Genomic DNA, 56,655 nt, shown 5'->3' on the forward strand with positions numbered 1-56,655 from the left:
CCAGTCTGCGAATGCGGTTGTCCCTCAGGGGTTGATGCTCCACCCACGCGCGAGTTGCGCCGCTATCGTCCGCGAGTTTCTGTGAACCCGCGCAGTTGCGTCCCACTTCCATTCCCACACCCAGGCCGGTCCGGACGGGAGCGGCCCAGCAGTGGCGAGCATCGGAGACAACGGATTCGGGGGCATCGACGACGAATGCCCGCGCAGGGCACCGGCGAACCATCGAAACCGACCGCAAGCGGTCGCACGTCCCCTCCGGGGCCGCCCCATATGGGTCACCAATTTGGTCGTACGAGTCGTCCCAGCCTGACATGCCGGGGACCCCGTCCAATCAAACCGCGGTCGCAAGCTCCCAAGACGCGGTTTGACAGTCCACCCTCGTCATGTCGATCGGGGACGTCTCATCCGAACCTTTGGAAGGTGTCCCTGCCATGAACAACAACCTGCTCAACGATCACCAGATCATCACCGAGCTCATCGGCAATGCCGCTCAGCTCCCCGCCGAAGATCCGCGCGGGGCCCGGTGGGCCACCGAAGCGCTCGCGCTCGCCAGCGCAGCAGAGCTACCCATCCTCATCGAGGAAGCCGAGGGAGTGCTCGGACGGATCGAGCACGACACCACCTGCCGGTGGTGCGCCGGGCAGCCGGGAGCAGCCATCCCGGTCGGGTCCTTCTGGTGCACCAACTAAAGCCAGGCCCTCCGGGGTCCCGGTCCCACCACGGGGCCGGGACCCCCCTTTTTTTGCCTCCCGCATCGCCGGAGATGGACGGCTCGTACACCTCGTCCAGTCGTTCGCGTGAATGACTGTTGCCGGAACCACCGCGCCACCCCGTGCGTCCAACCAGACATGGACCACGACGAACGCGCAGCCATCCGAGCGGACGGCCACGACCCTGACCACCCCGCCGTCTCCGATGCCCTCGACCAGGTGAAACGCACTCTCCACCTGTACCGGCACCTCGCCTGGACCTTCACCAAGGATGACCTCGACGGCGTCTCCGTTCCCCGCCGAACGAGCTGACCAGCACATTCGACAGTCGAACACCCGTTCGATACGCTGACGGTAGTTCCTACCGGCACGGCGAAAGGTCGATCGTCATGGCCACCGTCGACGCGATCGCAGACCTCACCGGACTCGACAAAGCCACCCAACTCGACGTCCTCCGGCGTCGGATGGCCACCGTCCCCGGCGGCCGCCGCGACCACGCACCCGCCGACATGCCCACCATCACCGCACCCGAACCGGCGGCACAGGCCGCGCCCGCCGACGACGATGCGGAACCGCTCACCGCCGCTGTACGCGGCGAAACCCTCCGGACCATGCCGGTACCCCCACCGCTCGCCGCACTGCTCCCACGCCGAGCCTTGGCCCGCGGAACCGCCGTCACCGTCACCGGCGCCGGGTCCATACTCATCGCGCTCGTCGCCGAAGCATCCGCCGCCGGCCACCACGTCGCCCTCATCGGCCAACCACGCCTGAGCCTGCTCGCCGTCCACGAACACGGCGGCAATCTCGCAAAAGTGCATCTTGTAGATCCTGGAAAAACTGACCCTCTCGACGCCGCCTCGATCTGTCTCGACGGGGTCGATCTGGTCGTCACCACCGTCCACGGACGAGACGTACCACCCACGCGCGCAAGAGCTTTGCTCGCCAGGAATCGTCGACAGGCGAGTGTGCTGATCCTGACCGACGGACACATGCCCGGTATCGATCTCACGATCGCCTCCACCGTCTGCGGGTACGGCGGCATCGAGCAGGGGAGAGGTCGCATCAAGTCGATCACCCTCGAAACCGCCGTCCACGGCCGCGGAACGCCGCACCGCACCGGCCGGTACACCCTCACCGCGCCAACGTTCGGTGAGACAGGCCTGCGCTGGACACCCGCACCCGCCGACGACCTCGCCGGCCACCGGCCCGTCGCGGTCGCGCAATGAGCACCCACAACGAGGCCGGCATCTTCGATGCCTGGCCCACCACCTTCGAGCCACCCACCCGCCGCATCGTCGACCCACCAAAATCGGTGCACGTCAATATCGCGCTGGCGATCGGACGATCCGGAGGCGGGCGATTCCGCGACACCACGGCTCTCAAAGTGAGAGCCGAGGGCTTGGCCATGGACACCATCGTCGAAGGAAACCTGTTCGCATGGGCACGGACCAGTGTGGGCGATTGGCTTGCGCAAGTGTCGTTTTCGATCCCCACGGGCAACAAGAAGGGCCGACTCGACCTCGATCGACAATGGGTTCCCGCCGACGCCATCACACCCATCACATGACCGACACCACCCCGCAGTAGCCCTCAGGATCGGCCTCGATCACCGACAATCAGCACACACCACCGCAAACACAGGAGAGACCGTGAACATCGGCGACCGCTACCACCTCGCACCCGGCGCACCCGGCATCGTCGTCGTACGCGACATACAACCCGAGGGCCTCATCCTCGTCGAAAACGAAACACCAGGCCCCGGCGTCTACCCCTACCTCGTCAAACCCGACACCCTCGTACCCGCCACCACCTGACCGAACAGCCCCTCGAAAGACCTGAGAACCCACCGGGGGCAGTGACACACTGGACGCCCCAGCAGCCGGACACTTCTCGACACACGACGAAGAGGGGAGCGGCACCCATGGCGCACGCGCTGACCTACATCGACACCGGCAACCCCCACTGGATGACCGCACTACTGTTCGTACTCGCGGCCGCCACCGCAATAGCCCTCACCTGGTGGTTCTTCGGTAGCGACAAGTAGGCCGAGCGTTCTGGGTATTGCGGTACCCGTTGTGTACCGGCATACTGTCGATATGACCGACACCCCCACCGTCGACGCACTCACCGAACAACGACAACGCTCACGCTTCTTCGTTCAACACCTCACCTACCTTGCCGACAACTACGTCGACCAGGCCCTCGTCAAAACCGCACTCCTCAACGGCCTCAGCCAATCCGACACCGCTAAAGCGCTCGGCATGAGCAAGAAGACCGTCAATACACACGCCCGACGCCCCTGGGTGCCGACCGCAGCCGCAAAAGGAACCGACCTACCCGACAGCACGCCGCTGTTCCGCTACATCTTCGGATCCGACGACGCAGCCACCGCAGCCATCGCCACCTGCAAGCAATACGACCGCGAACGCCTCCACATCGAATCACTCTGACCAGGCGACTACCCGTCCGCCGAACCGGCCTCACGCCTGAGGGCCCGCTTCGCCGACGCCACACCACGCGCCCGCAGAAAAGCACTCAACGTCACACCTTCCGCCGCCGCAGCAGCCGACACCTCGCCATGCTCGTCCTCCGTAAACCGCACCGGCACAACTCGATCCCGGATCGGTTCCACCGACTTCGGCCTACCACGCTGACCCATGAAACACATATTAACCGACTACACAAAACAGTTGCGCAGCAATCTTTAACCGACTACGTTAAATCGGTGTACCGGCCAACGACGCCGGCGAAAGCCATCGAAAATGTCGGAACCATCTGACAACATCGGGCCACCACACGCCAGTGATCGGGGAAGAGAGCACCATGAACACACGCAGGCAATACGCAACCGTCGCAGTCACCGGAATCATCGGCCTCGGCGTCATGGCCCTCGTCCTCTGGCTCGCCTACTCAGGCAACGACGACCCCAACAGCGGCGGAATCCACACGACCATGCCCATCGGCCTCGGCACCCTCCTGATCAGCCTCGTCGTCATCGTCGTCATCGTCTTCGCCTCCATCGTGATCTGGGTAGAAATCATCAACCCCCGAAGAGCAGATCGCGCGCACCGCAACAACGTCGACGGCGGACACGAAACCCTCGACCAGGCCGACAACCAGCGATGAACCCACTCCACCGCGACGAATTCGCCGACGCCGAAATCAACCTGCAACGACGCCACACCGAGCTGCTCACCGAGTTCACGACCGAACATCAACTGCGCTACTACCAGGCACACCGACGGTACGTCAGCGCCCGGATCCGCCATCTCAAACGAGCACTGCTCATCACCACCGTCAACGTCGTCACCATCTTCTTCGCCACCATCGTCCTAGTGCACAACACCACTCCACCCGCCGCGATCCGATGGGCCCTCTACATCGCAGCCGCAACGGTCACCGCCATCGCCGCCACAATCGCCCACAAACTGAACCGAATCATCAACACCACCGACGCGCACTACGTCGCCACAGTGAACGACGCCGAACAACGCCACCACAGCCGCCAACGAAACACCTGACCCAACAACGACAACCACGAGCTACCGCGACACCGAGCGTCGTCACCCTCCGTCGCTCCCGCGCAATCACCTCACAGCCGTACCCCACTACCGCGCCGCCGTAGAGCACCAGCTCCGGCGGCGTTCCGCGTCCCACCCCCAGCGGCCGGCCACGTACACAAGCAGGCCCTAACGGGCCACACGCACCCCTACGGGCTGCACCGAACCGAACTCCGCTGCGCTCCGCACTCAAAAGAGCGAAAAGAATCAATTTCTTTCGACCTAGGTGGCTTCTGGCGAGCATCCATCACCCGTGCCCGCCGGCTCAACCCCTCGCTCCGCTGCGCTACGGCCAAGGCTCCGAACACTTTTCGTAGAGCAGTCGCTTCGCTCCCACGAAAACTGTCCGGCCGAAGGGTTGCCCCGTCGTTCCCGTGCGCTGGTTTCTCTCCCCAGCCACCACGGCGAAAGAAATTCGGCAGGGCAGAAGGTCCGGCCACCAGTTCTCGAGGGAGAGGTCACCATGCGCGCACAACACCCCACCACCGCCGACGAAATCGACATCATCGTCCACCGACGCGGCCACCGGACAGTCCGCCGCACCGTCAAACGCGCCAGCGCACGACGCGACCGACGCACCGCACGCCGCGAACTGCGCCACTGAAAACCGCTCCACCCCAACCACACCCGCACACACTGAAAGGCATCACCATGACTCAACGTCGTATGTCCCTCGCCACCGCCGCCGACACCCTCGCCGCCATCCCCGCCCTGCTCGGATACACCCCCGACAACTCCGTCATCGCCATCACCCTGGCCGACAACGGCAACGGCTCGCACGAGGTCGTCACCGCCGCCCGTATCGCCGCCGTCCAGGCCGAGGCCGGATCCGACAACGTCGCGACCCCACTGTCCCGGCACACCGTCCACGGACGACCGGTCACCGCCGTGATCCTCGCCGCGATCGCAGACACTGCCCATGCAGGCGCTGCGTTGCTCGGACTCGACGCCATCCGCGACGCGTTCACCGCACGCGGAATCCGCACCATCCGCGCCCTGCACACCTACAGTCTCACCGCCGGAACGACGTTCACCGACCTCGACCGCTTCACCGACGGCATCATTCCCGACCCCGCCACCACGGCGCTCGCGGCAGCCCTCACCGCACGCGGAGCCGTCATCGCCGCATCACGCGCCGACCTCGAGGCCCGATACGCCCCCACCGCCGAGATTCCCGAATCCCTGGCACTCGCCGCCGCCGCGACGATGGGTGCCGATTTTCTGCCCGTCACGTTCGACGAGCTCGCAGCCGTCATCCATGCCCGCGAAGTCCCCAGCGCCGACCTCACCGCTCGTGTCGGCCTCGCACTGGCCACCGGCCACGCCGAAGTCCGAGACGCCTTCATGGCCCTGCACGTCCACGGTGACCACGACGCAGCAGACGCATTCACCCGCATCGCCGCCCCACTACGCGGTACCGCCCGCGCTAACGCCCTCACCATCGCCGCCTACTTTCTGTACTGCACTGGCGACGGCGCAGCAGCTCACGCGGCACTCGAGGCCGCCGAACGCACCGCGCACCGCGCCGACCTCACCCTGCCGAGACTGGCGGTCCTACTCTCGGCTGCACTCGCTGCCGGAATGGAACCGACCGAGGTCCGAGGACTCGGCGAAGTCATCACCCCCGACTACGTCGCCGCCCACATCGGCAGAGTGCAGAGCTACACCTGACGCCGCTGCCGAGCGTGGCCACCGATTCGAGGTGGCCACGCCCAGCAATTAGGTCGCGGACGCGGGGCCGGTGCATCGGGCATCGAGCCCTCACACCGACAGACGCGCCCAGCAGCGTCCTGCCTGCGCGGAGCGGGCGGCCGTCGGATCAGGGGGAGGCCGAGAGCGGAACTGCGCTCAGAGGGACGTCGGATCGGCCGGCCACACCATGTCGACGTCGGCGGCGGTGGGTCGGGTGTCCTCGACCCGAACACCGGCCACGATCGCATCGAGCGCCAGCTCCGACGGCGGCGGAGACGCGTTCACCACGGCTTTGGACAAGGCATGTTCGATCCGCGAGCGCTCCATACCCCAGCACCCTACCGACCAGCAGGAGCACAACTGCGGCTACGAGCTCGGCCGCTGAAGACGACGCGGAGGGTTCTTTTCGGTCCGTCTGGCTGCGCAACGAGAATGCAACACCCGTCATCTCCGAAGATCAACCCCTGACTCCGCTCACGCTCCGGCCCACAGGGCCCAGCACGACTGTTCGCCCGACCCACCCTCGCTACGCTCCCCGGCAAACACTCGCACCGGCCAGGCATTGACCGTCGACGCCGTGCGCCGCCGTCTCTTTTTCGCGCCACCCGGAAGCGAAAAGAACGCAGTAAGAAAAGGGTAGGGAAGGTGTCCGATAACTGTATTTTCAATTCCCCTGACGAATAAGCGTTGCGGCCAGAAGCGAGCATGAAACGGCAAGGGCAACAACATGAATGGACAATATTGAAGCAGTATTAACTCTGGTGCAAATGCCGCTGTTGCCGTAGAATAGAAGTCAACGCCAACAATTCCGAAAAGGAGAAAGCTATGTCGATCACCGTGTACACGAAACCCAATTGCGGACAATGCGACGCAACGAAACGACGACTCGACAAACACGGCCTCGATTACCGGACTGTCGATATCACGCAAGACGACACCGCCCGCCACTTCGTCAGCTGCGAACTCGGCTACCTCCAGGCCCCCGTCGTGTACGTCGACGAGGACACCCACTGGAGCGGATTCCGGATCGACGCCCTCGACGAGCTCGCCGCCGCCTGAAACCCACAAACCCACAAACACAGAAGAGGCCCCACCATGCGACTCGTACCCGCTTACACCCCCGACCCGGACTACATCGACCGCCAGATCGACGCCGAACTCACCGCAGAACACCCCACAACACGCCAGGCCGACCATGCCGACAGCGAGCACCACGACATCGACAAAGCCGCATCCTGATCACCGACGCGATGCATCACAGCCGATAGCACCGATAGCACCGATAGCACCGATACCGCCGGTACGACGTCCGACCCGACACGAACACGAGGCCAACGATGAACGCATTGCGCGCAGTCCCCACGCCCGGCGACGACCCGGCAGCGCAGGCACGCGCGGACCTCGCACCCGTCGAGGACCTCGATACGTCGGTCGAACCCGGATACGACCCGGCCACCGACCCTGAAGCGATGCTCCTGTGCGCCTTGATGGACGTGCGTAACCAGAGCGCCGATGGAACCGACATCGAGCGGATCGCCAGCACGCTCACTGCGGCGGACTTCGAGGATCCCGCGCACGCACGCATGTACGGGCACATCGTCGACCTCATCGCCGCCGGCCAACCCCACGACTTCGCGTCCGTCACCGGTGCACTCATCCGATCCGGAGCCGACGGAGCCAAAGACGCCCCGCTACGCAAACGCCTCATGGGCATCGTCACCGCCGGCGCGCACTCCGTCGCAGCCGTGCACTACGCCGACAACGTCCTGTCCCAGTCCTACCGCCGCAGCTTCCACATCGCTGGCCAACGATTGGCCCAGGCCGCCGAGGAGGCACCCGAAGAATTCCTATCTGCATCTTGCGCTGTTGTGGGCAATGAACACCCTTTACCAGCTGTGACAGACATGTCTTCGACCATCAGATTCGCCTCCTGAGGTTGAGGAGTGCCGTGACGTGTTCGAGCACGGCGTTCAATCGCACTGTTCGCCGAACGGCCGTTCGAGCCAGGTTGACGCACTTCCCGGCGACAAGGAATACCCCTGTTGACCCGGACCGGGACACGCCGTTGTAACTGGATAAGGATATCCCTCTATCGGACGCCTGGTCTCGTCAGCGATGTCGGCGAATCGCGTAGGAACCGCGTGCCATCACTGCAAGCCCGACACCGATCATCGAGGCGATTGCGACTCCAGTGGGTCCGCCAGGAGGGAGCGACTGCCAAAACAGCATCGGCGTGAAGATTGTCAATACGATGGGTGGACCCGAACCGACCGCAACGATTCCGACGTACCAAAACCGCTTGATACGTGTCCAATAGCTCGATTCCTGGATGCGCTCCTCGAACACCACCAACAACACCGTGAGTGGGAAAATGACCACAGCGTAGATCAGCGGTGAACCAGGTAGCCCACGTCTCCCCAACACCTCACTGATAATGGTCGAGACAATATAACTGCCGAAGAAGAAGCACACTGACAGAATCGAGGCGAGGGCAATCTTGGTACCTGCGCCTTCCTTCGGGGCTGGTTCGATGTCCACAGTCACTCAACCTTAAAGGCACGCAACCAAACCGCCGACACCGGTGACCTTGCCGAGCAGCTCGATCAACTCATCGCTGGCTTCGGCAGGGAACGTGCCCCCGCGCACGAAATCGAATACGTACCGAGCGAACTTGGTGAAACCGCCGGCCTCACGCGCAATTCGGATAATCTTCGCCGCCGGGAAACCGACACCGATGGCGAAGTCGGCGATAGCTGCCGCGCACGAGAACGGGTTGAACTGTGGCGTCACCACGCCACCGGGCCGTGCCGGATCGGAGATGTTGTTCTGAATCCACGCCTGCACCTCCGGGTCGCTCGGTGCCCTCTGTTGCAAGTCTTGCGGCATCCGCTCCAGCGCCGAGAATGCCGCCGCGAGGTTCTCCACCTGGACTTCTTCCGAAGAAGCGGCAGCCGGTGCCGACGATGAGGGGGCGGCAGCGACCGGAGCAGCGCTCGCGACCTGAACGGACACACTGCTGATCACCGCTGCGATGACAGCTGAGGTAAGTGCGGTGCGAATTTTCATTTACGTCTCCTCACTAACTATTGGGTTTGACCACTGTGACACGGCCTTCGGGTGGGTGTCTACCCCCCGCGGTCAATCAATCGATGTCCTCGATAGCGATGTCTGGTCGGTCGATTCGCCGACCGGTTCGCTGCTGAGACATCTGCATACCGGTCACGTTGCGGGCTTGTACCGGGGCGTGGGCGAGGTTCGCCGTAACGCGAGATTTTGGCCGTGTGCCGCAGCGAGCGCGGCTTGCAGCCGGGCAATTTCGGCTTTCGCTTCGCGCAGTTGGCGGGTGAGGCTGAGCACGATCGTGCTCTGAGTGTCTTGGGAAGTCAGCGTCGTAGGTGCCGGTTGGTTCCGGGTTCGTAAACGAATGATCGTCTCGCGTAGTTCGACGTTGCGGTAGAGAAAATCGAGGCTGACATTCCCTTCACGTGCCACCTTGCGGAAGTTCACCGCTTCGCCGCGTTTATTCAGTGCGGCAATAGCTTTCGTTGCCTTCTCGACTGCGGCGGTAGTGCGGGCCTCGGCAGAGCGGCGGAGCAATTGACTGCGTTGTTCGGCATCGAGTGTCATGGGCGATGTCCTTTCCTGCTCGGGCCCAGTGGCAGGTCGACCGGGGTCCGTGGCTGCGATGCCCGGCGGACGGCGTCTCGGCCACCGACGCCGGCTCCCTGCACCGTGGTCGATTCGTCACCGTCAGGGGAGATGAGGTTGGCGATGATCAGGTTCAGTGCGGATACTTCGCTGCGGCGGGCGGTGAGCCACATGTTGTCGTCGGTCATGTGCTTGCCGGTGCGCTGAAAGTGTTGTGCGCGTCGGGTTTCGATCAGATTTAGTGTCGAGTCCCGCTGGTCTTCGAGTTCAGTCAGATAGGTGGCATTCGTTGCGAACTCGCCGCAGGTCAGGCACGCGTTCCCCCGTTCGCAGGTTTTCGGGCGCGGCAGCAGGCAATAGCCGTTGGGCAGGATCCGGTCGGTGCGCTGATCGAGTTGCAGGACATCGAGGAGCGCATGTTGATCAACGTCATGGTCCCGCCCGTCGGTGCCGATCAAGGTCAGACGCAGGAACTCTTCCTCATGAGTGCGGGCCAACGTTTTTGCGTAGCGCAGTGTCATCTCCGGTGAGACGTGCCCCAGATAGCGCTGCACGACGTGCAGTGGTGTGCCCGCGTTGAGCATCTGAGTGGCCTTGGTATGCCGCAACCGGTGGGTGCGCTGGAAATCGACAGGGCAGCCGTGTTTGTCGCGAAGCTCTATCAACGCAGCAAGGTCGGTGAGCCGTTGACGGATGCCGCCGAGTGGACGCTGGCCCCGTTGGTTGCCCTTGCGCGCGAGGAAGAGATACTTCGGTTCCGCGCCGACGGTCAACGTCGGCAGGATAGTGTCGCGAACCCAGTCCTGTTGCTCGCGAATGATGTTCACCACGGCCTGCTCGACGGGGATCGTGTTCGGGGCTCCATCGATCTTGGTCTGCTGGTAGCGCAGCCGCGCCACGAAGAACTCCGCCGTCCGGCTTTCGGGAGCGGAGTCCTGAGTATCGGATTGCTGACCGGGTGTCGTCAGTAGAGGGCACAGAGGGTCCGGATCGAGCATCAGGATTTCGTTGACTCGGCGGCCGGTGAGGATCAGCAGCAGATAGGCGCGCATGACCTGCGGGTCGCCGAGCCCGAACACCGTCTTGTCCTGCCCATCGACGACGATGGTGCGACTCTCCTTGACCGGCAGACCGATCAGATCCAGATGCGCGGCGACGCGACTGAGATCTTCGTCGTCGAGGTACTCGGGTGCGTCGTCGGAGCGCACGACCGAGATCGTTTCCCCTCGCGGCCACATCACGAGGTGGCGTTCGGTGAGCTCACGCCATCGCGGGTCGCCCAGGACGAACGCCGCTTCGTCGCGGTGTTCGACGAAGAACGCGTACATCGAGTTCACTGCGGTCTGGGTGAGGGAGATGGTCTTGTTGGACAACGGTTGGCCTTTGTTGGGCCCGTTGGCCGCGCGGCGGGTGCGTAGCCAGCCGAGGAAGTCATTCGCGAACGGACGCAGCATCGTCGCCGGGTCGGTGACCAGGACGGGACTGTCTATACCGCGTTCGATCAGGAAGGGCCCGAGATGAGCGCACAACGAGGTTCGGTATCGACCGACGCTGCCCCACCGAATCCGGTCGGCGTTGAGAAGGGTTCCGAGCCACCATTGGCCTGCGGCACGAAGCCAATCCGGTTCCACGGTCGACCAGTCGACCGTGGCATGACCGCGCGGTTCGTGTCGGCGTGCTGGTATTCGGGAGTCGTGGAGGGGATCCCACAGCTCGGCCTGCCACCACGCCTGTTCGTGATAGGCGATGGCGACCGCCCGCCGGAGGCGGCGCATGATCTGCAGATGGTTCTGGCTGAACCGTGCGCCCGGAAGACGTTGGTGGCGGGCGGTGAAGGCCGACCGGGCCTCGGTGATCCACGTGTCGAGGTCCAGGTCGAGGAATGATGTGATCGGTGGGTGGCCTCGCTGGACCCGCGAGGTGCTGATTTGGGCGATCGAATGCATCCACGTCGAGACCGCGGACGGCGAGACCCGTTCACCGGTGACATGCAGCGACCACAGCCACCAGATGAATTCGTGGCGGACCGGATCGGGAACATCGAGTGCTACATGTTGGTGAGTCCGGCTCGGGTAGTGATAGATCACCTCGTTCCACGGCCAGGCCAGCATGTCGAGAGTCGTTCCGGGCCGGACATGTTCGGGAACGAGTTCCCAAAGATCGTGGTCGGTGACCCCGCCCTGTTTGTGTTCGGGCAGCGGCAATGCAGCAGACTTCATCGATTCTCCAGGTTTGTCGTATATCCCTGCTCGGCTGGTAGGTGCCATCCCTGCGCATATGTCCGCCACTCGGCCACGCTGCGTAGCTCCGCCTCTTCGGTCACCCATCCGTACAGGTCGAGAGTGGTCTGGACCTGGGCGTGACCGAGTCGCCGCATGACGACGTGCTCGGGGACCCCGCTGAGAAGTAGCGCCGTGGCGTGGGTATGCCGGAACCAATGCGGAGTCCAACCGGTGGGGACGGCGCCGCCTACACGGCGCTGCAGCCGCTCGACGACCCGGTAGACTCCGCTCGGTGTCATCGCCGACAGCAACTGTCCGCCACCGGTATTGACCAACACGGGGTCGGTGTCGCGAAGCGGCAAACCATGACGGTCGGCTAAATCGCCGACCTCGTAGAGGAAGTCCCCGTAGAGCCGCTCGAGCCGGTCGGACACGAACACGCGCCGGCCCTTCATGTTCTTCACTCTGGCACCGTTGGGATTGTCGCCGCGGGGAACAACCTCGATATACGGCGTGCCGCCGCGTCCGACGACCCAGTCCTCGTGCCGCACACCCAACGCCTCCCCCAAGCGAAGGCCCGTCTCGGCAAGTATCTCGAACAGCAGACGGTCACGCAGATTCCCCGCCCACGACCGGCCGATTGGATCGAATGTTGCTGCGCTGTCCAGGATTCGCTGCACATGCACCGGCAGGAACACCGGTGTCGGACCGGTGTGCCAGCGGCGACGCGGGACGAGCGCGGCAGGTCGATCGCGCCGCCGGCTCTGCAGGTGCGTCAAGAACGATTGGAACTCCGTTTCACGCCGTGCACGCCCCAATCGCGGTGCGACTGCGCCGTATTGGCGTTCTGACCATTCGTAGAACGAGGCCAGCGCCGCTAATTGCAGCGACACCGTTCGTGGCCCGCACGTCGTGGGCTTGGCCGGGTGTTGGCGTGCGGTGGGCAGATCCCCGCCGGTGAGCCAGCCGATGAATCCGCTCAAAGCGGTCAGGCCGGGATCGCGCCACTCGACCCCGTTCTGCTCGAGGTAGTGCCACCACAGTGCGAGCCCGCGTGAGTACGCTTTCACTGTGTTGGGGCTGAACGCGCACGCGACCCGAAGCCACTCCAGCCATTCCTCGACAGGGCCTACTACTGCGTGGTCGCGGTCGAGGACTGTCCAGGTCACCCCGCCGTCCGGCAGTACCACCTTTTGGGTCCGAGCCATGACACCCCATCTCTCGTACGGGTGTAGGCAACCATCAGCTCACGTGCAAACAAAGCCGACACGCCGACGCTCACACGACGTCGAAGACGCCTGTAGGTGGGGTGAAGATAAGCCGACCTGTTCGACTACATGGTCGAACTCGGCACCCGGCAGCGGGCAGCGTTCAACAGGCTCAACAGCTTTCGGCAACCACCGACCTCCTGAACGAACCCGCACGGATACCGGTGAGCGCGTCGACGACGCCGAGGGCACTACGGTGCTAGCTGGCCACAACCGAAAGACGAGGACAGTGACAGAGACAGGTGAGCACGCCGAACGGCCGCCACACGACGCGCCGGACCGCACGAACGCACCGTCCACCGGTGCCGCTGTCGATGCGGGTCTGCCCGTACACATCCGCGAGCAGATCGCTGCTGTCGTCGACGCGTCCGGCGACCTCGAGCGCGTCCCGACCGGTAGCGGCGCACTGACCGTGCAGGTGTGCTCGGCATCGGAAACCTCGTACGACGCCGCGACGTGGAGCACCCTGGGCACCTACCGCGCCGCTGACGCCGCAACCCTGGCCGAACGACTCCTCGACGCTCTCGGAGACAGTGCGAACATCGGCACCGACCTCGGTGTCCTCATCGTCACCCACACCCATACCGACACCCTGGAGGCACCGGCCATGACCGCACCCACCGCCGACGGAACCCGCGCGCCGGCCGCGCCGCTGCTCACCCTCGACCTCGCCAAAGCCGACGTGCTCGACGACGACTTCGAGTGGCCCGAACCGGGCAGCGCGCAGGCGTTGTGGACTCCGCACTGGCTGCTGCAGGCCGCGATCAACTCCGGGGCCGTCACCTACGACCGGCGACTGTGGGGCGAGCTCGCACTGTCGGCCGAGTTCACCGCCCCGAACCGGCACGAGCTCCAATTCGTGATCACCTACGAGATCGACGGCGCACCGAACATCGTCGACGGTGACACCACCGACTACCCGAGCAACTTCAATGAGCTCTCCGATGAGGAGCAGAACGCCGTCCCGTCGACGTTGGTCCCGAATCCGGAGACCGCGCGGGCGTGGTTGACGTACCTCGTCGACGCGTTCAACGCCGTGCACGCGAGCACCGACCAGCTCGTCCGCGGCTGGCCCCAGCACTAGAACCCCGCAGAAACACTGATACCCCCGACCATCGTGTGTGTTCGGGGCATCTGTCGCGCAGTCAGGGTCGGCGATGGTGCGGAGCGCCGGTCGGAAGCGACAGTGTCCTTACGGGGAGAACCCACTTCGGGCAGAGCTGAACAATGCACCGAGCGTGATCGCGAACGCGAACACGGCCACGAACACCACGATCCGGAACACTCCACCCGCGAGCATTCCCGTCGCGCGCAACGGCGCAAACTTCCACGTGCCATCCGCTCGCTGACCCGACCGCAACACCACGTACGCCAGGATCGCAGCGGCCACGAGATACACAGCCATCGAACCCACCCCTTCCTTCCTCGTGTCGGTCACTCGCGCAGACGATTCGACGTGATCGGTGTCCGATTGCCTGCCAGTACACACCCACCCACCGACACAGTCGGTGCCACAACCGACCGGCCATCACCGCCCGCGCACGTTCGGAAGTCAGAACAGTGTCGGGGAAGCCGCATCGAGCAGCGCAGCACGCACCGCGTCCTCGTCCCACCCACCGCGCACCGCATCGCGTAGCCGCCGCGACCGCGCGACCCGGTCGGGTCCGTACCAAAGCCCGCGCTGACGCCGGCCACCCCCGCGGCCCTTGGCTCCCATGTCGAGCAGATTCTGTGACTGCGTCCCGTCGACGACGTGACGCACCCCGCCAACGCGGGTGTCCTCGTCGAGGGTGACCCGGACACAGATCGGGTTGTCGCACAGGTGCAATGCCGTCACCTCGTCGGTGAGCGGCACACCGAGCGCCCGCGCCAACGCGTACCGGTGTGGGCGCACCACCCGCTGTCGGCCATCGCGCATCAACCAGAACCGGCCGTACCCGTCGTCGGCTACCGCGCCGATCCAGATCGCACACGAATCGACGTGCGGGCCGCGCACGACGTAGCGCTCGAATCGCGCGAGTTCTGTTGCCCCGCCGATACCTAACGGTTCCGGCACCGGCCCGGCCTGCCGACCATCACCTAACGTCTCCCGGAGCCGGCGACTGCGCTTCTGCTGATGCCGGCGCTGTCTCGGCGTCGTGGATCGTCCGGAGCGTCTGCACGGCGGTGAGTTTGAGGACCGGGTCCGACGTCGCGAACACTCCGAACTTCTCCAACCGCGAGATGTCGACGGGGGAGCGCACGGCCCCGAACACTTCCGCGTCGATCGCCGACTCGAAGTCGCCGCCGGCCGCGAGAGCGTTGATCATCCGCAACAGGTCCGCGAACTGCGGCGCGGTCCGCGTGGTGATGAGAGGGCCGTAGGTATCGAACGCGGCGTTCGCCTCCGCGGTCTGCAGCAGCGCAAGGATGTCGAGCTCCAACACATCGGACTCGCTCAACGCCGTCTCACTGTGATCGCCGGTCATCGCGCACCCGCCTGATCCATCAACAACTGTCCGACAGCGTCGGAGATCTCCGTCGGCGTCCCGGCCGCATCGAGCAGGTGCAGTCCGGGGTCGATCGGGCCGCCGCGCACGATCGTCGCGGCGAGGTGCTCGTACTCGCGGGTGATGGCCAGTACCCAGGATTGTGTGACGACGAACTGGGTTGCGTCGAGCAGGGTGAAAAACTCGCCGTACGCAACCGGTGCGCCCGGCTCACCGGCACTGTCGGCGTAGGCGATCGACGCCGCGAACGTCGCCGGGTCGGGCCCGACCGAGTTCGACACGACGACGCCGAGCGCACCCAGGGCGCTCACTGCGCACCCTGCCCAGCGGTCGCGAACTCCTGCGCCGCCGGCGGCGTCTCGGTGTTCGGTGCGGAGTCGGTGGGAGGGGTAGTAGCGGCGTCGGCCGACTCGCTCGAACCGGGCTTGTCCGCATCGGTGGCGGTGCTCGCAACACCGATCCGCACCGGCCGCTTCTTGCGTCCCGATCCCGTCGAGGCCGGCTTCGGGGACGCGATGACAGAGGTCGGCACCGTCAACCCCATCTCCCGCAACTGCTGCGCCGTCCATCCGCCGTCGAGCGCGGCCCGCAACGCGGTAGTGACCGCGTCCTTGGCCTTCTCGACGGACTTGGCCGACGACCGTTTCGCGGCCTGAGCTTCCTTGATTGCTGCGTCGGCGGCCGCGCGCGCTTTCGCGTCGTCGGCTTCGGCCTCGACGACCTTCTGCTGTGCGTCGGTGATCGCCTCGACCTTCGCGATGCGTTCGTTGATCGCAGCTTCGGCGGCCGCGCGGATCGCGCTGGGGTCCAATTGGGTGACAGTCATGGTGTGTGTGGGCCTTTCTCGTCGAACCGACCGCCCGCAGACACGGGGAGAGTCGGTGAGGGTGCACGTGATCGCCGTTCGGCGGAGGGCCCACACGGCACCGCTCGAACGCACTGCGAACTCTACCGCCCGGGCGTCGCAGACGACACCGGACGGATGAGATGAACCACCTGCCCGAGCGGCGCACGGCCCGGTGGCATCGTCACCGATGAGTGAGGGGATCGGGTGCGGTGCCCCCAACTGTGCACCGGCCTGCATCCTCATGTGGATGCCCGAGATTCCTCCCACCGCTCCGCTCGATCTCAGGCACCCACAATCGGGGCCGGACACACAGATGCGGGACATCGCACCCGGCGAGTAGTTGCGTGTCGACATTGGCCGGCGGATCAGATCACTCCAGTCGACATGAGGTTCCAGAACGTGTGACCGGCGACAGCTGGAACAAGGGAACGCGTCCACAATGCGGCACCACCCCACACCGCCCCGTTGATCGCTGCTGACACCGCATTCAAATCGGAGAACTCCGAATGGCCGATCCCGAACACGACCGAAGAAACCGCCCAGGCGGTGATCACCACCACCGCACGGACGACGCGATGTGCGCGTCGGTGGGAGTCGGTCACCGCGAAAGTCGCAGCCACGATCAACAGCGGCACTCCGCGATAGACGAGTTCTTCCCACACCACCCCGGAGACCAACACCAGCCCCGGAATGCTGCCTGCCCAACTCGATGCGTACCAGCGTGAGCGATCGGCGTTCAGTTGCACCTGAGCATCGCCTACCGGACCGGACACATGCTCGGTAAGCAGGTGCCAGACCGAGGATCGCAAGAACGCCACCGCCAGCACAAGAACGATCAGGACCGACACCACCAGCCGGGGCCGTCCTCGACGATGCTCGGCCGGCAATCGAATACCGAGCGCGGGAACGGTCCACAGAAGCTGGACGCGCAGTACACGCCAGTGATTGCGCGACGGTGTGAAGCCCGACTGAAACATCCAGCTCACGACAACGACGATCACGGCGAGCAGGAGCACCACCCCGCCGGCCTGCAACGCTGCAGCGGCGGCACTCCACCCCTCCGACGCAACACCAAGCGGTATCCCTACGACCATCGCGAGACCGAGAGCTATGAGGATCCCGATGATGACGCGGGTGCAGGCAGCGGACGATCTCTTGCGCGCAGCTCTCCACTGTGAACGCTGAGCGGTCGCGGTGTTCATTCGTCGTCTCCGCTCTCAGTCGACACGGCGAGCGCCGCCAGGAGCCGCTCCGCCTCCTCGCGACCGACATCGACTCGGTCCGCGGCCGCTTCCACCGACCTCAAGCTGGCCACCAGCGTGCTCAGCGATACCGCCATCACCTGTTCGGCTGCATCGCGCTGAGCTCGCGCAGCCTCGAACCGTCGCGCCATCCGCTCGTGCTCGATCCGAGCCTTCGCTACCCGCTCAGCCTGCTCTGTACGGCCACGCTCGCGGGCCGCGACGCGCTCTCTTGTCGACCCCATCGCCTCGTTCCTCCCCGAACAATTCCTCCGCCGATGCCTGTTTCGCCAGGTCAGTTCCGTGCCCCAGCCACATCAGCAGCTCGCCTTTTGCTGTTGTCCACAGGCTTCCGCCTGCCCAAACGATAAACGACATACACACCTCTTGCACTATTAGTGTCCATGGGCGATTCCTGCGCTACGATCGCGTCTGTGCCGCACGCTTTCGACGTCGACGACTCCGAGCGAGTCCCGCGTCGAAACGCGCCTTGTCGAGCCGCTGAGCGGCCCGAACGCGGTCGGCGGTGCCCGCGATGATGACCGTCCACGCGCTGCACGCCGGCGATGGCTACACCTACCTCACCCGTGAGGTCGCCAGCGACGACATTCGCCGTGAACGCGGCCAAGACCTCACCGACTACTACGCCGCCGAAGGCACCGAACCGGGCATCTGGGGAGGGCGGGCCGCGGCCGAGCTCGGCGTGGCCGGGTACGTCCGCGAGGACCAGATGAAGGCGCTGTTCGGTGAGGGCCTGCACCCCGAAGCCCAAGCGTTGATCGAGGCCGCCGTCCTCGACGGTACGAAGGCGAACGCGGCGATCGAGAGCGTGCGGCTGGGCCGCAAGTTCGCGAGCTTCCGCAACGAGGTGCCGCTGATGAAACGCATCCGCGCCGAGATCGACAACGACCGCGCCGCCGGCGGAAAGCCGCTCACCGCCGAGCAGTGCCAGCAGATCCGTTACCGCGTCGGAGCCGACGAGTTCCACCGCGAAGTCGGCCGGTCACCGGCCAGCGAAGCAGAGCTCGTCCGCTACATCGCCTCGCAGCAACGCCGCGAACGTCAACCCGTCGCCGGCTACGACTGCGTGTTCACTCCCCAGAAATCGGTGTCCGTTCTCTGGGGTCTGGGCGACGACGACACCCGTGTCGCGATCGAGCGCGCACACAGCGCCGCGGTGAGCGATGCCATCGGCTGGGTCGAGGACAACGCCTCCTACACCCGGGTCGGCAAAGCCGGTGTCGGACAGATCGAATCGACCGGCCTGATGTACACCCGGTTCGATCACCGCGACAACCGCAACGGTGACCCGAACCTGCACACCCATGTCGCGATCTCCACCAAAGTGCAAGGCGTCGACGGTAAATGGCGCAGCCTGGATGGCCGCGTGCTGCACAAGCTCGCCGTCGCTGCATCCGAGCGCTACAACACCCTCATCGAGGAGTACGTCACCCGCGAGCTGGGCACGGTGTTCGCCGACCGACCCGGCACGGGAATCAACAAGCGCGCCGTCCGCGAAATCGAGGGCATCCCCACCGCACTGCTCAGCGAGTTCTCCCGCCGCGACGCCATCGAGTCACGGTTGGAAAAGCTCGTCTCGGACTACCGCAAGACCCACGGCAAAGACCCCTCGACCGCGATGCAGATGCGCCTGGCGGACCAGGCGACCCTGGAAACCCGCAACGAGAAAGCACCCCCGAAATCGCTCGGTGCCCAACGCGCGGAATGGCGTGAACGCGCGCTCGATGTCGTCGGCCGACGCGCCCTGAACTCCGCCTTGAAGACGAGCACCGGGAACACGATCACCGTCACCGATGCCGCCGCGATCGACCACCGCGAGATCGCCCGCACCGCCGTCGCACGCATCGCACAACAGCGCTCTAGCTGGAACCGCTGGCACATCCAAGCCGAAGTCCAACGACAACTACGGCCACTGGTGTTCGCGACTGCGGCCGAGCGTGACGCGGTCGCCGAGAAGGTCACCGAAGCCGCGCTCGGCGGGGAGTCGATCCGGTTGACCCGGCAGGTCGACGCGACACCGGCAGCGTTGCAGCGCAGTGACGGTGCGTCGATCCTGACCGTGCACGGCAACGAGACCTACACCAGCGCAGCGATCCTCGCCGCCGAACACCGCCTCGTCGGTGCCGCCCACACCCCGACCGCGGTGATGGCACCTGCCCACGCCTACACCGCCGCCCTCGCCGCGCACACCCAACGCAAAGGCTGGGACCTCGGCGCGGACAAGAGAGCACTCGTCGAGCACTTCCTGTTCTCCGGTGCCCTCCTGGCCGCCGGTGTCGGTCCGGCCGGCACCGGTAAGACCACTGCCATGCGCGTCGTCGTCGACGCCTGGCGCAGTACCGGATACGACGTGATCGCCCTCGGACCGTCCGCGAAAGCCGCCGGCGTCCTGGGCGAGGAACTCGGTGTCACCGGCCGCACCATCGCCGACGTCCTCACCCGCTACGAGAACGAACTCGATACCGGCATCACCCCGGGGTCGATGATTCTCGTCGACGAAGCAGGCATGGCCTCGACACACGATCTGGACCGGCTGACTCACATCGCCGCCGAGCACGGCGCAGTGGTCCGACTACTGGGTGACCCGCAGCAGCTCGCCGCCGTCGATACGGGTGGTGCACTGCGGCTGGTCGCTCGATCGAGCGCGGCACCGGAACTGGTCGACGTCCACCGTTTCCGCGACAAGGAAGAAGCCGAGATCTCGCTGCGACTGCGCGACGGCGATACCTCCGTCGCCGCCTGGTACGCCGCGAAAGACCGCGTGCAGCACGGCATGGCCGACGACCTCGCCGAGAAAGTCTTCACCGCGTGGGCGAAGACCTCGGAGACCGAGACGACGTCGCTGATGATCGCCAGCAGCAACCACGCCGTCCGCGACCTCAACGACCGGGCCCGCACCGAACGACTCGCCAAGGGACTGGTCAAGAAGGGCGGCAACGACCTCTCCGACGGACTGCGCGCCAGCGCCGGGGACCGCATCGTCACCCGCCGCAACGACACCAGCCTGCGGGTCACCGGCACACGTGGGGAACGGGTCCGCAACGGCGACTTGTGGACGGTCAAGACCGCGCACCGCGACGGATCGCTGACCGTGCGCCACCTCGAACACGGCGGCAGCATCCGACTGCCGGCCGACTACGTCAAGGAGTATTGCGAGCTCGGTTACGCCGCCACCATCCACCGCTCTCAAGGCATGACCGTCGACCAGGTTCATGTCCTCGTCGACGACACCATGAACCGCCAAGCCCTCTACGTCGCCCTCACCCGTGGCCGTGACGGAAACCAGCTGTACGTGCCCATCGACCGGATCGTCGACCCGCACCTGATCCACGTGCACCCAGACAAGAAGATCGCCGACGAAGTCGTGCGGACCATCATCGGCCGCGACGGCTCGGACGTCTCGGCGACCGAACAGCAACGCGACGCCGCCGTCGCACACCGCAAGCTCGACTACAACGTCGGCGGCTACGAGTACGCGAGCGAACTCATCGACGCGCACCGCATCGAAGCCATCGTGCGCGAGAACATGGGTCCGGAGCTGGCGAACACGATGATCGCCGAAGCCGAATGGGACACCTTCGTCCACCAGTACCGCCGCGCCGAGCAGCTCGGCCTCGACGCCGCCCCCACATTGGCCGCCGCCCGCTCGCAGCGCGAACTCGCCAGCGCCGACTCCGTCTCCGCCGTCATGCACTGGCGACTGGAAAAGCACATCGAGAACGGCGCGGACGAGATGCACGCCTGGGCGCAGAGCATCGAACCGACGCTGCGGACCCAGTTCGGTGAGCACGCCGAGACCATCCTCGCCGACGACGGTGCGTGGCCAGACCTCGCCGCGCACCTGCGCAATGCCGAACGCGCCGGCAAAGACCCCCACGCCGCGATCGTGGAACTGCGCCGCGGTGTCACCGACCCCGACCCGAGTGCAGCGGATCTGCTCGACGACGCTGAACGACGCTGGCCCCTCGGCCGAGAAGCACGCGACCACAGTGCCCCGAGCTGGGTCCTGCCGCCGATGCAGGACCGCGAGGGAATCGACCCCGAACTCGTCGCCTGGAGCCGCCGCCGATACACCGAGATCGCCGAACGCACCCGCGAGATCGGACAGCACGCCGTCGACGAACAACCCGCCTGGACCCGCCACCTCGGCGAGGTTCCCGACTCCGGCGGTGCCCGACTGCGCTGGCAGATCACCGCCGGCCAAGTCGGGGCCTACCGAGAACAATTCGGCATCGACACCGACCGCACGCTCATCGGAGACCGACCCGAACACGGCGAAGCAGCCCGCGCGTGGGATCAGGTCAACGCCCGCATCAAGACAGTCACCGCACCCGCGTCGGTGCCCGCACACGCAGGCCCCGGACAGCAGTCGGTACCGGCCCCGCAACCTGCGACGCCCGATCCGATCGTCGACACGGACCGGGCACGACGAGAAGCTGCAGAGCAACGCGCGGCAGAACAACGCCGCCTCGCCGAGCAACGTAAAGCCGAACGCCGCGAACAACTGCGCCAGCAGCAAGCCCGCCGATCCGGGCCGACCCGCGGACCACGTATCTAAAGCCCGCCGCACCTTCCGCCGCCAGTAGCGACACCGAGCCAGAAGCATCACCACGCCAGCAGCACGTCCCCTTGCGTGGACCGGTCGGTGCGCGCGAACAGCGACTTCGAAGGAGCACCCTCGACATGGCCCGATACCTTCCGGCGAACGATCCGTACGGACTCAGAAACGCCACCGACATCGTCGAGATCGAGCAGCACGACTTCCACCCCCGCACCGTCGACCTGCCCGACGGGCGCACCCTGCGCCTGTTCACCACCCGAGCACGACTGGACCGCGAACTGTTCGAGCACCTCGACACCGAACTCGGCATCACGCCAGACGCCCTGAGCCCGATCGACATTCGAGAGCTGACCCGGCCGAGCTTCCACGCCTCGCTCACGGGGCCGGACCAGCCGATCGAAGCATGGGAGTACATGCGCACACCCGACGAGCTCGCGCACCATCTGGCCGTGGACACCGGCGTCGAGCTGCCCGATACGGCTCGTCTGCACATGCACGCCGACTCGACTCTCGCCGAGTACGCAGACCTGCATCTCGACCACCTCGGTCTGGTCTTTCAGGTGGAATCACTGCGCCGCGATCTTGCAGTGCTGAGCGAGAGCGCCACCGATGACGCCGCGATTGCGTCCCAGACCCAGACCCCTACGCTGCTGCACCACATGCAGACAGTGGAAGCGCAGCTCGACGTACACCGCGCCGCAACCGTCCTCGGAGAGACGTCGCCGCACGAGCTCATCGGCACGCTCGACGAGGGGGCCACCAGGGCGGCACGTGTTGCCGAACTCCGCTCCTGGCCGGGAGGAGACCACACCCGTACGACCGTCGAGAATCTCGACAAAGCGATCGAGGTGACCCGGGCGGCCGCGCACCACGACGTCGTCGATCACATCGACCGCAGCGCCGACCTCACACGAGATTTCTCCACCGACATGTCCCACGCGCGGATCCGCGAATGGAGCGAACAAGCAACCGGCCTCGGTCGATCGAAGCCCGCCCACCCTGAACACCAGACGACCCGAGCCCAGGCAAGGGGAATCCGCTACGAACCCAAACCCGCCACCGATCATGTGAACCAGCCGATCACCGAGCCCCATGCACGCCGGGTCGACGTGCACCCGCCAGCGCAGCAGCGCCGGCCGTCGATATAACGCCCCGTCTGTAGAAGAGCTCGAGCATTGGACCCATAGTCAGAACGGCCCCGTCCACAATGGACGGGGCCGCACTGATTCGCAGATATGGAAGTGTCCCGGCATCGGCCGTCGCCCGGGCGGGGACACGCGGCCGATGCCGGTTCGGCGGACCTGCTGTCGGTGGCCGCGCGGACCGTATCCGGGCGGGATGTACGGCGTCGCCGCCACGCTCGAGCTGCACAGGTCCGCAGCTCAGGGGGTGGGAGTGAGGTCAGGTGGAAGGAACCCAGGCACCCATGCGGGCGTTGAAGGTCCATTCGATGCCCTCGAAGCTCACGGGGCTGTCGGGGTCGGCGGGGTCGAGCGGTTCGGCGAGGCCGGAGTCGATGGCCATGTCCATGTCGTCGGCGGGGATGCTGCGCACTTCCTCGGCCGCGGTAACGTCGACGACCGGTGCAGCCGGGGCCGGGGCCGGTGCGGGGCGGGCGTCGACGTCGGCGTCGACGAACTCCTCGATGCCGGCGAGCGTGGCCGACGGCAACGGGCGGTGCGCGCACCGATCGTGGGTGCAACTGTCGAAGTCGGAGATGTCGCGGATACGCGCCATGAGCGGGCGAAACCACTGCGTGTGCCAGGCGGTGAGGTCATCCCGGTACTCGTCACCGCGATAGTAGGCATCGGTCCACGCCGCCATCAGGGCGCTCAATTCCTCGACGACGGGATCGTGGCGGTACCAGCACGGCGGGATCTTGGTGCCGAGCTCGTAGCGCTCGCGCAGCCACGTGGTCCAGTCGATCAGCTCCGACCACAGGGCCCGCGCCTGCTCGGCGTCGAGATAGCGCCAGGTGAACCGCGACGGCACCAACTCTTCTTGCTCGGCCCCCGGTGCGGTCACGACAGTGTCGTCCCGTCACTGACCTTGTCGAGCACCACCGCGCCGGACCGGAGCTCGGTACGAGGCGCGGTGCCCGATGCCACGATCTTGTCGAACACCTTTTGCGATTGCAGCACCGCGGCGCGGGATTCCTTCTCGTCCCACACTGTCGGCAGGTGCACGAGGATCGGCGGCGCGGTCCGGTAGATCAGCAGCCCTTGGTCGGGGTCCATCTGACGGATCTGCGCCGGCGACATCACCGGTACCTCTCGCAGCGTCGGGCCGGACTGGGCGTTGCCGGAGGGCTGCCACTCGTATCGGTCGCCGAGCATCTTCGAGATCGCCTGCAGCTCGTCGCCTTTGAGGCCGGGCAGGATCAGGCGGGCGGGGGAGTTGTCGGCGAACATCTTGCCCGCGACCGCACCCCAGCGGAGCTTGTTCTGCTCTTCGTTGTGCGCGTAGGCGTGAATGGTGATGCCTCGGCCGCCCGAGTCCGACATCAGATCCGGCAGTCCGGGGATCGGGGCGACGTTGTTGACTTCGTCGAGCTCGAACCGGATCGGGGGATCGAATCGGCCACCGGGCAGTGTCTGCGAATGCCGGTCGGCGAGGTAGTGCACTTCGCTGGCCAGGGCCGCGATGAACGGTGCCGCAGAGTTATCCTTGCCCTTCGACACCAGATACAGCGTGTCCGCGCCGGATCGAATGAACTCGTCGATGTCGAACGACTCGCGCATCGGCACATCGACCGCCTTGAGCAGGGCGGGGGAGGCGAGCGGGGCGAGGAGTCTGCTGGCCGCTCCGATCATGTCGTCGGAAGAGTCCGATCCGGAGTCGAGGATCTGGCCGAGTTCGGCTTCCCAGCCGGGCATCGTCCGCATCAGGATCTCGCGTGGTTCGCGACCTTTACGGGAGTTCACCCACACGCGCAGCGTGGCCAGATCTGCACCGCTGATCGCGGCCGCGTGCAGGTAGCAGCGCAGCAGCACCACTGCTTTGTCTTCCCAGTAGCCGCCGTTCTTGGTGTCTCCCATCGGCATTGCCGACACCAGGCTCTGTGCGCGGCGGATCGCCACGTCCGGATCCTGGCATCCGGAGAGGATCGACCAGCGGATCGGGTCAGGCCATCCGGTTTTGTTGTCCGGATCGAAGATCGACACCCGCCCGAGTGCGGCGCGGTGCTCGTACGTCGACGAGATCAGGTCCACTTTCGTCGAGGTCACGAGCAGGGTGCCGGGTGCGTCCATGCAGCGCTGATACGCCACGCGCCAGGTCTTACCCGAGCCGGTGACGCCTTCGACGAGCATGCAGTCGTTCTGCTTGATGTAGACGACCTTGTCGGGGTCGACCATGTTGCGGCCCAACGCGATCGCGACCTCGCTCGCGTCCAGCTTCGAGGCCCGCGTGCCCTTCAACGACGAACGCGTGGCGACGGCGGCCTTGCGGACACTCTTGTCGTCGATACCTGCCCGGGCGAGCTCACGTCGGCCGGCGAATCCACGTTGGGACTGACCGCGGTGGTGCTGCCAGTCGTCGATCTCGGAGCTGATCCACAGCGCCACAGCGGTATACAGCGCACCGAGCACCAGAATGCACACCCACGTCACCCACGCCGGGCCAGGCTGCGCGGTCGCCGGCCACGCAGCCGCGGGGTCCGACGGGTTCGTGACCAACCCACGGAAGATCGAGAACAGCTCACCGAGGCTGGTGGGCATCGCTATCACCTTGCCCGAGACCAGCGAGGAGACCATGCCGCCGCCGGCGACAGCGAACACCAGCCCCACGGCCAGAGTTGCACCCACCCACACTTCGGCCGGGATGAACGGTTCGCTGGGCCTGCGCGGAGGGGATTGCATCGCACTCATCGAACTGTCCTGTCGTCGGTGGAAGGGACACGGCAGGAATAGCTTTCGAGCACGTGCAGCTCGGCGGCGAGACCGACAGTGCAGTCCGCGTCGGCGACCGGGTCGAGGGCGGCGAGGTTCGCTCGTAGCTGGGTGATCCGGATGTACCGGGCCACCGCGGCGGCATCGGTATCGGAGATCGGGGCGGGATGGGTGATCTCGAACCGCCCCTGATCGGGCAGGTACGTCACGGTGGCCGGGGTCCGTCGACCGCTGCGCTCGGTGATCGAGCGGGCGAGGGCGTGTGCGAGGCGGTACGCGATGACCGGTGCCCACTGTCCGAGCATCAGTGTCGAGTTCGGCAGCGGATCGGGCCGAGTCGAGAGCACACGCACGTCGACGCCGGTTGTCACAATCACACGGCTATCGGGGCCGAGGTCGTCCCGCCACTGGATCGGCAGGGCGGCCTCGTCGCCGGCAGCAAAAAGGCAGGCCGGTGCCGGTATCCGCGCTGTGCGGACGCCGGCGCTGTAGGCCGGGACGGCGGCGAGGGCGCAGGCGATCTCGCCGGCGGTACCGGACACACAGACGTCGTCGTGCCCGTCGACAGTGATGGTGACAGTGACGGGGACGGCGGGGCGACCGGCGTCGAGGGCGTCGGCCTCGCGGGCGGCGGCGTGGCTGACGGCGAATCGTGCTGCGGCGGAGGGGGATGCGAACCGGCCCCCGGTGCTCGAGCGGGTGTCGTCGTACCCGATCGGGGCCGGCGAGCTCACGTGGACGTCGATGGTGCGGGAACGGCGGGCCGCTGACGGCGATGAGGTGCTCATGCGGGTGTGACTCCTTTGACGGCGGCGTCGGTGTCGGTGAGGGCGATCTCCTGCGGGGAGCGGACGTGTTCCATGAGGATCGGGTCGGCCGAGCCGATCTTGACCAGGCATTCGCCCTGGCCCAGGCCCATGATGATGTCGATGGACCCAGGCGGGAGGTGATACATCTCCGCGGTCTCACGGGCGTCGTCGAAGCGTTCCTGCGCGAACAGGAACACGATTCCCGCCTCCTGCATGAGCGCCCGGGCGGGGGAATCGTGGGACATGTCCGAGGGGTGATGGAAGGCCGAAACGGTCGACAGGCCCAGTCCGCGAGAGAGTTTCATGTTCGACCGGAACACCGTGCCGGTCGATCCTTCGGCGACGTGCCAGCCTTCCTCGACGATGAGAATGGTCTGCTTGGACACCGACGAGCGTGCCGCGAGCAGGTTCGCCAACCAGGTGTTGATCACGGTCATCACCACCCGCAGCGCAGGCCCTTCGGTCGGCAACGCGGAGACGTCGAAGTGCGCGAACGGATGCTCGAGCGCCTCCCGGACCTCCGGGGAAGTTTCTGCGTCGACGAGGCCCTTGAGGTCCCGGTCGACCAGACGCAGCAGGGCCAGACCCGGCTCGTAGCCCCATTCGAGCGAGCGCTCGGACCAGCGGTCACCGAAGTACGAGCCGTCGTCGGTGGACGGCTCGACGAGGCGGCGGGCGAGATCCTCGAGCACCGGTGCGCGACCGGACGCGGCGGCGTCGGCGTTGACCAGCTCCAACGCTCGGCCGACGGCGCTCTTCTCCGGTGTGGTCAGCGGGCGTTCCATCGTGTCGGCCAGGACCGCGAGCACGAGAGCTTCCTGACCGGCCGGGGTTACACCGTCGAGACCGCCGGCGTGTTCACCGCCGGTGGTGATCGCCGGATCGAGCAGGTTCAGCCTGGCACCGCCTCCACCGGTTTTGAACCGGACCGATTCGACCCCGAGGGTGCGGGCGAAGATGGAGTACTCGCCCTCGCTGCCCTGACGTTTCTTGTCGATGACCACCACCTGTCGGCCGAAGATGATCTGCCGCCACAAAAACGCGGTCTTGATCATCGAGGACTTGCCCTTGCCGATGTCCCCGACGACGCAGACGTTGATGTTGGAGATATCGGTGCCGTAGAGCTCGAACGGATCGGTGATCACCAGGTCCTGGGAGATCCGGTTCAGGCCCGTCACCGCTCCCTGGTGGCGGGCACTGCGGCGGCTGATGGCCAGGTTCAGCGCTTCGGACTGCCTGGTCGTACTCCACGCGCCTTCGGAGCGGGGTTCGTACCAGCCGTAGCGGTCGAGGAGCGCGAACCGTCGAGGCGGCTTACGGCGGGCAATCCGCTTGGGGACCGCCTGCGCGGCCTCAAGGACGGCACCGCCGTCTCCGAGTCGTTCGCGATCGCCGCCGAGCAACCGCGGGCGTACCGGTTGCTCGGTCGCGGCCGCTCGGGTGGACGGACGACGGGTGGTGTGTTGCGGCATCGAAATCTCCTGGGCTACTTGGTGTAGCGCGTCACGGCGAGACCGCGAGCGAAGGGAAGGGTGGTGAACAGGGCGACGTCGTGCGTGTCGTCCTGCCAGGTGATGGTTTTGATGGCCGATTCGTCGGCGGCTTCCTCCACGCGCATGCAGGCCCGCTCGAGGTCGTCTTCGTCGCGGCCGGTGACGGCGACCGCGAGGGAGTAGATGGTGCCGTGATGGCCCGAGCCGGGCATCAGATCGGCGCGTCGACGCCCGGACGCGGTGGCCATCACTTCGGCCGAGCCGTCCCCGGTGATGCCTTTGCGTGCGGCGCTTTCCTGCGCCGCCTTGTCCTGGGTGAAGTCTTGGCTGGCCGCTTCCCGGGCGACGGCGTCGGGTACGAAATCGACTCGGACACTGACGGTTCGGATCGTCGGTGAGGGCGGGTTCTCGTCGTCGCCGATGTCGGGGGCGACCCCGGTCAGCAGCGGCGCGAGCCACAACGGGCCCAGCGGAATGGGTTCGATGCTCGCCGGCGGGAGGAACCCGACACGGGTGTGCCAGCGTCCGGATACCACCACCGAGTCCTGGCCGCCGACGTACGAGGGCCAGCAGTTCGACCACCGCGCCCCTTGGTGACGATCGAGGGGGTTCGAAGGGTCGACGAACGCGCGGATCAACGCACAGGTGCGCTGCTCACCGAGGACCTGGACGCGGCCCATGCCGGCGGCGACGAGTTTGCTCACCGCGCGCATCGTCTCGTCGCGGATCACCTGGGCGACACCGCCTTCGAATCGTGCACCTTTCCCGCCCGCCGCGCGCGCGGCTTCGGCCTCGAAGCGGTCGGTCTGGGGGAATTTGAGCACCACGTACGCCCGGTGCTCTTCCGAGTGCGGCCGGATGGTGTCGATGAGGTCGCCGTAGGACTCCACCGGTGCCCGCAGACGCATGTCGCCGAGCTTTTCGACCTCCCGCTCGACCCAGTCCTCGTGCATGGTCAGATCCGCAGGAATAGAGCGGTGGATCAACTGCGTTCCGCGGATGAGCGAAGTCTTGCGGGCCATCGAGGCACTGAACAGACCGAACTTCTCCGATGTCGTCGCCCAGGCCGCGTCGGTGCGCAGCCCCCCGGCCAGGCCCTGCACGGACAGTACGACCGTGTAATAGGCCCGCTCACCGGGGTTGGCGGTGCGGACGATGAACATCTCGTCCAGGCCGGTGCCGGCGACGTCGAGCGGGGCGGTCCGCCCGAGCGGGACCGGGTACTCCCACCCGGGGTCGAGGTCGGCTACCCCGTAGGCAGGGTCGTCGGCGTTGCGGTAGACGTGCTCGCCGCGCCGCATCCGCGCCCAGTTCCGCAACCGGTGCAGCCGCCGCGCCGCCAGGGAGGTGTCGCCGAATTCGTACGTCGAGGCGAACACCCCGACGTAGAACACGGCCACGAGCCCGACGGTCATCGCGCCACCGCCCGCGGCGAAGTAGTACACGACGCCGATGACCAGCGCCGCGGTCCAGGTGATGAGCACCGGTGCCGAGATCCCGGTCATACCCCGGCGCGCGATCTCACCGCCCAGGATCGAGGTTCTCTGCTCGCTGTCGTGCTCGACGGTCTCGGTCGACATCGCTTACCTGCCTTCGGCTTCGGACGGTGCGGACTCGGCACTGGATTTGGCTTTGTTCATCGCCGCCGCTGCGGATTGCGCGGCGATCGGCACCGCCGCGGCCCCGGCCGAGGCGACCGTCGCGGCCGAGCCCATCGCGAGCTTTCCGCCGAGTCGCCCGGCCATGCCCACCGCGCCGCGGGTCGAGGTGCCGCTCTTGTTTCCGATGCCGCCGCTGTGGGCGGCCCCGGTGGTGTGGCCGGGGGCGGAGTTGGTCGACGGTGTCGGATGCCCGGATCGGGTGGCCTTGTCGACGCCGTCGCCGGAGCGGGTCGAGCGCGGTGTGACGGTCGACCCGCCACCTCCGCCTCCGCCGCCACCGCCGCTACGGCTGCGGAACAGCGCCGAGCTGCCCACGCCGCCGATGACACCACCGGCTACGGAGCCACCACCGCCGCCGAAACCTTCGGAGTCGGCCTTGGTCGGCAGGATCGGTGCCCACTTGAGCATCGCCCACGGTGCCAGACCGACCACGACCATCGAGGCACCGACGAGCACGAGAGCGCCGAGCGAGGTCAGATCTCCCGAGCCGCCGCCACCCGAGAGCAGAGCGTTGTTGGCCCCGGCGAGCACGATCGCGATGAGCAGGAACAGCATCGGCTTGCTGAGCACGATGCCGACGAACGTGAACAGTGGCCGCAGAGCTTTGGTCCGCCACGTCGGGTGCACCCACATGCCGTAGCCGATTCCGGCGACGCACGCGGTCAGCGGAAGCCCGATCTGGTGCATGAGCAGCCCCAGGTAGACCGACATCGCGCCGAGCAGCAGGATGCCGAAGAAGACCAGGCCGACGATCGAGCCGCCGACGACGGTGTCCTTGTTCAGCGTGCCCATCGTGGCGTAGATGTTTTCCACCATCTCGGTGATCGTGGATCCGCTGAAACTGGCGATGCCCTCGGTGAGCACTGACGCGAACTCGATCACCAGTTGTGCCAGGGCGAGGGAGAACAGCATCATCACCACCCCGGCGGGCATGTAGCCGAAGACGTTGGCCACCAGCTCCGACGGTGAGCCCTTGTGCCGTGATCGCATGATCGCCAGCAGTACTGCCAGCGACATGACCATGATTCCCAGACCTGTCGATGCGGCGTAGTAGGTCACGAACCATTGCTGGGTGGGATCGAAGTCGCCGGTCGAGGTCAACCCACGCAGCACGGCGTCGGTGAGCGAGAGTGCCCCGCTTTTGGTGGCGTTGACCCAGTCGTCGATGACGGTGGTCGGATCGGTGACGAAGTCGACGACGTCGCTGGCTGCCCCCGAGATCCACGAGAACGCCTGCAGGTAGGCCTTGCCGAGCTTGTACTGCGGGGTGGCGGCGATGACCTTGCCGAGGGTGTCGTCGAGGCGTTCGGTGAACGAGGTGTTCTTGTCGATCCAGTTCGCGGTGCCGGCGAACAATCGCCCGATCGAGAGGTTCCAGTCCTGGCAGCGGCTGGCATCTGCCCGTTCGGCTTTCGAGCAGTCGACGAAGAACGCGTGCATGCAGTACTGGTCGCCCGAACCCTGCGAGCATGGGTCCGACCAGGCGGCACCCGGCACCTTGTCGGCACCGGGCAGCGCTTTGATCGCGGTCAGCGAGTCCGCGTCCGGGCTCTGCGCCCAGGCGAAGCCCCACGTTCCCCATTCCTTGGTGCCCCACCGGGCGAGGTCGGCGGCGCAGGTTCCCGTCGGTGGGTGAAAGCTGGTGTCCCCGGCCGGAAACACCGTCGGCAGAGCGTCGGCCGGTGGTTCGGTCCCGTCGGCGACGGCTTTGCGGGTGATCTCGGCCGTGGCCTGGGCCTGTGGGTCGGAGCCGACCGCGCCCGCACCGCCGAGCATGACGGCTTTGTTCTCGTCCGATGCGGTCCAGTACAGGAGCCGGTTTTCGTTCGTGAGTGCTTGGGAGATATAGGTTCCCAGGTCGCCGCCGTGGTCTGCGCAGTTCCCCGTGAACCAGGGCCCGCTCCGAAATTCCTCGGTACCGCCGATGAATTTCTTGAGATCGTCCGGGAAGTGCGCGGGCAGCCTCGAGGCCGGTTGTTGGGCGGTGACCGCCCCCGGTGCGGGAGCGGGAACGGCGGAAGGCTGGGCGAGCGCAACAGCGGATGATCCGAACAGTGCCACCAGTGCGGCGGTGACCGCGATGAGAACGAGACGGCGAATCATGTTCTCTCCTAGTCGATGTAGAAGGTGTAGTACCCGGCGGTCAGTTGACCGCCGAGCGCGGAATCAGCGGCCGGGTAGGACGCGTCTTCCGGGCGCGGGCCCTGGCGGTAGGACCAGTCCTTGGCCTTCCAATCCCCGTCCTGCCAGACCAACGAGATGTCGGTGGTAGCCCACAGCGTGCTCACAGCGACGGTGCCGGTGTTGTTGATGTCGGACTGGGTGGTGGTCATCGACCACACCGAGATCTGCGCGTCATCGGCGGAGAACGAGGACACGTGCACCGCGGCCGGCAGGGTGTTCATCACGTCGCTGCTCTCGTCGCGGTTGCTGCCGAGTTCGATCTCGCGGGCCAGTTCGGCACCGGGGTCGGCGGCGATCATCGTCGAGCGGACATCGTTCATGTCGATGCGGCCCTGGCTGGCCTGATCGAAGGCTTGGAGCACGTTCACCGCGGCCGTCGATGCGCCTTGGGTGTCGCGGGTGTAGCCGCTGGGGACGCCGTTGTTCACCGTCGTGGGCCCGTGTACTGCGCGGATGGCATCGGAGCCACCGCCGCCGGAGTTGTCCGAGCTTCCCGACAGACCGACCACGATCACCGAGACGACGGCGAGGATCGCGAGGGCGACGGCCCCCAGAATGATCCAGCGTTTGGACCCGGACTTGCTGTCGGACTGTCGGTCACCGCCGACGTTCTCGGTGTTGGGCGAGCTGGGTGGTTCGGAGCCGACGTTGCGGTAGTCGATAGCCATGATGGGGAACTCGTTTCTGCGGACGGTGCCGCGTCGGGGAGGAGGAAGAGCGGTGGTCAGAGCCGCGATCGGCTATGCGCCGGACCGGAGCCGGGATCGGCTATGCGCCGGGTTGGACGAGGAGCAGGACTGCGCCGACGATCGGCGAGACAGCGGCCACTCCGCCCAAGATGATGAGCGAGAGTTTGAGATCCTCGCCCGACTCGCTCAGATCGCTGGACATGCCGCGCTTGCGGGCCTTCCGGGAGCTGAGGAACGAGGTGAGCACCCACAGTCCCGCGATGGCGATGCTGGCTCCCCAGATCGCCGCGAGGATGCGCTTCCATGTCTGGTTCAGGGCGGGTCCGAACAAGCTGATGTCCGGGTTGACCCCGTCGTACGGGTTGACCGTCTGGGCTGCGGCGACTCCGCCGGCCAGGACGGTCAGCGCGGCGGTGAGAGCGAGGACGCCGAGTACGCGGCGTGCCCGGTGCGAGGTGTGGGCGGTGGGGGTGGTGACGGATTCTGTGTCCATCGGGGGTTCCTTTCCGAAACATGGTGTTCTGCAGTGAAAGCACGTGAACGAGGTAGTAGCTATTTGTCTTGAATGCGGCTCACCTCCCAGCCGTCGGGGCCGCGCCGCAGGATCATCGCGACGACCCTCTCGCTCACCGGTGCACCGTCGATGCGTTGGGTGAGGTGGTAGGACCGGTAGGCGGTCGAATCGGTCTGCGGGGGAACGGGTTCGTCGTCGGCGACGAGGTCGGGGGTCAGGACTGCGCCGCGCGCGGCCCAGTCCAGCCATTGCGCGCCGGGACTCGATTGCGCTGTGGTGGAGGTGATCTCGCGCGCGTAGTCGGAGGTGAGCAGCGGTGCGGTGCGGGCGGCGGCATCGTTGGGTCCGGCGTCGACGGCGGTGTTCCAGGTGAACCAGACCGTCAAGGCCGCGGTGGCCACCGAGTCCGGGTCCTGCCGGTCCACGCCGGCCGCGATGTCGGGCAGCGCGGTCGCGGCCGGCGGCGGGGTACGGGTGGGATCGCTCCCGCTCGGCGGGGGCGTACCCGGTGTCCACTGCTGCGCCGGGATCGACGGGACGTCACTGCCGTTGTCGGTGCTTTCATCACCGCAGGCAGTGAGAATTGTTGCAGCGGTCAGGATTACGGCCACGGCGGTACGTCTGTTTGTTTTCATCCGAATCTCCGTGCTGTCAGGCCGCTCGCGGGCGGGGTCCAGTCCGATACCTTCACGACGTCGCCGGACTGCGGTGCCTCGACGACCTTGTTTCCGCCGAGCCAGATGAAGATGTGGCCCGAGTGGGGTTGGATGATGTCGCCGGGAGCGAGCTCGCCGGGGGTGGCGATGACGCGGCCGCGGCTGTCGGCGATCTGCGCCGAGTCCTGGTGGGGGAGCACGATCGCGCCGCCGGAGGCTTGTGCGACGGCGTAGAGGACCAGTCCGGAGCAGTCGAAGCCGACCTTGTCGAAGTCGCCGATCATGTCCGCGCGGCCGCCGCCGTCGCTGACCCCGCGGGTGGGGCCGTTGCGGTCGCCTCCACCCCAGGCGTAGGTGGTGCCGAGCCAGCGCATCGCGGCCGCGACGACGTTCTGACCGAACGGGCCACCGGGGACGATGCCCGGTGTGGCCTGCGGGACGGCGACGGAGAACGCTTCTGCAGCGCGTCGGGGAATCTTCGCGACGTAGTCGAGGGTTTCGGCGTTCTGGCACACCCGGCCCTGCGAGAGGGTCGCACCGGGCCCGCAGTTGTACATCGACAGGTACAGCTCGGTCAGGTCGCCGCTGAGCTTGCCGGCGGCGAGCGAATCCTTGGCGATGCCGGCCAGCTCGCAGTCGTAGGCGGCTTGGCTCATCACCGCGTCGGCGATGCTGCGGGTGTCCTTGCGGCCGTCTCCGTCGCCGTCGACGCCTTTCGCGGCCCAGGTGGCGGGCATGAACTGCGCCGGTCCGTCCGCGCCGGAACCGTTGTTGTGGGCGTTGACGTTGAAGCCGCCCTCTTGTTCGAGCTGCGCCGCGACGACCGGAGCGGTGACCTCGGGGCACACGGTTCCGGCCTTGACGATCCACGGCTCGAAATCGGCGGGCACCGAGCCCGGTCGCAGTCCGGTCGATCCGGCCGGGACACCGCATCCGGGTTTGATCGCGGCGGCGAGCTTGACCGACCGGCTCGATACGCCCTGCGCCGCGGCACCGGTGGTCGGCGTCGCGGCGGAGATGCCGGCCGGTCCGGCCGCGAGGACGTCCGCGCTGGCGGTCGGGGCGGTGGCACCGGCGGCGGCGAGCCAGGCAACGGGATCGACCGGGCTCGATCCGGATGCGAGGCGCGTGCCGGGCCAGACCTCGAAATGCAGATGCGGCCCGGTGGACTGTCCGGCATTGCCGACGCCGCCGATCGGGTCACCGGCCTTGACGGTCTGGCCCGCGGTCACCCCGACGCCGTCGTCGTTCATGTGGCCGTAGACCGTCGAGAGCGACTGGCCGTCGACGGTGGTGTCGATGATGATCCAGTTGCCGAACCCGCTGGCGTGTTCGGCCTTGACGACCGTGCCGTCGGTGGCCGCGTAGATCGGGGTCCCGATCGGGGCGGAGTAGTCCTGGCCCTGGTGTCCTTCGGCCTCGCCGGTGACCGGGTTCGTGCGGGCACCGAAACCGCTCGTGGCCTGATAGGTGCCTTCACGCAGCGGCATCACCACTGTTCCCGAGTGCGGAGCCACCACGGCCGCGCCGGCAGGCAGGCACGTGCCTTCGTCCACCGGGGGCGTGCGATCGCCCGACAGGACACCGAACATGCCGATCGCGGCGACCGCGGCGATCAGCAACAGGCTCAGTGCGCCGGCACTGCCCTTGCTGCCCTGCTGTGATGCTGCCATCGGTGCATGTCCTCACGAATCGAAAAGATGATCAGTGCCCGCCCGGACACCTGTGGTGGTACGCGTAGTTCGGTTGTGGTGCTGTAGTTTTCGGCTGCTCTGCGTCATGCCCGCCCGGCTGCAGAGCCTGCTCGGTGGCCGCCGGTCAGCCCCCGATCTTCTGGGTGAAGAAGTCGATGAGCCATTGCAGGGCGCTGCGGCCGGTGGAGTCGACCTTGAAGTCGCCGTAGGACTGATGCGCACCGGAGGCGAAGAACGTCGCGGCGTCGATACCGGCACCGACCAGCTCGGCGGCATCGCCGGCACCTGGTGAGGAGGCCAGTGAGACGAGACTGCCTGCCAGACCAGCGAAATCGCCGGTGGAGGCTTGCTGGCCGATCGCTGCGGACTGTCCGGTGACCTGGGTCTGTGATCCGAGTTGGTCGGGGCTGGTCTTGGCGGCCGAGCCGGTCAGGACTCCGACCGCGACCGAGGCGAGGTCGAGCCCGATGGGCAGCAGCTCGGCGGTGGCCGCGAGGTTGCCGGTTTCGAGGATCTTCCACGCGACTTCCTGAATCGCGCCGACATCGTTGGCCAGGCGGATCACGTCGACGTTGCCGAGCAAGCTCAACACCAGGGAGGCGATCTGCGCCGAACCGCTGGGGTCGGGGATCATCGCCACCAACGCTGCGAGTGTGTGCAGGTCCACTCCCGCGGCCATTTTCACGATCGGTGCGAACTGGTTGTTCAGGTCCCCGGCGATCTTGTGCGATCCCGCGACATCGAGAGCAGCGACCTTCTGCGGCAACGCGATCAGGTTGTCGACGATGCCTTGGTAGTCCAGGCTCGTGAAACCGGTCGCTACGTTGACGACCTGGTTGACCACCGTCTTCGGCTTGAGCAGCGAGAGCACCTGCGTTGCCGAGGTCAGCGCATCCGGGGACACGGACTGCAGCGGTGCGACCTGCCCGGTGAGCGTTGCGGCCGTATCGGTCAGGCCTGCGGTGGTTCCGGTGCCGCCCAGTACCGACGAGGCGGTGTCGGCGATCGAGGTCGCGGTGCTCAGGACTGCGGGAATGTCGATCTGGTCCAGTGCGTCGAGCACCGTCGAGGTCTTCGCCTCCGGTGATCCTTCCGGTGCGGTGTCGAGGGTGGAGCGGATGCCGGGATTCGCGGCAATCACCGACTGCACGTCGGCGACCGGTTCGAGGGTGTTGAGCAGCGATGTCGCCGAGGCCCCGACGCTGGCGACCTGCGACTGAGTGCGGTTGGTTCCCACCGAGTCGGGCAGGGTGGCCACCCGCTCCCCGAGAGTCGATGCGGTGTTCGCGGCACCGGCCAGATCGACGCGGGAGAAGTCCGAGACCAGCGACGACGAGAAATCGCTGACCCCTCCGGCCTGTGTCGGCGTTGCGCCGGGCTGAGATCCGGCACCGGTGACACCGCCCTGCGCGGTCGTCGACGGCACCGCGGTATTCGACGATGCTGCGGTACCCGACGCTGCCGGGGTTGCCCCGGTTCCGGCCTGTCCGCCGGTGGTGGCCGGGTCGACGGGCTTGTTCGCCAGCACCTTGCCCAGGCCTGCGAGCAGACCGTCCTTGCCGGCGTTCGTCGAGCAGTACAGGTCCGTGGGATTGCAGAGCTGCTTGACCACCGGTGCCAGCGAGCCGAAGCCTTCGGGCCGGACCCCGCCGATGCCCTGGCCGTCGACCTTCGGCCCGACGACGGTGCCGCCGGCGGTGCCCTGGTGCGGATCGGCGACCAGACCGACGCCGAGAATCCGGGCCGCGGGAACGACACCGCGTCCGTTGCCGATCTCGGCGGCGACGTCGCCGGCGGCGTCCGCGCCTTGGGAGTAGCCCGAGAGCAGGAACTTCGACGTCGCGCACGCCGAGGTGAGGATGTTGTTGATGGCGCTCTTGCCGGTTTCCTTGCTGTCGGCGTAGGTGCGGCCCTTGTCGAACGCCGACGCCGCGTACGCGGGGTAGTAGACCTCGATGTCGTTGCCGTACTTCTGCTTCAGCGCGTTGCCGACGGTGGCGAGCATCCCGACCGGGGTGGTGGGATTCGCGGCGGCGTTGGTCTCCCACGTTCCCGGGGCCATGATCGCGACGTACTTCGCGCACGAGGTCGCCGCCGGCGCTGCCGGTGCGGCGTGTGCGGGGACGGTGCCCGCGGCCAGGACCACCGCGGAGACGACGACGGTCAGCGCCGACAGTGTCCGGCGTTGTCGTCGCCGCGGGGTGGTGAGCGTTCTCTGGCCGGTCATGGTGTTTCTCCTCGTGTGCGTCGAGCGGGGTGGGGACGGGTCAGGCTCCGCGACGGTCGCGGCTGCGCCGCTCCCACTGCGAGAGCTGTGGGGGTGGTGCGCTGTCGGGCTGGCGGTTCACCGGCTGCGGGGAGTACGGATCGGTGAATTGGTAGGCGACGCCGGCTCGTGCCGCCGCGATGTTGTCGGCGACCAGGGCGGTGACGTTGGTGTAGGCCTCGATCGTGTCCGGGGGGAGGTCCTTGTAGACGATCCGATCGCCGCGGGCGAGAGCTGATTCGTACGGGGCCTGAATGAAATTGCTTTCTTGGACACCGAGATTGCGCAGGTCCTCGAAGACCGCCGACGCCAACTGCGGGTTGGAATCGGGTGTTGCACAGGTCACGACGATCGTCGACGCCAGCAGGTGTCCGTAGCCGCGGGCGATGATGCCCTCGAGCATCTGATAGACCTGCCGGGCGATGTCGAGGCGTAGCGGGAGCGGGACGACCAGGGCATCGGAATGCTGCACGGCCCACTGCCAGCTCTCGGCCAAGGGATTGGCGGCGGTGTCGATGACGATCAGGTCCCGGTGTCGGCGCAGCACTGCCATCACCGCTGCGCATTCGTCCCACCCCAGGTTGCGCTCACGGTCGGCCGAATTGTCCGCCGCGAGAATGTCTTCCATCGTCGGTTGACGCCGTAGGAACGCGTTGAGCGATCCCGAGACCGCCGACGAGGACGCCAGCTCGTGTGCGTGGTCGAGCAGGTCCCATACCGTGAGCTCCGGATCGGTGGTGCGGGCGGCGCGATCGCCGAGACTGCCGAGTGATTCGCTGGCGTCGAAGACCGTTACCCCGTGGCCACGGTGCTTGCCAAAGGTGGATCCGAGCATGACCGATGTCGGAGTTTTGCCGGCTCCGCCCTTGGGGTTGATGACCGAGACCACCGAGCATCCGGGGAGTGGCTGTTGCACAACGCGAATCGACTGACGCAGTCTGACTTCGGCAGAGGTGGGTTTGGGCTTGAGGTGAGTTCCCAGGGCGGCGTTGATCCGGCCCCGCAGGCCTGCTTCGGCGGGCTCGGCGGTCGGGTCTTCTTCCTGGCGGTCGAACAGTCGTGCTCGGTAGAACGCTGCGGGGTCGACGTCGGGTGTCTCGACTGCGGCCAGTGCGTCCTGCCCGACCCCGTACGGGTCCGGTGCCGTGTCGTCGGCCGACTCTTCTGCAGGCTGTTCGTCCGGTTCGGATTCGGGTCGGCGCAGGCGCTGAGCGCGGAGGTTGACGGTGTCCTCGGCTTCGTACCCCGCGACGGGGTTGTCGACGTCTGGGCGCGGGTGCTGTTCGGCCATCAGCCGACCTCCGCTTGATCGTCGACGAGCAGATCGGAGAGCCGGATGGCCTGCCACGGACGGTGCCCAAGAACCTCGCACCACACGGTGGCCGGGTTCTCGTCGTCGATCTCGAGGCGTTCGAGGTGCACTCCGTATCGCGCGGCGAGAGCGGCGAGCCGCGTTCCGTCGAGGTGCGGGTTGGAGATGTGCAGTATCAGCCGGATCGCGGGGGCGTCGAGCTCTTCGCGTAGCTTGCCGGCGAGAAAGGCTGCCTTGCCGGCCGCCGAGTCGTCGGCCGAGGTCTGATCGCCCTGCCGGAACACCGCGTCCTTGCTGTGAAATGTTCCGTACCAGGCTGTTTCGTCACCGTCTCCGACCACGGCGAAGCTGCCGCGCGCATCGCCTGCGGCGTAGAGCTCGACCAGCGGTGCGGCGGTGGCCGCGGAGGCGACCGCGTCGGTGACCTGCTCGGCTTCGCTGGCGCGCAATCCGTCGTAGTCCAGGTCGAGCTGCTTGTAGAGCTCTCGTTTGATCTTCTGCCACATCGACCAGTCGGCCAGCCCGGACTGTTCGGCCCATGCGCGGATCTCGCTCGCGGTCGACGCCTCGAGGGTCTCGCGTGCCTGTCGTACTGCGGTGGCGGCCTCGGCCCATTCGCTCGCTGCATCGCTCATGTCCTGGTGTTCCTTTCGTCGTGGCTGTTCGCCGCGGTGTTGCGGCGATCTCGCGCTGTGGCGGCGGTGGGTGATCACGCTTGCTCGATGGCGGCGATGACGTAGCGACCGTCGACCTGGTCGGTGGTGATCCGTTGGCGGTACTGCGTCCCAGGCCCGTTCGGGCCGCTCTCGGTGAGAGTGAGGGTGTAGGAGCCGGTGCGCAGCGGGTCGATGTCGAGGCAGTAGGTGGTGCCGACCGGGACGGTGGCGATACCGGCGTCGAGGTTGGCTTCGACGGTGAACGGGGCACTTGCCGGGGCGTTCGGTGACACCAGAGCGTGCGCGGCCGCGCCCGATCGCTGGACGTAGTAGGCGTGCTCGAACGCGGCGATGACCCCGGGGCCGCTGTTCTGATCACCGGTCGGCATCGAGCAATCCGGCCCGGCGGCAACGGTTGTCGGCGCGACGGAGGAAGCGGCGATGGTGTCGGTGGCTGTCGTGTCCGGCTCGGAGTCGCCACCGCTGAACAACACAGCGGCGGCGACGGCCACGAACACGACAGCAGCCCCGGCTGCCGCGATCGCGCGTCGGCGCGATCGCGGCACACGGGGCGAGCTCGACGGCACCCCTGATCGGGCGGGGCCGGTGGCACTGGCAATCGGGGATGTCGTCGAACGGCGGATCATCTGGATGTGTCCTTCCTGGCTGGTTCAAATAGCTGGCTGTAGGGCGAATCAGGCGGGTGCGAACGCCGCCTGCAGGCCGCCGAGAGCGGCAGTGGCCTGATCGACCAGAGGAGCTGCAGCCGACTGCACCGTCTCGACCGTCTGAGCCACCTGCGGCTGTTCGAGGGCCTTCGAGGTGAAGCCCTGCACTGCCGAGGCCGCCGGTGCGGTCCACACCGACGCATTGTTGACGGCTTTGTCGACGATCGGAGCCGCGTTCTGGACTGCGGTGTCGGCCGCCGCGAGTACCTGGCGGCCGTTCGGGTCGGCAGCGAGAGTGTCGCGAACCTGCCCGACAGGGCCGGGGAGATCGACTGTCGCGGCCGGCGGGATCGTCGGGACGCTGTCGGCAGCCGGGGGAACCACCGCAGGCGCGGGGGCCGGCTCTTCGATGATCTGCTGCTCGCCGCCGAGAACGGAGGCACCGAGGATGCCGCCGATGACAGCGCCTGCGCCGGTCAGGCCCAGCACGATCGGTGCCGACAGTGCTGCGCCGACGCCTGCTCCCGCGAGTGCTGCCGCTCCGGGAACGAAGATGTATCCGATCGGCCCGGCCGGAAGAATAGCGACTGCACCCGCAGTTGTTGCCGCAAATCCGAGTGCGCCACCGATAGCGGCACCGGTGCCGGTGATGACTGCGGCCGGTACGACGGATGCTGCGAGGCCGACAGCGCCACCGGTGATGACACCTGTTGCGGTACCGGCGGCGATGCGGTCGGCGCGAGGAGCATCGGCGAACCCGTTGTCCACGAGCCAGTTTCCGCCGTCGGCCTGGAGCGCGGCCACGGTGTTGTTGAACTTCTTCACCTGGTTGCGGTCGACCAGGTTCGGGTCGTACGGCACCAGTTCTCCGCCGACGAGGACGTAGCCCTCAGGTGCGTCGATCGGGGCGATGACCTTGCGCTGCACGGTCGGGACCGGCGGCGGGGGCGGCGGAGTCGCCTGCAACGCCGGGGGTGCTTCGCTCGGAGCGGCCTGCGGCGCGGGAGTGGGCTCGTAGTAGCTATTTTGGTACGACGACTGCTGATTACCCGACTGATAGTCGTCGAAGCTGCGCCACTGAGTTTCCTGCACGCGCTGAGACGGTGGGATGAAGAACTCGCGCTCCTGAGTCGGGGCCGGAGGCGGGGTGGCCGGTGCCGACTGCGGTGTGCTCGTGACCCCCGGTTGTGATCCTTGAGGACTGGTCACTCCCGGCTGCGATGGTGCAGCTTGAGCAGGAGCGGCCTGCATGGTCAGGCCGGCGATCGTCACCGCCGCCACGGCGGGCAGCGATTTGATCACCCGCCCTCGCTTCTTGGATGAGCGGTGGTGTCCGGTGCCCTGTGATGCTGGCATTGGTGTCGATCCTTTCCTGGTGCGACCCGGCGATCGGGTCGTGCTGGTGAATGCGATTGCGGAGCAACCGTTCTGGCGACAATTGGTTTTAGGTAAGTCGGTGGAGAGAAGTGGATGGGTGCGTGCGATCCATAGGTTGTGGGCCAGTCGCACGCACCCATCACGTGCTAGAGGCTCAGAGCCAGCCGAAGACCACCGACCAGAACCACGGCTGCTGAAAAATCCACATCGGGTATCGGAATCCTTTCTGTGAGAACGGGTGTGAGTTCGAGGGGTGATGTCCCGGCGGGGCCGCGCAGTGCTGAACATGATGAAATGCGCTCACTGCGCGACCCTCGCGCCGGTCCACCGGTCGAGCTGCAGGGCGTCGGGGAGCTCCCGCAGCTCACGACTGGGCGTCCAAGCTGACCCCAGTCGAGATTGGGGGTCAGGCCACGTCGCTGAACTCGATAACTCGTCCCGGTTCGCTGGCGGGCTCACGGAACGTCATGTCGACATCGGTCCATTCACCAAGAAGTTCGCCCGTGTCCTCACACCGCAGCTGGTGGGTGTCGTGATCACCTATAGATAGCGAGCACACAACGAGGCCAGGAGCTCTGTCGTTGATTGCAGGACAAGGAGTCTGCGCGTGCCATACAGTTTTGGTGTGTAACGCTTGATGCGATGCGGGAGATTGCATAACTGTCTCCGATCCGGATTGCGGTTCGTATACATCCGCATAGGCTGGGAGAGCCACAACGGATACACCCGTGCCCTCGAAAGAGGTCGGGGTGCTTCTAAGTGGAGGGGACTCCGGATGCGTTTCGAGACGCCAATCACGGCGCATCTGGGGTCTGCTACTTCATAAATGGCACTGTCAGGGTGGAATTCTCACTTTCGGGTGGCTGTCGCTCATGCGATCGGTGCTGTTCGCCGACACCGCTGCTGCAGGTCGGTTCGGGTGCCGGTTTCGAGTGGATCGAAACCCGGGAAAGCCATCGCGAGAATTGACCAGGCGCGCCGAAGAAGCCGCATCGTTCCGCCTCGTGGCGGTCGATCGGCTGACCTTCGACTGGTAGTGCACCGGAATCACAACCCCCGTAAATGGCTTCCGTTGGCGAGCAGCACGAAATGCGCTCATGCATCGATCGCTGTCGAACAACTCAGACGGCGAGAATGCCTCCACGGAGGAGGTGCAGGCGTCAGCTAACCATGCATCAAAGCTCGTGGCAACTGTTTGCATCATGACCTCTACTGATTTCGCCGGGTTCGACCCTACAACGCGATGCTACGTTAACACACACCAGTTAACTCGTATAGGTGTCGCTGAAGTGCATGGGAGGGCTCTCGATGTCCATAGGATCGAACGAACAGGAGTCGGAAGCATCAGGAGTCAAAGACGTGTCCAGGAGTGGTGTGAGGCTCTTCAGTGGCGCACGACTCCGGCAATTTCGGGAACGAAAGAAGCTCTCCGTGGACGACCTGGCCGGCCTTTCAGGTGTATCGCGTCAAGCGATCTCCACATGGGAGACGGGCCGTGCTCAGCCAACGCCCGGTCCGCTACTTCGTGTCGCAGCCGCTTTGCAGACGACTGTGCCCGATCTCGTCCCAATACCATCGGGCGAGGTCACTATCAGCGACCTCAGGGTGAGGGTCGGGCTCACCCAGGGAGAAGCTGCGAGTGGGCTGGGAATCTCGGCGACGCTGCTGGTGGATATCGAGCGCGGACGGAAGCCGCTCAACGATTCCAGGGTCGATGCCTTGGCTGACCTCTATCAAGTGCCGGTCGATGAGATCAGGTCTGCGTGGCAGCGAGCGATCGACACGCGCGAAGCGCGATTGAAAACCCTCTAGATATCCTCTCCAGGATTTCTCACCCCTATCTCGAGCCCTTGCGGCGTGTCTCGACCGAACCTGACGCAATCGGTGTTATTCATATCCCTATGCCTAGTCCCGCGAAGCGCCACCGCGACCGGAAGAAGTCCTCTCTGTTCGTAGAGATCGATCCTGCCGTCGTGGACCGCGTTACCGCAGAAGCCGCAAAACGCGGTGTCAACAAGTGGGAGATCGTGGAAGCGGCTCTCGGCCTTGGGCTTGAGCGCCTAGCGCCGGCGAAGGAGCCCTACAGTTTGGATCTCCAGGGCTTGGACAAGACCGCATGACGCAGGTACAGGGCGAACGGAAATCTCGGAAGGACGGTGGTGACTGCTACTGACGTGGATTTGATGAGTCATGTTGCTAGTCAATGTGACTCGATGCAATCGAACTGAATCCGCAGTGAAGCAGACAGCCTGGAAATAGAAAAACCCCCGGCGGCAGGGCCAGGGGATTTCTAAGTTGTCGAGGAATCGAGTTGGTAGCTCGGAACCTCTGCTCTTCTGCTTATCCCCGAAGGGACTGTCTTGCTGGACAGGTCTCAGGGTACATCGCGCCCTGACGTAGGTACAAGATTTAACGCTCGTGTCGGCCCATCTAAGTTGACACCTGACAACGTGTGGAGACGTCTGTCTCCGCTGGTAGCCGCGCGTCGGTCCATGCGCGTGTGGAGTGCCGCTAGCGGCAAGTTCGATACTTCGCGGAGTCTGACGAAGCACCTACCGTCTGTGCCGGCTGCACTTCCGATCTATGCGCGCGGCCGCACGAGCCTGCTCGCGCTGGACTTCGACGCCAAACACCACACGCCAGAGCAGGTCGACGCCGATGTCGAACGTGCCTTGGGATGGCTCCACGAATGTGGTGCACGCACCGTCACCGACCGCTCGACGAGCGGCGGCCGCCACGTCCTGGTCCCCCTGGCCACCGACATTCCTCTGCGCGTCGACGACATCAAAATGGTGATGCAGCTGCTCGCTACTCGCCTGGTCACCTTGGACGCCACCCCGATGCTCAACGCGGACTGGGGATGCATCACTCCCCCCGGCTCCCCTTGCCGCGAGGGCGGCCACCGACTCCTCGACGGCACCCTCGACGACGCGATCGACGCCTTCACCGTTCGGTCGGACCGTGGTGTCATTGCTCGCCTGATCGCTCTGCTGGGCGGTGCAACCACCCCCCGGCACCGAACTCCCGCGGCCGCTGTTGCTGCCTCCCTTACCCAGGACGAACGCCTCGTCGGCGTCGGCCGAGATCGCCGCCTGGACCCGCGCTTCCACCGCGCCACAGCCGTCCCAGAGGCCGTCGAGTCGTACGCAGCCACGGGCAAGTTCACCAAAGCCCACAAAGCCCTTTGGAAATCCCCGTCGGAAGCACGCCAGTCCGTCATCAGCCACGCAGTTCTGCGCGGTGCCAGCGCTGCGGACATCGAGAAGGCGATCGCAACTACGAGGTGGGCAGGCCTGCGGCGCGCCTACCTCGACAAGTACGGCACCCACTCAGCCGCCGCGCTGCAACGAGACGTGGAGAAGGCCCTGACCTGGGCCGCAACGATCGTCCGGCCACTCCACGAACTCACGCACAAGAACATATACACAGGGGGGGATGGTTCTTTCCTGAAAGACCACGTTCGCCGCCAGTGGCTAGCGCACGCGCAGGCGTGGGTCGACGGAGAGTTTCTCGGTACCCGCCAACGCCCAGTCCTACTCGCGGTGGTGCAGGCGCTGGCCTACACGTCAGCTTTGGCCGGCGAATTGGTCGAGGGAGTTCCCGTGGTCGCAGTCGGGGGGCGAAGCTTGTCTCATGCAGCGGGGCTGATGTCGGAATCGACCGTGTGGAGTGCACTTAGACTGCTCAGAGAGACCCCCGGCTCTCCTTTGCTGCTGGTATCGCGCGGGGCGGGCCGAGAGGCCGACCGCTACGCCCTGACTACTCCAGCAGCGATCCAGGGCCCAGGACGGGCGCGTATGGAGCGAGCGCGGGTGGAACCGGTACACCCGGCATGGAGCGTGCTCGGTCTACGTGGCCGAGCGTTGTACGAGCTGATCAAGGCGGGCCTCGCCACCAACGTCGACGACGCATTCGCTGCCGCCAAGCTCAGGCCCTCAAATGGATACGCAATCCTCGCGGATCTGACGACCGCTGGGCTCGTCGAACGGAACAAGGCAGGCCTGACGCTAGGACGCCGCACATTGGACGACCTAGCGGTCGCTCATGGGCTCGGAACCATCGCAGCCGACCGTGTTGTCCGGCACCGAGCAGAACGGCTGTTGTGGCAGGTGTGGTTGGAAAGCCGCTTCGCTCCCCCACCACCGAATGGCGGAGCGTTCGAGCTGACAATGCAACCGCCGGCTGCCACCGCCATATCTCTGATTGATGAACGCGATTCCGAACGGCTGTGGGCAGTTAGATTTGCCGAAGGCCCACCGGTGAGAGACCCGGTGCTCGACGCGATCGAATTGCTGGGAGATCAACTCGGTGCGGTGATCGTCGCCCGATGACGTGGAAACGGCCGGCGAAGGTCTCCGCGAAAATCCGATCGCTTGGTTGCTAGGTCACCACATTGCCGGTGGCGCGACGCACTCACCGATCTGAATGAGCGCTGCTCGAACGTTTTTGCCGCCGGAGGGACGTGCTTCGCCGATCGCGGTGATGGTCATGTCGGCCAGTAACCAGTCATCGTCGCCTGGAAAGCGAAGATGCAAAGGAATGGAGGATTTCTTCTCGGATCCGTCCAAGATCGCGGAGCGAACCAGATCAAGTGCCTCGGCGGTTTTCGGGTGAAACTCCGGGTTGTGGCGCTCCCACTGGTCGAACGGCGGCGGTGGTGTCTTCAACCATTCGAAGACGATGCCAGTGTTGAGATCCAGATGTCCGAGGCCTGCGTCGGCGTCTTGCGCTGTGAGCTGGGCGGCCGCTCTGGCGATTTGTCGATCCGACATGCCTGGCACCTTCTCAGCGCCCTCTGTGGTGTCGTGCAGTAGACCGACGATGCGCCGGCCGTCTGGGGCGATCCGCGCTCTGACGGACATGTCGATTCGGCGTTGAATACCGTTCGCATCGGTGAGGTAGATCGGCGCGTCGAAAGACTCTCCGGACGCGAACTCGTCGCAGGAAAGAGCATCCAGATACTCGCGATATGCCTCTTCGGCGTCGAACCGGTCGAAGTGCTTCCAGATCTCCTGGAGTGTCCTGGTATCGGCTCCATCGTCCAAGCCCAAAATTTGCTCATCGTGGCCAGGTCCGTGTTTCGTCACTTGACGTTCGACGTCGAACTCGAACGTGCCGACAGATTCGGCAGTCGGCGGCGTTCCGTCAGAATTGCCAGCCCAAATTTGGACTCCGAACACACCGGAGGGGCCGATGATCGGGACACCGAGCACCACCACTCGTTCGTAAGCTCCACGGCCGAATACGGGCTCGAGCACCGTATCTCCCGTCAAGACCACCTCGGGGATCACTTTTTGGATCGTGGTGAATGTCTTCCGGGTGTCAGTTCGTCGCTCGATGCTGGTGAAACTACGGTGGCCACTTCCCTTGGCGACGACCGTGGGCTCGATTCCGTCGGCGAACCCCAGCGTCTCGATCACAAGCCACTCGCTCCAGCTTGGGTCCGACTGTTCTGAGTTCTCGTTCGCCATGCCAAAATCCCCGTTCGCCGATCATCTTTTGGTCTGTAGCTCTTCCAGTGCAGCTCGGTCATGCGAGCAGAACACTTCTACACCTATGTGTTGGCTGTGCGCCAACTCCTTGAGCCGCGCGTGGTTGATGGCGATGCGTTTCGTATCCGCGGCCAGCATCGTCTCCAGGGCTCGCAGTCCGCGTGATCTGAGGCTCGCTCCACCAGGTCGCATCTCGATCGACGATCGATCGTAGAAGGCGTCGCCAGCATGAAAAAGCCATCCCCGTCGGGCCGCTCTGATAGCAACACCCGCGTGCCCGACAGTGTGCCCGGGCATCGGGACCAATGTGAAGTCGTTCAACCCGGCTACCGGATAGCTGGTGGAAAAGCCCAGGAACGGTTCGCCCTCCCCCGCATAGGTTTTCACGCGCATGTCGAGTGGTAGGTGATGCTCGCGGTACCGGAGCTTCGCCGTGATTGCCGGCCGGGCACTGGCAATAGCATGCTCTGTGGCCGTGACATGCACTATCGCGTCCGGGAAGTCGCGGGCGCCGCTGATGTGGTCGTAGTCCAGATGCGTGCATACGATATGGCGAACGTCGCTGGCGCTGTACCCTATTCGCTGCAGTTGTACCAGCGCGGTTTCGTTCTGCTGCAGTGCCGGTCCCAAGACCAATGCAGCTTTTCCCAGCGCAGCGGGCGTTGCAATGTCGGCACTGCCGATTCCGGCGTCGACCATGACAAGGCCATCATCGGTCTCGCACACCACCACGTGGGTTACCAGGCCGAACCGGAAAGACCCGCAATTGAGATGGTGGACAGTCTGCACACCGGCCATGACGTACCTCACTTCGGATGAATGGCGATCCTGGAGGCAACAGCCTTCAGGGAGCGCACACGTCCGAAGCCGAATATCGAAGCTTGGGGAAACCCACTGTGAGAGCGAGCTGCGTCGAGGTCGATGCTATCGGTGCCAGAGATCTACGTCCACGGCATCTCGGGGTCGACACTGCACGGTAGGCGATGGATGCCGCTAATGAAGGCCGAGAGGACAAGGTCCGGGGGCGTCGATGCAAGGTGGGGGTACCGAGCAATCAGATGCTTCAGCAGGATGCGGACTTGGAGTCGCGCGAGATGCATTCCCAGGCAATGGTGCGGATCGCGAGCACCGAAGCCGAGCTGTCGGCTCGCGTTCGAACGGGTCACATCGAACCGGAGGGGATCGGGAAAGACCGCCTCGTCGTGATTGGCTGATAGGTACCACATCACGACCTTGTCCCCTGCCGCGATCGTGCGGCCTCCCACCGATGCTGTGGCGGTCGCCGTGCGCCGCATGTACGGGACGGGTGAGGCCCACCGAACTACTTCGTCGATAGCACCGTCGATATGACTGTCGAAGTCGTCGATGAGCAACTTCAGCTGATCAGGATGAGTGGTCAGCAGGTGTGCCGCCCAGGCCAAGGTTTGGCGCGTCGTGTCGTACCCAGCGGTGATCAACAGGATGAGAAAGCTCGCGAATTCCTCGACCGTGAGCTCTGCGCCCTCCGTAGCCCCGGTCGCCGAGGACCGCAGAAGGCGGGAGATCACGTCATCGGACGGGTTCGTCTTTCGTGAAGCGCCCAATTGCGCTGCATACGAGTAAATCTCGACCACACTCGGTGACATTCCCGGCGAATTGGTAAACAGCTCATTGCTGTTCCCCACCACCTGATCCGTCAGTTGCTTGATCAGATGGTGGTCGGACGGAGGGATGCCCAGGAGTTCGCAGATCACAACGAGAGGCAGCTGGCCCGCCACAACGTTCACGAAGTCGAACTCTCCGGATACCGGAATGGCATCGATCAATACCTGAGCGTGTCGATCGATGGTTCCAGCGATCTGACGCACCGATCGATGCGTGAAGGCACCCTGGACAATGCCGCGGAACCGGCGATGTTTGGGGTCGTCCATGGCGATCATCGAGCCGGCGAACGCAAGTGCTTCAGCTGGAAAATCGGCAATCGTGAAACCTGCAGCCGAAGAGAATATTTCGGGACGTCGGCTTACATCGACTACCTGATCGTAACGAACGATCGACCAGAATCCGGATCCCCCGGGCTCGTCGTGAAACTGTGGTGCGCTTTCCCTCAGCTGCCGGAACCGGTCGAGCCGTCTATCGAATGAGGTGTCCCAAAATTCCTGCGTCGCAGGCGATAAGGGCACTTCAACCGTATTTGATAACACATGGACCCCCGAGTCCTTGAGCTGACATTGTGCGTCGATCGTAAGTGTCGGCCACACCTGACGGCGATACGAAACCAACCGAGCAGCCGTGACGGTACAGTTCGCCGAGGGTGCTCGGTTGGATAAACCCCCCGAAGCAGACCGCCGCTCAGCTTTGTCATCGCTGCCCACGAGGAGAATCTGTGCGTCCCACGGAAAGCCTGGACGACCTGGTGACGGTCATATCGACAATCCTCATGCCGGCGGACGCCGACACTGCTCAAACGGCGTTCGGGCGAGTCCTCAGAACGCTGGTCGAGCATTTTCGGTGCGATGCTGGCTTCCTTCGGCGCAACGATCACGAGATCAGAGCCAGCATCATGGTCACCGAGTGGCCGATTCGCCCTGACGCCCCTGTTCCCGACCCATTGGGAACGGTCTACTTCGACAATGCAGACTCGGTATTCGCCCAATCGGAACACCTCGCAGCCCCCGTCGTGTTCAGGCCGGGCAAGGACATCGAGGACTATCGGCAACGAATCGAGGCCGCATCAGGACATGCCGCAACGTCAACGGTGGTCGTTCCGCTGCTGGGATCTCGAACCGAAGGGGTTCTCGGGCTTGTGCACCTCGGAGACAGGCCTTGGTCGGCCAAAGAAACCAACGCCCTGATGGTCGTCGCAACGATGCTCACGCAGGTCCAAGGGCGAATCGAGGCGCAGGAGTCGCTTCGACTTGCGGCGTTGCACGACTCTTTGACGGGGTTACCGAACAAGCTCGGGATCACCAATGAGCTCGACCACCGGCTAACCGACGTGAGAGCAGAGGACCCGGTCACGGTGCTCTTCTTCAACTTCGACCGCCTCGAAGCTCTCAACGACTTTCATGGACATGCCGCCCGGGACTTCTATCTGGAGTCGCTGGTGAGAACCCTCCGGAAGGTGCTCGGCGAGGGTGCGTTCTTGGGCAGGTGGGCAGACCACGAGTTCATCGCGCTGCTTCAACCCAGGCAAACCGACTCGACCGACGCCGCGAAGCTGCTGTCCCCCAGTGCTGTTGCCGCGAGAGTTCTTGAAGCTGTGGCAGAAACTACGGTGCCGATCGGCGGCGACTCGATTACTCGCACAGTCTCCGTTGGAGTGACCACGGCCTTTCCTGGCGTCGACGAGGTCCACGAATCAATCGTGCACGCTGATCAAGCCGCCCTGGTAGCCAAGCGTAGAGGTGGGAATGGAGTGGCCTTCTTCGATCACACCATTCGCGCGGCGAGCTCGCTGAGGAACGACGTCGAGCTGCATTTGCACGCCGCCATCCACGACGACGATCTGGTGCTGCACTACCAGCCAGAAGTCGACCTTGTGTCAGGCCGTGTCACTGCCGTTGAGGCGCTCGTACGTTGGCAACACCCTCAGAGGGGTCTCCTGCCCCCCTCAGCGTTCCTAGCCGTGGCGGAAGGTTCTGATCTGGCGATCGAGCTTGGCGAGTGGGTTCTGGGCGCGGCTACGTCGGCGTACGCGGGCTGGCTGCGTGAGTTGCCGAACCTCGACGTCGTGTTGAGTGTGAACGTCTCCCCCAACCATCTACTCGCCCCGCGGTTCCTTGACACCGTTGATGTTGCGCTCTCCCAGAGCGGCATGGACCCCGGCAGGTTGTGTTTGGAAGTAACAGAACACAGTGTCGTGCAAGACACCGAGCAGACAGCCAAGGTGCTCTCGCAAGTAAGGGACCTCGGAGTGAAGGTTGCGATCGACGACTTCGGTACAGGCTTCAGCTCACTGATCAATCTGAAGATACTTCCGGTCGACGTGGTCAAGATTGATCGCGAGTTCGTCCGAAACCTAGAGCATGACTCGCATGACCAGGCGATCGTCCGGGCCGTTGTTTCTTTGGCGGATTCGTTCGCCCTGAAGGTTGTTGCGGAGGGAGTCGAGTCAGCAGCAGCGAGCAAGGCGCTGATTTCATTGGGCTGTACGAGCGTGCAGGGCTATTACTACTCAAGGCCCGTGACTGCCGAGAGCGTGAAAGCTATGTTCTCAGTCCCATTCGAGGGTGTTCGATAGCGGACTGGCCATCCAGCCGACCGCGAATTCCCCGTTGTGGGCGAAGACATGAATCCATCGTAGGGCGGCCGCGGCTGCTTGGCCGGGACGAGCAAGCCCTTTTCGAGTGAACAATAACAGTAATACCAGTATTGACATCAATAATGTCTGCTATGTGTGAAGCTGAGTAGGGATGCGCTGTCGGCTCGCGGTGGCATGTCCGCCCTTCCGTCCATCGAGTGAGTTAGACGACTCGGCTTTGCGTCGTGTCGTGTCCGGAGCGCGGGCGCTCTCGCCGGAACCCGTGGAACTTCTTCGCAGCCATCGACGGCAAGTGATTGCCAGTATTATTGCTAATACGTCCTGACCGGGCGATCTATCCACTCGACCGGGCCGAAGTGTGCCGGGCGTTCCCATCATTAGCAGTAATACTGCTAATGATGCTACTGTATGTGACAGTATTACTGGCATAGCTGTTAATGCTGGTGTAGGTGGTATTAACAGTGATAACGTCAAAGTTGGCATTGGCAGTCTTGACTGTATTCATGCTTATAGCAGTAATGCTGACATTGCCGCTTTTGGCAGCATTACTGTCAAAATCTGAGGATGTCATCGTCCATGTCGAAGCCGTCATGTCTTAGCCGAGAGGGGCCCACCAAATCGTGAGCGCAGATGCAGCTTATGACCGCGAGCGAGTTATCGCCTTCATCAACGGCAAGGGAGGTGTCATGAAGACGACGCTGTCGGCCAATGTGGGAGGCCTGGCAGCGGCCTCCGGCTATCGCGTCCTCATCGTCGACTTCGATCCTCAGGGAAATCTCGCAGAAGATCTCGGCTACACCGAGACTGACCGCGACGACCATGGTCGTGCTCTTGCAGCCGCTCTGACGTTTGGGGGAGTGGTCGAGCCAGTCAGAGGTGTTCGTGAGAACCTCGACGTCCTGACAGGTGGCGTCCATTTGGAACAGGCCACAGCAGCCCTCGCATCCAAGGCTGCCAAAGATCCGCACGGAGCAAAGCTCGCTCTTGCAGCCCTCCTGAGGCCGCTGGCCGGCGACTACGACCTCATCATCATCGACTGCCCGCCAGGTGACGAGACGTTGCAGAACGCTGCTCTTGCCGCAGCTCGTTGGGCGGTTGTGCCGATTAAGAGTGATGCTTCGAGTCGGAAAGGGCTCGCAGCCGTCGCTCATCGGCTCGACGCTGTCCTTGAGATCAACCCCAGTCTCGACCTTCTTGGTGTCGTTCTGGTGGGCGTCGGCAAGTCAGCGACTGCAGTTCAAGAGCGTGCGCGCAAGCTCGTCGCCGAGGCATTCCAGGACGACAGCGTCCTCTTCAGCGGGGTCGTGCGTCATTCCGAGGCCACCGCGCAAGCAACCAGGGAACGTGGGCTCCTGGTGCATGAACTAGACGATGCAGTTCGCAAAGGGCCGAAGTGGTACGAGGTCATCCGCGGGGAGGCGCAGGCACAATCCCTTGCGCCCAAGTCCTCAGGATCCGTCGCAGACGATCTCCTCGCCATCACACAGGAAATGATCGCGCGCATCACCGCTGCAGAACAGAAGGCGAACGCATGACCGAGCCCACGCAGAATCGCATCGTTTCAGGACTGGCTCCACGCCGACCACAGGTCACGGGCGACCTTTCAAGACTTCAAGCGAAGAATCGAACACCGGTACCGCCGCCACCATCGACGTCGACCCCAACCGAGACACCGTCAGCAACCACGGACGAGAACGCAGGTAAGAAGCGAATCACCGTCTATATCGACAACGAGATCTTCACCCGTGCCCGCGGTGTCCACAAAGCGACAGCGCACCTCGAAGACGACCGATCGTGGTCACAGTTCATCGAGAAAGCCCTGCTCCGCGAGGTCGAAGCGCGCGAACGCTCACACAACAACGGAAAGCGGTACAGCGGATCCGACACCCCGCTGTCACCCGGTCGACCACTTTCGTCGTAACCCAAAGCCGCGTTCCCTCATCGAATGCAACCCCGACTCGGGGGCCCCGGCAGTGCGGACACACCACCGGGGCCGTCGGCCACAGGCAATCTAAGGAGCTGTGACCTATGAACAACCGTAACGCTGACCAACCAACCAAAGTCTCCGGCACCGACTCGGCCAAAAATAGCGAGCCGGCTGAAATCCACCCCGCCATCATCAAGTGGGCCCTCGGCATCGGCCTCGTCGTCGCCATCGCTGTGACCGCATCAAGCTTCAAGCTCAGCTTTTCCACCCTCTACGACCTCGCGACCATGGCACGGCTGGGCGACTCCGCCTGGGTGATCCCCGTCGTCCTCGACGGACCGATCCTCGTAGCCGGCATCTTCCGCGTCGCCCTGTCACAACACACCGACAGGGCGACGGTAATCGGCCGGCGCTTCATCATCGCCGTCTACACGCTCGCTGGGCTGGCCAGCATGGCAGGCAACGCCTACCACGCAGTTCTCACCGTCACCGATCTCAACGCCGGAGTCGCCGCCGCACTCGGAGCGCTCGCACCCCTAATGGTGATGACAATGTGCGAAATGATGTCCATCGGGATCAGCGCCCCGCGACACCACCGAGCGAAACCCACAAACGCCGCAGTGAGCGATTCAGCTCCGTTCGACACCGCATCCGTCGACAGCGCCGATGAACAGCTCGCCACTACCACCGGAACCCCCAGCGATGCCGAGCAGCTCGAGGCGTACATAGACGAAGAAGGGAATCTCGCTCAGGTCGTATGGGATACCGCTGACGTTTACCTCAATCACCCAACAGCGATGGGCAAGTTCAACAAGACCGCTGATGTGCTTGGTGTCTACCCGAACACAGTGCGGGCGCGCTATGACAAATGGGTCGAATTTCAACAGAAGTTCGCAGCCGCCAAAGCGGCCCCGCGGGCCATGTCGGCTTCGGAAAACGAGGCACTGGCTGAAAGCTCGAACGACCTCTCCCCGTTCAATGAAAAGTCCGACGGTGCTGCTCCGGTCGCCTACGCGGGGGCGACGCAATGACACAGCAACGAGCTGTGAAGATTCGCTCGGCGGTCACATAGCTGTGTCGGCTTCTGGCCTTCGCGTAGCGGAGTCAAGCGAGAGCCACACCCTCCGGATCCATCACATTGAACCCGCCGTCACAGAACTCTCTCGACGCGACCAACGCACCTAGCATGACCGGCCACCAATGGTTCGGGCCGTACGTCTTTTCCTTCGATACTCGCTCGATCATGAGGTGCTCCGCCACCTGTGTTCCACCCCCATCGCTGAAATGACGCCGCAGGGAATACAGCATGCCCGTGATATTTTCTATGGCCTCGTCCGCGTACCGAGTGGCCAATTCGAGTTCGTCGAACTGGTTCGAGTGAACGCTCCATACTTCCTCAGACATTCCAGGGGATTTCGTTACCATAAACCTGATAAAAACAGAAACGCCTACAGAAACCTTTGCCGTAAGGTGTGGATGCGGCGTTTCGGGAAGTTTGTCGAAGTAGGGATGTAAAAAACGCCGACCGCCCCCTGGGTGTGCATATCTATTGAGCTTTTTCCCGTTACATGTCTTGCATATAGGAACCAAGTTGGGGGCGTAAATGGAGTACTCCCCGAACTTGGAGCGAGGGAGGTAGTGGTCGACTTCCGTTGCTTTAATCTGGTAGCAATAAGGGCATTTACGCCAAGGGGTAGAATCTAGGATTCTGCCCCTCAATCCTTTGAAATGAACCAGTTTGAGATAGTATGCGTGGTCGGATAATATAATTTGATCGCTTTCTGAAATCTTCGACTCTGTTTTTGGTCCGTCTTTGTCCATAACGCGATCCAGATATTTTTCGTATAGATCGAACACTACTGCTTGAAGGGAAGTCGATTGAGTTCGGCCATGTTTTTTCTCTTCGGCAGCAACGTGAAGGTAGTATTCCTTGTCGTCAATCAGCGGTTGGTTTGCTCCGATCACTGCCGATTCCTGTAATTAGCTACAAGAGCTCTGCCTTGAACGCTGAGTCCTTCTTTGAACATACCGTCAATCTCGTCCAAGCTGTACTGCTCAGCTAGCGATCGAAGGATTCCCTGGTAATCGGTCGCGCTGTTGTCGAGCGAGAAGACGTGTCTGGTTATTGCGCCTATGTTTTCGGCAAACGTTTCGATTTCTGGTTGCCGGAGGCTCGCTGGGCCGTCTACGTCCCGCTCGAGGATGTGTACAAACCGTGACGGTATTTCCTGCACTACAACAGGGCTGTGCGTTGCGATGATCGCGAAAGAGTTGCTGGCGGCCAAGAGTACCTGTACTGCTCTGAGAAGGGCTGCAACCAGAGGTGGGTGGAGGTGAGTCTCCGGCTCGTCGATTAGTACCAATGCTCGGGTGCGAAGGTGTAGAGCTAATTGTGTAACAATGTTTAGGACAACCTTGTGTCCGGTGCTCAGTTCTTTGAATGAATCTACGGCATCGGCCTGACTCACCTGGCCTAGTTGGGTCAACTCAATTCCAGCTTGCCCGAAAGAAGGCTCGCTAGCCAGAGCTTCGAAGGCTGAAATAAGATGGTGACGGGTTTCCAAGCCGCCAATCTCGGTAAGCGCCTCGACGAATTCACCCTCGATTTCCTTGATCGACTTTAGCTCGAACGTGTCCCCGGCATCACTCGTCTGACGGCGCAGCCCACAGTAAACATATCCGAAAGCAGTAGTTAAGTGCCGATCCAATAGCTCGGAGTCTCGGATGTCGAGAATACTTTCCGGGGTCTCAAATGTGTCGAAAGCGCTGTATGAGATTGCAACGACCGCGCCGAAAGTTGTATCTTTTCCATGAATTTCGGAGCGCTCTTGCTCTTGCTCTTCAGCACCCCTGATCGCCGCCAAT

The 56,655-nt window shown here is 64.8% G+C and carries 57 protein-coding genes (1 of these 57 only partly in view); 23 read left to right on the top strand and 34 right to left on the bottom strand.

The window, feature by feature from the left end:
* Positions 1-431: 431 nt before the first annotated feature.
* The 7 genes from CH285_RS04675 (at position 432) to CH285_RS04690 (ending at position 3,160) form a co-directional block, all read left to right on the top strand.
* The gene (locus CH285_RS04675; protein WP_094644689.1) at positions 432-689 is read left to right on the top strand and encodes a hypothetical protein; all 258 of its coding nucleotides are present in this window, start codon (positions 432-434) and stop codon (positions 687-689) included.
* Positions 690-848: 159 nt separating this feature from the next.
* Positions 849-1,022 (top strand): hypothetical protein, encoded by a 174-nt coding sequence (locus CH285_RS27750; RefSeq protein WP_176458627.1) that lies wholly within the window; start codon positions 849-851, stop codon positions 1,020-1,022.
* 77 nt (positions 1,023-1,099) lie between these two features.
* Positions 1,100-1,936: a hypothetical protein gene (locus CH285_RS04680; protein ID WP_094644688.1), complete on the top strand. Its 837-nt coding sequence runs from the start codon at positions 1,100-1,102 to the stop codon at positions 1,934-1,936.
* Positions 1,933-2,277: a hypothetical protein gene (locus CH285_RS04685; protein WP_094644687.1), complete on the top strand. Its 345-nt coding sequence runs from the start codon at positions 1,933-1,935 to the stop codon at positions 2,275-2,277. The genes CH285_RS04680 and CH285_RS04685 overlap by 4 nt, the downstream gene beginning before the upstream one ends.
* Before the next feature lie 82 nt (positions 2,278-2,359).
* Positions 2,360-2,524 carry a hypothetical protein gene (locus CH285_RS27755; protein WP_155289017.1) on the top strand — a complete coding sequence of 55 codons (165 nt, stop codon included), beginning with the start codon at positions 2,360-2,362 and terminating at the stop codon, positions 2,522-2,524.
* 107 nt (positions 2,525-2,631) lie between these two features.
* Positions 2,632-2,754: a hypothetical protein gene (locus CH285_RS28205; protein WP_255032173.1), complete on the top strand. Its 123-nt coding sequence runs from the start codon at positions 2,632-2,634 to the stop codon at positions 2,752-2,754.
* A gap of 52 nt (positions 2,755-2,806) precedes the next feature.
* Positions 2,807-3,160, top strand: a complete 354-nt coding sequence (locus CH285_RS04690) for a hypothetical protein (RefSeq protein WP_094644686.1) — start codon at positions 2,807-2,809, stop codon at positions 3,158-3,160.
* Positions 3,161-3,168: 8 nt separating this feature from the next.
* On the opposite strand, the gene CH285_RS28615 is transcribed toward CH285_RS04690, so the two are convergent.
* Positions 3,169-3,378 (bottom strand): plasmid mobilization protein, encoded by a 210-nt coding sequence (locus tag CH285_RS28615; protein ID WP_373454719.1) that lies wholly within the window; start codon positions 3,376-3,378, stop codon positions 3,169-3,171.
* A gap of 155 nt (positions 3,379-3,533) precedes the next feature.
* Here CH285_RS28615 and CH285_RS04695 point away from each other — a divergent pair, with 155 nt between their 5' ends.
* The 4 genes from CH285_RS04695 to CH285_RS04705 all read left to right on the top strand — a co-directional run bounded on the left by CH285_RS04695 (position 3,534) and on the right by CH285_RS04705 (position 5,941).
* Positions 3,534-3,836, top strand: coding sequence for a hypothetical protein (locus CH285_RS04695; protein ID WP_141215023.1), 303 nt, complete (start codon positions 3,534-3,536; stop codon positions 3,834-3,836).
* The gene (locus tag CH285_RS04700) at positions 3,833-4,231 is read left to right on the top strand and encodes a hypothetical protein (protein WP_094644684.1); all 399 of its coding nucleotides are present in this window, start codon (positions 3,833-3,835) and stop codon (positions 4,229-4,231) included. Before CH285_RS04695 ends, CH285_RS04700 begins: the two co-directional genes overlap by 4 nt.
* A gap of 502 nt (positions 4,232-4,733) precedes the next feature.
* Positions 4,734-4,874, top strand: coding sequence for a hypothetical protein (locus CH285_RS27760; protein ID WP_176458628.1), 141 nt, complete (start codon positions 4,734-4,736; stop codon positions 4,872-4,874).
* A gap of 47 nt (positions 4,875-4,921) precedes the next feature.
* On the top strand, positions 4,922-5,941 hold the full coding sequence (locus tag CH285_RS04705) for a DUF4192 family protein (RefSeq protein ID WP_094644683.1): 1,020 nt from the start codon (positions 4,922-4,924) through the stop codon (positions 5,939-5,941).
* 177 nt (positions 5,942-6,118) lie between these two features.
* On the opposite strand, the gene CH285_RS27765 is transcribed toward CH285_RS04705, so the two are convergent.
* Positions 6,119-6,289, bottom strand: coding sequence for a hypothetical protein (locus CH285_RS27765; protein WP_176458629.1), 171 nt, complete (start codon positions 6,287-6,289; stop codon positions 6,119-6,121).
* 498 nt (positions 6,290-6,787) lie between these two features.
* Between CH285_RS27765 and CH285_RS04710 the strand changes: the two genes are divergently transcribed.
* The 3 genes from CH285_RS04710 to CH285_RS04715 all read left to right on the top strand — a co-directional run bounded on the left by CH285_RS04710 (position 6,788) and on the right by CH285_RS04715 (position 7,896).
* Positions 6,788-7,021: a glutaredoxin domain-containing protein gene (locus CH285_RS04710; RefSeq protein WP_037174601.1), complete on the top strand. Its 234-nt coding sequence runs from the start codon at positions 6,788-6,790 to the stop codon at positions 7,019-7,021.
* 36 nt (positions 7,022-7,057) lie between these two features.
* On the top strand, positions 7,058-7,201 hold the full coding sequence (locus tag CH285_RS27770) for a hypothetical protein (protein ID WP_176458630.1): 144 nt from the start codon (positions 7,058-7,060) through the stop codon (positions 7,199-7,201).
* A 98-nt stretch (positions 7,202-7,299) separates the two neighbouring features.
* Positions 7,300-7,896 carry a DnaB-like helicase N-terminal domain-containing protein gene (locus tag CH285_RS04715; protein ID WP_255032176.1) on the top strand — a complete coding sequence of 199 codons (597 nt, stop codon included), beginning with the start codon at positions 7,300-7,302 and terminating at the stop codon, positions 7,894-7,896.
* A gap of 175 nt (positions 7,897-8,071) precedes the next feature.
* On the opposite strand, the gene CH285_RS04720 is transcribed toward CH285_RS04715, so the two are convergent.
* The 5 genes from CH285_RS04720 to CH285_RS04740 form a co-directional block, all read right to left on the bottom strand.
* Entirely contained in the window at positions 8,072-8,506 is a 435-nt protein-coding gene (locus CH285_RS04720; RefSeq protein WP_141215024.1) for a hypothetical protein, read from the bottom strand.
* A gap of 6 nt (positions 8,507-8,512) precedes the next feature.
* Positions 8,513-9,028, bottom strand: coding sequence for a hypothetical protein (locus CH285_RS04725; protein ID WP_032371895.1), 516 nt, complete (start codon positions 9,026-9,028; stop codon positions 8,513-8,515).
* A 153-nt stretch (positions 9,029-9,181) separates the two neighbouring features.
* Positions 9,182-9,589, bottom strand: coding sequence for a DUF6262 family protein (locus CH285_RS04730; RefSeq protein ID WP_032371896.1), 408 nt, complete (start codon positions 9,587-9,589; stop codon positions 9,182-9,184).
* Positions 9,586-11,829, bottom strand: a complete 2,244-nt coding sequence (locus CH285_RS04735) for a tyrosine-type recombinase/integrase (RefSeq protein ID WP_052068049.1) — start codon at positions 11,827-11,829, stop codon at positions 9,586-9,588. The genes CH285_RS04730 and CH285_RS04735 overlap by 4 nt, the downstream gene beginning before the upstream one ends.
* Positions 11,826-13,040, bottom strand: coding sequence for a tyrosine-type recombinase/integrase (locus tag CH285_RS04740; protein ID WP_094644681.1), 1,215 nt, complete (start codon positions 13,038-13,040; stop codon positions 11,826-11,828). Before CH285_RS04740 ends, CH285_RS04735 begins: the two co-directional genes overlap by 4 nt.
* A 289-nt stretch (positions 13,041-13,329) precedes the next feature.
* On the opposite strand from CH285_RS04740, the gene CH285_RS04745 reads away from it, so the two are divergent.
* Positions 13,330-14,184, top strand: a complete 855-nt coding sequence (locus tag CH285_RS04745; RefSeq protein ID WP_094644680.1) for a hypothetical protein — start codon at positions 13,330-13,332, stop codon at positions 14,182-14,184.
* Between the two features lie 108 nt (positions 14,185-14,292).
* On the opposite strand, the gene CH285_RS04750 is transcribed toward CH285_RS04745, so the two are convergent.
* The 7 genes from CH285_RS04750 to CH285_RS04780 all read right to left on the bottom strand — a co-directional run bounded on the left by CH285_RS04750 (position 14,293) and on the right by CH285_RS04780 (position 17,922).
* The gene (locus tag CH285_RS04750) at positions 14,293-14,538 is read right to left on the bottom strand and encodes a hypothetical protein (protein ID WP_094644679.1); all 246 of its coding nucleotides are present in this window, start codon (positions 14,536-14,538) and stop codon (positions 14,293-14,295) included.
* Positions 14,539-14,652: 114 nt separating this feature from the next.
* Complete coding sequence (locus CH285_RS04755; protein WP_094644678.1) at positions 14,653-15,156, bottom strand: hypothetical protein; 504 nt, start codon at positions 15,154-15,156, stop codon at positions 14,653-14,655.
* Between the two features lie 19 nt (positions 15,157-15,175).
* The gene (locus tag CH285_RS04760; protein WP_094644677.1) at positions 15,176-15,568 is read right to left on the bottom strand and encodes a hypothetical protein; all 393 of its coding nucleotides are present in this window, start codon (positions 15,566-15,568) and stop codon (positions 15,176-15,178) included.
* Positions 15,565-15,900 carry a hypothetical protein gene (locus CH285_RS04765; RefSeq protein WP_094644676.1) on the bottom strand — a complete coding sequence of 112 codons (336 nt, stop codon included), beginning with the start codon at positions 15,898-15,900 and terminating at the stop codon, positions 15,565-15,567. The genes CH285_RS04760 and CH285_RS04765 overlap by 4 nt, the downstream gene beginning before the upstream one ends.
* Positions 15,897-16,415 (bottom strand): hypothetical protein, encoded by a 519-nt coding sequence (locus tag CH285_RS27430; RefSeq protein WP_141215025.1) that lies wholly within the window; start codon positions 16,413-16,415, stop codon positions 15,897-15,899. Before CH285_RS27430 ends, CH285_RS04765 begins: the two co-directional genes overlap by 4 nt.
* Positions 16,416-16,801: 386 nt before the next feature.
* Positions 16,802-17,638 (bottom strand): CPBP family intramembrane glutamic endopeptidase, encoded by an 837-nt coding sequence (locus tag CH285_RS04775; RefSeq protein WP_094644674.1) that lies wholly within the window; start codon positions 17,636-17,638, stop codon positions 16,802-16,804.
* Positions 17,635-17,922 (bottom strand): hypothetical protein, encoded by a 288-nt coding sequence (locus CH285_RS04780; protein ID WP_141215026.1) that lies wholly within the window; start codon positions 17,920-17,922, stop codon positions 17,635-17,637. The genes CH285_RS04775 and CH285_RS04780 overlap by 4 nt, the downstream gene beginning before the upstream one ends.
* Before the next feature lie 290 nt (positions 17,923-18,212).
* On the opposite strand from CH285_RS04780, the gene mobF reads away from it, so the two are divergent.
* The gene (gene mobF / locus CH285_RS04785; protein WP_094660347.1) at positions 18,213-22,256 is read left to right on the top strand and encodes a MobF family relaxase; all 4,044 of its coding nucleotides are present in this window, start codon (positions 18,213-18,215) and stop codon (positions 22,254-22,256) included.
* 125 nt (positions 22,257-22,381) lie between these two features.
* Entirely contained in the window at positions 22,382-23,407 is a 1,026-nt protein-coding gene (locus tag CH285_RS04790; RefSeq protein WP_094644672.1) for a hypothetical protein, read from the top strand.
* Positions 23,408-23,660: 253 nt separating this feature from the next.
* On the opposite strand, the gene CH285_RS04795 is transcribed toward CH285_RS04790, so the two are convergent.
* From CH285_RS04795 to CH285_RS04865, 15 genes are all read right to left on the bottom strand, one after another.
* A complete protein-coding gene (locus tag CH285_RS04795) occupies positions 23,661-24,284 on the bottom strand; it encodes a DUF4913 domain-containing protein (protein WP_094644671.1) in 624 nt (207 codons plus the stop codon).
* On the bottom strand, positions 24,281-26,128 hold the full coding sequence (locus CH285_RS04800) for a type IV secretory system conjugative DNA transfer family protein (RefSeq protein WP_094644670.1): 1,848 nt from the start codon (positions 26,126-26,128) through the stop codon (positions 24,281-24,283). The genes CH285_RS04795 and CH285_RS04800 overlap by 4 nt, the downstream gene beginning before the upstream one ends.
* On the bottom strand, positions 26,125-26,937 hold the full coding sequence (locus tag CH285_RS04805) for a hypothetical protein (RefSeq protein ID WP_094644669.1): 813 nt from the start codon (positions 26,935-26,937) through the stop codon (positions 26,125-26,127). The genes CH285_RS04800 and CH285_RS04805 overlap by 4 nt, the downstream gene beginning before the upstream one ends.
* A complete protein-coding gene (locus CH285_RS04810; RefSeq protein ID WP_094644668.1) occupies positions 26,934-28,430 on the bottom strand; it encodes an ATP/GTP-binding protein in 1,497 nt (498 codons plus the stop codon). The genes CH285_RS04805 and CH285_RS04810 overlap by 4 nt, the downstream gene beginning before the upstream one ends.
* A 14-nt stretch (positions 28,431-28,444) precedes the next feature.
* The gene (locus tag CH285_RS04815) at positions 28,445-30,031 is read right to left on the bottom strand and encodes an SCO6880 family protein (protein ID WP_094644667.1); all 1,587 of its coding nucleotides are present in this window, start codon (positions 30,029-30,031) and stop codon (positions 28,445-28,447) included.
* A 3-nt stretch (positions 30,032-30,034) separates the two neighbouring features.
* Positions 30,035-32,215 carry a hypothetical protein gene (locus CH285_RS04820; protein WP_094644666.1) on the bottom strand — a complete coding sequence of 727 codons (2,181 nt, stop codon included), beginning with the start codon at positions 32,213-32,215 and terminating at the stop codon, positions 30,035-30,037.
* Positions 32,216-32,223: 8 nt separating this feature from the next.
* Complete coding sequence (locus tag CH285_RS04825) at positions 32,224-32,964, bottom strand: hypothetical protein (protein WP_094644665.1); 741 nt, start codon at positions 32,962-32,964, stop codon at positions 32,224-32,226.
* A gap of 100 nt (positions 32,965-33,064) precedes the next feature.
* Positions 33,065-33,478 carry a hypothetical protein gene (locus tag CH285_RS04830; RefSeq protein WP_094644664.1) on the bottom strand — a complete coding sequence of 138 codons (414 nt, stop codon included), beginning with the start codon at positions 33,476-33,478 and terminating at the stop codon, positions 33,065-33,067.
* Between the two features lie 59 nt (positions 33,479-33,537).
* Positions 33,538-34,134 carry a hypothetical protein gene (locus CH285_RS04835; RefSeq protein WP_094644663.1) on the bottom strand — a complete coding sequence of 199 codons (597 nt, stop codon included), beginning with the start codon at positions 34,132-34,134 and terminating at the stop codon, positions 33,538-33,540.
* Entirely contained in the window at positions 34,131-35,828 is a 1,698-nt protein-coding gene (locus CH285_RS28570; RefSeq protein ID WP_094644662.1) for a peptidoglycan DD-metalloendopeptidase family protein, read from the bottom strand. Before CH285_RS28570 ends, CH285_RS04835 begins: the two co-directional genes overlap by 4 nt.
* 145 nt (positions 35,829-35,973) lie before the next feature.
* Positions 35,974-38,076, bottom strand: coding sequence for a cutinase family protein (locus CH285_RS04845; RefSeq protein WP_094644661.1), 2,103 nt, complete (start codon positions 38,074-38,076; stop codon positions 35,974-35,976).
* A gap of 40 nt (positions 38,077-38,116) precedes the next feature.
* Entirely contained in the window at positions 38,117-39,406 is a 1,290-nt protein-coding gene (locus CH285_RS04850; protein ID WP_094644660.1) for a MinD/ParA family ATP-binding protein, read from the bottom strand.
* Positions 39,406-40,062 (bottom strand): hypothetical protein, encoded by a 657-nt coding sequence (locus CH285_RS04855; protein ID WP_094644692.1) that lies wholly within the window; start codon positions 40,060-40,062, stop codon positions 39,406-39,408. The genes CH285_RS04850 and CH285_RS04855 overlap by 1 nt, the downstream gene beginning before the upstream one ends.
* Before the next feature lie 74 nt (positions 40,063-40,136).
* Positions 40,137-40,730 carry a hypothetical protein gene (locus CH285_RS04860; protein WP_255032181.1) on the bottom strand — a complete coding sequence of 198 codons (594 nt, stop codon included), beginning with the start codon at positions 40,728-40,730 and terminating at the stop codon, positions 40,137-40,139.
* 48 nt (positions 40,731-40,778) lie between these two features.
* Positions 40,779-42,107, bottom strand: a complete 1,329-nt coding sequence (locus tag CH285_RS04865; RefSeq protein WP_255032183.1) for a hypothetical protein — start codon at positions 42,105-42,107, stop codon at positions 40,779-40,781.
* A 1,329-nt stretch (positions 42,108-43,436) separates the two neighbouring features.
* Between CH285_RS04865 and CH285_RS04870 the strand changes: the two genes are divergently transcribed.
* Both CH285_RS04870 and CH285_RS04880 read left to right on the top strand, forming a co-directional pair.
* Positions 43,437-43,940: a helix-turn-helix transcriptional regulator gene (locus tag CH285_RS04870; protein ID WP_241257678.1), complete on the top strand. Its 504-nt coding sequence runs from the start codon at positions 43,437-43,439 to the stop codon at positions 43,938-43,940.
* Between the two features lie 749 nt (positions 43,941-44,689).
* Positions 44,690-46,459 (top strand): hypothetical protein, encoded by a 1,770-nt coding sequence (locus tag CH285_RS04880; RefSeq protein WP_094644657.1) that lies wholly within the window; start codon positions 44,690-44,692, stop codon positions 46,457-46,459.
* A gap of 54 nt (positions 46,460-46,513) precedes the next feature.
* Here CH285_RS04880 and CH285_RS04885 read toward each other — a convergent pair whose 3' ends face one another.
* The 3 genes from CH285_RS04885 to CH285_RS04895 all read right to left on the bottom strand — a co-directional run bounded on the left by CH285_RS04885 (position 46,514) and on the right by CH285_RS04895 (position 49,860).
* Positions 46,514-47,599, bottom strand: a complete 1,086-nt coding sequence (locus CH285_RS04885; protein WP_094644656.1) for a GAF domain-containing protein — start codon at positions 47,597-47,599, stop codon at positions 46,514-46,516.
* A gap of 21 nt (positions 47,600-47,620) precedes the next feature.
* Positions 47,621-48,418 carry an MBL fold metallo-hydrolase gene (locus CH285_RS04890; RefSeq protein ID WP_094644690.1) on the bottom strand — a complete coding sequence of 266 codons (798 nt, stop codon included), beginning with the start codon at positions 48,416-48,418 and terminating at the stop codon, positions 47,621-47,623.
* A 143-nt stretch (positions 48,419-48,561) separates the two neighbouring features.
* Entirely contained in the window at positions 48,562-49,860 is a 1,299-nt protein-coding gene (locus CH285_RS04895; RefSeq protein WP_373454720.1) for a cytochrome P450, read from the bottom strand.
* 125 nt (positions 49,861-49,985) lie between these two features.
* Between CH285_RS04895 and CH285_RS04900 the strand changes: the two genes are divergently transcribed.
* The 4 genes from CH285_RS04900 to CH285_RS04915 all read left to right on the top strand — a co-directional run bounded on the left by CH285_RS04900 (position 49,986) and on the right by CH285_RS04915 (position 54,821).
* Positions 49,986-51,842, top strand: coding sequence for a putative bifunctional diguanylate cyclase/phosphodiesterase (locus CH285_RS04900; protein WP_094644654.1), 1,857 nt, complete (start codon positions 49,986-49,988; stop codon positions 51,840-51,842).
* Between the two features lie 641 nt (positions 51,843-52,483).
* Entirely contained in the window at positions 52,484-53,398 is a 915-nt protein-coding gene (locus CH285_RS04905) for a ParA family protein (protein ID WP_094644653.1), read from the top strand.
* Positions 53,395-53,784: a ParB family protein gene (locus CH285_RS04910; RefSeq protein WP_094644652.1), complete on the top strand. Its 390-nt coding sequence runs from the start codon at positions 53,395-53,397 to the stop codon at positions 53,782-53,784. The genes CH285_RS04905 and CH285_RS04910 overlap by 4 nt, the downstream gene beginning before the upstream one ends.
* A 107-nt stretch (positions 53,785-53,891) precedes the next feature.
* Positions 53,892-54,821, top strand: coding sequence for a DUF2637 domain-containing protein (locus tag CH285_RS04915; protein ID WP_094644651.1), 930 nt, complete (start codon positions 53,892-53,894; stop codon positions 54,819-54,821).
* A gap of 73 nt (positions 54,822-54,894) precedes the next feature.
* Here CH285_RS04915 and CH285_RS04920 read toward each other — a convergent pair whose 3' ends face one another.
* Entirely contained in the window at positions 54,895-55,755 is an 861-nt protein-coding gene (locus tag CH285_RS04920) for an HNH endonuclease (RefSeq protein ID WP_141215027.1), read from the bottom strand.
* A protein-coding gene (locus tag CH285_RS04925) for an AAA family ATPase (protein ID WP_141215028.1) crosses the window boundary here: on the bottom strand, positions 55,752-56,655 show its 3' portion. It continues 644 nt past the right edge of the window; the window shows 904 of its 1,548 coding nt (coding positions 645-1,548); the start codon falls outside the window, past its right edge; the stop codon is at positions 55,752-55,754. The genes CH285_RS04920 and CH285_RS04925 overlap by 4 nt, the downstream gene beginning before the upstream one ends.

The sequence above is a fragment of the Rhodococcus sp. 05-2256-B1 genome (assembly GCF_002258465.1).
Lineage (GTDB): Bacteria > Actinomycetota > Actinomycetes > Mycobacteriales > Mycobacteriaceae > Rhodococcoides > Rhodococcoides fascians.

What these genes read in the sequence shown, in the direction of transcription:
- CH285_RS04675 (WP_094644689.1), top strand. Translation starts at nt 432, where the DNA reads ATGAACAACAACCTGCTCAACGATCACCAGATCATCACCGAGCTCATC.
- CH285_RS27750 (WP_176458627.1), top strand. Translation starts at nt 849, where the DNA reads ATGGACCACGACGAACGCGCAGCCATCCGAGCGGACGGCCACGACCCT.
- CH285_RS04680 (WP_094644688.1), top strand. Translation starts at nt 1,100, where the DNA reads ATGGCCACCGTCGACGCGATCGCAGACCTCACCGGACTCGACAAAGCC.
- CH285_RS04685 (WP_094644687.1), top strand. Translation starts at nt 1,933, where the DNA reads ATGAGCACCCACAACGAGGCCGGCATCTTCGATGCCTGGCCCACCACC.
- CH285_RS28205 (WP_255032173.1), top strand. Translation starts at nt 2,632, where the DNA reads ATGGCGCACGCGCTGACCTACATCGACACCGGCAACCCCCACTGGATG.
- CH285_RS04690 (WP_094644686.1), top strand. Translation starts at nt 2,807, where the DNA reads ATGACCGACACCCCCACCGTCGACGCACTCACCGAACAACGACAACGC.
- CH285_RS28615 (WP_373454719.1), bottom strand. Translation starts at nt 3,378, where the DNA reads ATGTGTTTCATGGGTCAGCGTGGTAGGCCGAAGTCGGTGGAACCGATC.
- CH285_RS04695 (WP_141215023.1), top strand. Translation starts at nt 3,534, where the DNA reads ATGAACACACGCAGGCAATACGCAACCGTCGCAGTCACCGGAATCATC.
- CH285_RS04700 (WP_094644684.1), top strand. Translation starts at nt 3,833, where the DNA reads ATGAACCCACTCCACCGCGACGAATTCGCCGACGCCGAAATCAACCTG.
- CH285_RS27760 (WP_176458628.1), top strand. Translation starts at nt 4,734, where the DNA reads ATGCGCGCACAACACCCCACCACCGCCGACGAAATCGACATCATCGTC.
- CH285_RS04705 (WP_094644683.1), top strand. Translation starts at nt 4,922, where the DNA reads ATGACTCAACGTCGTATGTCCCTCGCCACCGCCGCCGACACCCTCGCC.
- CH285_RS27765 (WP_176458629.1), bottom strand. Translation starts at nt 6,289, where the DNA reads ATGGAGCGCTCGCGGATCGAACATGCCTTGTCCAAAGCCGTGGTGAAC.
- CH285_RS04710 (WP_037174601.1), top strand. Translation starts at nt 6,788, where the DNA reads ATGTCGATCACCGTGTACACGAAACCCAATTGCGGACAATGCGACGCA.
- CH285_RS27770 (WP_176458630.1), top strand. Translation starts at nt 7,058, where the DNA reads ATGCGACTCGTACCCGCTTACACCCCCGACCCGGACTACATCGACCGC.
- CH285_RS04715 (WP_255032176.1), top strand. Translation starts at nt 7,300, where the DNA reads ATGAACGCATTGCGCGCAGTCCCCACGCCCGGCGACGACCCGGCAGCG.
- CH285_RS04725 (WP_032371895.1), bottom strand. Translation starts at nt 9,028, where the DNA reads ATGAAAATTCGCACCGCACTTACCTCAGCTGTCATCGCAGCGGTGATC.
- CH285_RS04730 (WP_032371896.1), bottom strand. Translation starts at nt 9,589, where the DNA reads ATGACACTCGATGCCGAACAACGCAGTCAATTGCTCCGCCGCTCTGCC.
- CH285_RS04735 (WP_052068049.1), bottom strand. Translation starts at nt 11,829, where the DNA reads ATGAAGTCTGCTGCATTGCCGCTGCCCGAACACAAACAGGGCGGGGTC.
- CH285_RS04740 (WP_094644681.1), bottom strand. Translation starts at nt 13,040, where the DNA reads ATGGCTCGGACCCAAAAGGTGGTACTGCCGGACGGCGGGGTGACCTGG.
- CH285_RS04760 (WP_094644677.1), bottom strand. Translation starts at nt 15,568, where the DNA reads ATGACCGGCGATCACAGTGAGACGGCGTTGAGCGAGTCCGATGTGTTG.
- CH285_RS27430 (WP_141215025.1), bottom strand. Translation starts at nt 16,415, where the DNA reads ATGACTGTCACCCAATTGGACCCCAGCGCGATCCGCGCGGCCGCCGAA.
- CH285_RS04775 (WP_094644674.1), bottom strand. Translation starts at nt 17,638, where the DNA reads ATGAACACCGCGACCGCTCAGCGTTCACAGTGGAGAGCTGCGCGCAAG.
- CH285_RS04780 (WP_141215026.1), bottom strand. Translation starts at nt 17,922, where the DNA reads ATGGGGTCGACAAGAGAGCGCGTCGCGGCCCGCGAGCGTGGCCGTACA.
- mobF (WP_094660347.1), top strand. Translation starts at nt 18,213, where the DNA reads ATGATGACCGTCCACGCGCTGCACGCCGGCGATGGCTACACCTACCTC.
- CH285_RS04790 (WP_094644672.1), top strand. Translation starts at nt 22,382, where the DNA reads ATGGCCCGATACCTTCCGGCGAACGATCCGTACGGACTCAGAAACGCC.
- CH285_RS04800 (WP_094644670.1), bottom strand. Translation starts at nt 26,128, where the DNA reads ATGAGTGCGATGCAATCCCCTCCGCGCAGGCCCAGCGAACCGTTCATC.
- CH285_RS04805 (WP_094644669.1), bottom strand. Translation starts at nt 26,937, where the DNA reads ATGAGCACCTCATCGCCGTCAGCGGCCCGCCGTTCCCGCACCATCGAC.
- CH285_RS04810 (WP_094644668.1), bottom strand. Translation starts at nt 28,430, where the DNA reads ATGCCGCAACACACCACCCGTCGTCCGTCCACCCGAGCGGCCGCGACC.
- CH285_RS04815 (WP_094644667.1), bottom strand. Translation starts at nt 30,031, where the DNA reads ATGTCGACCGAGACCGTCGAGCACGACAGCGAGCAGAGAACCTCGATC.
- CH285_RS04820 (WP_094644666.1), bottom strand. Translation starts at nt 32,215, where the DNA reads ATGATTCGCCGTCTCGTTCTCATCGCGGTCACCGCCGCACTGGTGGCA.
- CH285_RS04825 (WP_094644665.1), bottom strand. Translation starts at nt 32,964, where the DNA reads ATGGCTATCGACTACCGCAACGTCGGCTCCGAACCACCCAGCTCGCCC.
- CH285_RS04830 (WP_094644664.1), bottom strand. Translation starts at nt 33,478, where the DNA reads ATGGACACAGAATCCGTCACCACCCCCACCGCCCACACCTCGCACCGG.
- CH285_RS04835 (WP_094644663.1), bottom strand. Translation starts at nt 34,134, where the DNA reads ATGAAAACAAACAGACGTACCGCCGTGGCCGTAATCCTGACCGCTGCA.
- CH285_RS28570 (WP_094644662.1), bottom strand. Translation starts at nt 35,828, where the DNA reads ATGGCAGCATCACAGCAGGGCAGCAAGGGCAGTGCCGGCGCACTGAGC.
- CH285_RS04845 (WP_094644661.1), bottom strand. Translation starts at nt 38,076, where the DNA reads ATGACCGGCCAGAGAACGCTCACCACCCCGCGGCGACGACAACGCCGG.
- CH285_RS04850 (WP_094644660.1), bottom strand. Translation starts at nt 39,406, where the DNA reads ATGGCCGAACAGCACCCGCGCCCAGACGTCGACAACCCCGTCGCGGGG.
- CH285_RS04855 (WP_094644692.1), bottom strand. Translation starts at nt 40,062, where the DNA reads ATGAGCGATGCAGCGAGCGAATGGGCCGAGGCCGCCACCGCAGTACGA.
- CH285_RS04860 (WP_255032181.1), bottom strand. Translation starts at nt 40,730, where the DNA reads ATGATCCGCCGTTCGACGACATCCCCGATTGCCAGTGCCACCGGCCCC.
- CH285_RS04865 (WP_255032183.1), bottom strand. Translation starts at nt 42,107, where the DNA reads ATGCCAGCATCACAGGGCACCGGACACCACCGCTCATCCAAGAAGCGA.
- CH285_RS04870 (WP_241257678.1), top strand. Translation starts at nt 43,437, where the DNA reads ATGTCCATAGGATCGAACGAACAGGAGTCGGAAGCATCAGGAGTCAAA.
- CH285_RS04885 (WP_094644656.1), bottom strand. Translation starts at nt 47,599, where the DNA reads ATGGCGAACGAGAACTCAGAACAGTCGGACCCAAGCTGGAGCGAGTGG.
- CH285_RS04890 (WP_094644690.1), bottom strand. Translation starts at nt 48,418, where the DNA reads ATGGCCGGTGTGCAGACTGTCCACCATCTCAATTGCGGGTCTTTCCGG.
- CH285_RS04910 (WP_094644652.1), top strand. Translation starts at nt 53,395, where the DNA reads ATGACCGAGCCCACGCAGAATCGCATCGTTTCAGGACTGGCTCCACGC.
- CH285_RS04915 (WP_094644651.1), top strand. Translation starts at nt 53,892, where the DNA reads ATGAACAACCGTAACGCTGACCAACCAACCAAAGTCTCCGGCACCGAC.